This is a genomic window from Nesterenkonia muleiensis, from assembly GCF_003600155.1.
GTDB classification, from domain to species: Bacteria; Actinomycetota; Actinomycetes; order Actinomycetales; family Micrococcaceae; genus Nesterenkonia; species Nesterenkonia muleiensis.
Map to the genome: position 1 here is coordinate 1 of NZ_QWLD01000021.1, position 46286 is coordinate 46286.

Sequence of the window (46286 nt, forward strand, 5' to 3'; positions counted from 1 at the left end):
CGGCGAGCTCACGCCCGCCATCACGCCTGAAGTGGGTCCCGCTGGCGGGCCAAGCCCGCTCAGTCCCTGACCTGGCCCGCACAACCGCTCCAGCGTCTGCGCGTGTCCCGGAGGTCAGGGGCCGCCTCGGCGAGCTGGCGCTCGCCTTCATGCCTGAAGGTGGTGTCGCGCCTACGGCGCTGAAACCGTCAGGTTCCTCAGGAGTCTTTCAGTCCGGGGACCTGAATAGACTTTCCCGCTGCGGCCACCCGGCCATCCTTGATACCTGGCAGGGCGGGGGCTTCACCCTGCGGGGTAATCGCCTTGATCTCCGCCTGAAAGAGCTTGCGCACCGAATCCTCACGGATCTCCTCAGCCATAGCCTGGAAAAGCAGATAGCCTTCTCGCTGGTACTCCACCAGCGGGTCACGCTGAGCCATTGAGCGCAGACCGATCCCGGACTTGAGATAATCCATCTCGTAGAGGTGGTCCTGCCACTTCTGGTCGATCACCGACAGCAGTACACGGCGCTCAAGCTGACGCAACGGTTCAGCGCCAACCTCTGCTTCCTTGGCCTCGTAGGCGATCTTGGCGTCGGAGATGATCTCTCTCTTGAGCAGCTTCGCGGAGAGCTGGTCGATCCCGCCGGCCTCCTCAATGAGATCCTCAATCTCAAGAGTGATGGGATAGAGGTCAGCCAATTCCTCCCAGAGGCCCTCCAGGTCCCAATCCTCAGAGGATGAGGCGATCGTCTTCTCATCGATCATCAGTGAGATCGCGTCCTCAATAAAGTACTGGACCTTCTCATGGACGTCGTCGCCCTCAAGGATCCGGCGGCGGTCGGAGTAGATGGCCTCCCGCTGGCGGTTCATCACGTCGTCGTACTTCAGCACGTTCTTGCGCTGCTCGGTGTTCTGAGACTCCCGCTGCTGCTGGGCCGAGGCGATGGCGCCGGAGACCATTTTGTGCTCCACCGGCACATCGTCGTCGAGCACCGAAGACTGCATCAGCCGCTGGGCAGCCTGCTGGTTGAACAGGCGCATGAGGTTATCGGTCAAGGAAATGTAGAACCTGGACTCTCCGGGGTCGCCCTGGCGCCCGGAACGGCCGCGCAGCTGGTTGTCTATACGGCGGGACTGATGGCGCTCGGTCCCCAGCACATAGAGACCCCCGGATGCCCGGACCTCCTCAGCCTCGTCCTCGGTCTCAGCCTTCGCACGGGCGAAGACCTCATCCCATTTCGCCTCATACTCCTCGGCCTGCTCCTCAGGATCGAGGCCGAGCTTCTCCATCTCGTGGACGGCCTTGAACTCAGCGTTGCCGCCGAGCATGATGTCGGTACCCCGGCCGGCCATATTGGTGGCCACGGTGACCGCGCCCTTGCGTCCTGCCTGCGCCACGATCGCAGCCTCACGCTCGTGGTTCTTCGCATTGAGCACCTCGTGGCGGATGCCCTGCTTGGCCAGCAGCTTGGAGAGGTACTCGGACTTCTCCACCGACTCTGTGCCAACCAACATCGGCTGGCCCTTGCGGTGCCGTTCGAGAATGTCCTTGACCACCGCATCGAACTTGACGACCTCATTGCGGTAGACCACATCGTTGTGGTCCAGCCGCTGCCGGGACCGGTTCGGCGGGATCGGGACGACGCCCAGCTTGTAGGTGGACATGAACTCAGCCGCCTCTGTTTCGGCGGTACCTGTCATGCCGGAGATCTTTGCATACTGCCGGAAGTAGTTCTGCAGGGTCACGGTAGCCCTGGTCTGGTTCTCCGGCTTGATGCGCACCTCTTCCTTGGCCTCGATCGCCTGGTGCAGGCCCTCATTGTAGCGGCGGCCTTTGAGGATACGTCCGGTGTGCTCATCAACGATGTGAACTTCGTTGTCAACCACCACGTAGTCGGTGTCGCGCTTGTACAGCTCCTTAGCGCGGATGGAATTGTTCAAGTACTGAATCAGCGTGGTGTTCTGGGTCTCGTAGAGATTCTCGATGCCCAAATAGTCCTCGACCTTGTCGATCCCGGTCTCCAACACCCCGACGGTGCGCTTCTTCTCATCGACCTCGTAGTCCTCCCCCTTCTTCAGGGTCTGGACCAGTTTCGCGAAATCGGTGTACCAGCGGGAGATATCACCGCTGGCCGCACCAGAGATGATCAGCGGGGTACGGGCCTCATCGATGAGGATGGAGTCAATCTCATCGATAATCGCGTAGTGATGCCCTCTCTGCACCAGATCGTCCAGCGAGGCGGCCATATTGTCCCGCAGAAAGTCAAAGCCGAACTCATTGTTGGTCCCGTAGGTGATGTCCGCGGCGTAGGCCTCACGCCGCTGAACGGGTTTGAGGTTGTTCACGATGACCCCGGTGGTCAGCCCCAGGAACCGATAGACGCGGCCCATCAGGTCGGCCTGGTACTTGGCCAGATAGTCGTTGACCGTGACCACATGCACGCCTTTGCCGGAGAGCGCGTTGAGGTACGCCGGAGCCGTGGCCACCAGCGTCTTGCCCTCACCGGTGCCCATCTCAGCGATGTTGCCCAGATGCAGGGCCGCGCCACCCATGATCTGCACATCGTAGTGGCGCTGCCCCAGAGTTCGGTCGGCAGCCTCCCGGACTGCGGCGAAAGTCTCTGGCAGCAGTGAGTCCAGAGATTCGCCCTCGGCCAGTCTCTCCTTGAAGCGCTCGGTCTCCTGACGCAGTTCGGCGTCAGAGAGTTCCTTGAACTCATCCTCTAGCAGGTTGACCGCATCGGCATAACCGCGCAGCCGCTTGAGGATCTTCTTCTCCCCGGTCTTGAGGACTTTTTCGAGCAGAGTGGGCATAAAGGCGGCGTCTCCGTGAGAGTGTCTACATCGTCAACATGCCAGTGTATGCCCGTAAGCCCGTCTGGGCTAACCTGTGACCCACCAGCGGGGCACTTCGACAGAGTGTGCCCCGCTGGTGAGACAGGACTCTAACCGACCTTCACGTGGGACAGCGTGGTCCCGTTGGAAGCTCGGTAGGGACGCTCCTCGGTCTCAGAGCTCTCCGCCTGCCGCTCCGGATCCAGCGAGATCACCCCGTAGGTCCACCCGCGGCGGCGGTACACAGCAGAGGGCTGGCGGGTTTCTGCGTCCATGTAGAGGTAGAAGTCGTGCCCGAGCAGCTCCATGGCGTCCACGGCGGCGTCGACGGTCATCGGTTCGGCAGGGAACACCTTTCGCCGGATGCGGATGGGCTCCTCCCAGTCATCGGTCTCCGGAGGGAGATCGTCGGCTGCCTCGGCATCGAGGACCTGCTCGTAGAGGGGGCGGTCGGGGTCCACCGGCGTCAGCCCGGCCAGGGCCTGGCCCACCGACTGGGCGGGCTGACCGAGGGTGCCGTTGCCGCGGGCTTTAGACTTCTTCTTGTCCCGGGTGCGGCGAAGCCGCTCACAGAGCTTGTCCCAGGCGATTTCGAAGGCAGCGAACTTGTCCTCGGACTGAGCCTCTGAACGGATGATCTTTCCACGGCCGATGACGGTGAGCTCCACGGTGATCGTGGTGTCGGAGCGGCGGTGAGCCTTGCTGCTGGAGACCTTGACCTCCATCCGCTGTCCCTTGTCCGAGAGCTGCTCGACCTTGTCGAGTTTGGACTCAATATGTTCTTTGAACGCTGAGGGGATGGTGATGTTGCGGCCGGTGTAGGTGGTCTGCAGAGTCATGATGGTCCTCCTTGGCGTCCGTCCTGCGGTTGTCACAACAACGGCTCGAGGACTCTGCGCTGAGCCCACCGTCGCTGCGATGGGTCTCTATTCTATGCACCCATACTTCACCGTATTCCGTCACCGCCGATTTCGGAAGTCCCGGTCCTCAATTCGTCGCTGAGCTGACGTGACTCCCCAAATAGGTTCAGCCTGAGGAGCCGCGGCCAGCACCGCAGCGCCATGGACCGCAGCCCCGGCGGCGGCCAGCAGACCATAGAGCCCGTGAAGTGTGGCTCCTGTGGTGAGCACATCATCAACCAGAAGCACATCAGCTCCCTGCAGCCGCGGCTGGCTCCCCGGGGCCAGGCCGAACTGTGACATGGCCTTCCGCCTCAGGACTTTGGAACGGCCCTTCTGCCCCGAGCGTCCTGGCAGGGCCTCCAGAACGCTCCCGGTATGCCGCAGCAGATGACCCGCCGGCGTGATTCCGGCCGGAAGCACCTGACCGGTCTCCGCCTCGCCGAGAAGCTCCTGCAGAGGGCTCCGCCCCCGCCGCAGCCGTGCCCGCGGCGAGGCCGGGGGCCAGATCAGCAGCGCCTCCGGCCTCGGGAGCACCGCACCTGCTGCCGCGCAGACAGCCCCTGCCAGCGCCGGCGCCAGAACACGGGACAGACGGACCCGCTCGTGATCCTTGAAAGCGACGACGACGTCGGCCACCAGTGTCCGGTAACGTGCAGCGCTGATCACCGGCAGCACATCCACACCAGTGCGGTCCGCCTCCAGGACGGGCAGCGCCTGAGCCCCGCCCTCGGCGCGGAAAGGCCGGCGCATCAGCAGCCGAAGATCATGGTGACAGTCTCCGCACAGGTCAGTGCCGGAGGCCCGGCAGCCCACGCACCATGTGGGAGCCACCAGGTCCGCTGTCTGATGGGCAGCGCTGCGCAGAGCAGCGCCTGCTCCGGAGAACCAGAGCCGGTCCAGCCCGCTCAGCAGTCGATTCCCACGTTCGGCCATCCCCTCAGCATGACGGAGGCGGGTCAGCAGCCGCCAGCCCCGGCCCAAGCCTGTGGAAAACGTGCTAGCCCGAGTAGCTCAGGTCCCGGACGTCGTCGTCTATCTCCTGCTGATGAGGTGAGTCCCCGACGAACTGCAGGATGCCGTAGTCCTGCTGCTCCAGGTACACCGAATCCCGCCCCTCTCCCACGGAGACATTCAGCACCCCCGTGACCGCTTCATATGGCGGTTCTGCACTGCCGGAGACATTGATCCGTTGCATGTACCTGGGCTCCACCTCGTCGTCCGAGTCCTGCGGCCTCCAGACGAACACCTCATCGTTATTCGACCAGCGGACCTCACCGATCTCTACCGCGTCGTCGGGGTGAAGACGGTGGTGCTGGCCCAAGCTCCAGGGAGCGCCGGCGGAACCCTCCCGCTGCACTGGAGCAATATAGAGGTTGCGCACCCCGGCATCGTCCACCACCAGTGCTGCGCGCGTACCGTCCTGGGAGATCCGCAGGGAGGTGACCTCCCTGCCCGCGATGAAGTCTGCGGTCACTGCCACGGAGCCTTCCTCAGGATCCTCATAGTTGAAAGCCCGGATGGTCGGCTCTCCGTCTTCATCGTGGGTCACCGTCCAGGTCCAGCCGAAGTTGTCCATAGACGGTCTGGTCATCGTCTCAGACTCCACCAGCAGCTCGGGCTCAGAGGCGTCGGTGCGCACGTGGTAGAGCGCGTCGAGATCGCCGGACATCACAGCGACCACCTCACCCTCAGCCTCGGTGGACACCGCAGGGAACCTGGGTTGGATCCCGCTGAGGTCGGGCATTCCCGGCACAGTGGAGGTGTCTGTGCTCAGCTGCCAGATCAGCTGGTCACCCTGCACTCCAATCTGCCGCTCCAAGGCGCTGGGGTCACTCTGGATCTGTGCAATCTGCTCGCTCTCCGGAACGTCGAGTGGATCCCCGCCCACGGTCAGCTCCACCCGGTGCACTGCGCTCAGCTGGTGCAGCGCCATGCTCAGCTGGTGGTGCATCAGCGCCAGCTCGTCGTCGCTGACTCCAGCGGTCAACGACGAGTCCAGTTCGACTGTGGCGACATTCTCGTTCACCGTCACCGAGGATGCGCCCACCCCGCCGTTCTCCTCCTCAGGCTCGCCGAAGGCGGAGATGACTCCAGGCGCCAGCCACGGCACGGGGCCTGTGAGCACTCGGTTGACCAGCTCCGTGGACTGGCTGGGCAGGTTGGGCAACCAGCGCACATCCGGGACTGCGTAGCGCCGCTGCGGATCGTAGAAATACAGCGTGAACTCGCTGTACACCATATCGAAGGCCACCTCGTCGAGGATCTTGGCATCGGGGGCGTTGCTGATCCGCCATTCACCGTCAACCTCTTCGACCTCAAAGGTCTCACTGGTGGGGTCGTTCGACCGGATGATGCTGCCGCTGCCGTCTACTCTCGCGTCCACATTCAGCTGCACGTTGTACACATACTCACCGGCAGCGTCGATGCTGATGTTCCCCTCGGAGTAGACCAGTGTCTGGTTCCGCGGGTCCCATTGGCCGGCGAACTCCTCGGTGAGGTACTCCCTGGCCACCGCGTGATCATCGGCGGCCCCTGCTCCTGCGTCGATGAACCCTTCGATGATGTCCTCAGGAGACGCACCGGGCTGCGGGGGCTGCGGATCCGGGCCGTAGTCAGGGGCCTCACGTTCTGACACCTCGGCAGAGCCCACCTCACCGTCAATGGGCAGGGTGGGCGCGCAGGCAGTGAGCACCAGGACAGATGTCACCAGTACACCGAGGAAGCGCCACACGCGGTCCCGCATCAGTGGCCACCGTTTCGGTAGAGAGCCTGCTCGGTGACCCTGTCGTGGGCGATCTCCCCGGTGATGAACTCTGCCTCTGCGCTGATCTGGTTGCGCTGATGGACCCCGTAGCTGGGCGGAAGCGGCAACGGGGAGGTTCCATAGGGAACCTCCTGGCGGCGCGGCAGCACCAGCCGGAAGCACGACCCCTGACCCTGCTGGCCCCAGGCGTCGAGACTTCCCTGGTGCAGCCGGGTGTCCTCTGTGGCGATGGCCAGGCCAAGCCCGGAACCACCGGTGCTGCGGGCACGGGCAGGATCCGCGCGCCAGAAACGGTCAAAGACATGGGCCACCTGATCGGGAGACATCCCCACACCATAGTCCCGCACAGCGACCGCCACCGCAGTGTCACTGGATTTCAGGATCAGGTCCACCGGCTGCCCCTCAGAGTGCTCGATGGCGTTGTTGACCAGGTTGCGCAGAATCCGGTCAACGCGGCGGCGGTCAACGTCGGCGATGAAGTCGCTGCTGTCCTCCGGCACCACCATGTGGAGTGCGACCCCGGCCCGCTCGGCAAGCGGTACCGCGGCGGTCAGCACATCCTCGGCCAGGGCCCAGAGGTCGACCTCGGAGAGCGCCAGCTCCGCTGCCCCAGCGTCGAAGCGGGACATCTCCAGCAGGTCGGCCAGAAGCGCCTCGAAGCGCTCCACCTGGTGGTGCAGCAGTTCGGTGGACCGCTGGCTGATGGGGTCGAACCCCTCTCGAGACTCATACAGCGTGCTGGCGGCCATGCTGACCGTGGTCAGCGGGGTGCGCAGCTCATGGGAGACATCTGAGACGAAGCGCTGCTGCATCTGGGAGAGGTGGGCCAGCTGGGTGATCTGCTCCTGCAGGGTGGAGGCCATCCGGTTGAAGGAGAGGCCCAGCCTGGCAATCTCGTCCTCGCCGACCACCGCCAGCCGCTGATCCAGCTGACCGTCAGCGATCCGCTCGGAGACTTCCGCCGCCTGGGAGACCGGTCTGACCACCGACCGCGCCACCCATGCGGCGATGAGCATGTTCATGATCAGGATGGCCGCCGCGGCGATGGCGAAGACCCGGAACGCGAGGTTGACGTTGTCCTGCACCGATGAGAAGTCGTAGACCAGGAAAATCCCATAGAGCGGGCCGGCGGGCATCTGGATGCTGACGCCGAAGGCCACCCCGGGCAGCACTGCGTTTTCTTCAGTCTGGATGCCCACAGGCTGCCAGTTCAGCCGCTCCGCCCCACTGGCCAGCACCGCATTGCGCAGCTCCGGGCTGATCACGTCCTGGGAAATCCGCTGAGTGGTCACCGGCATCACCGGAAGATGCTCAACGCCCTCCTCCAGGGGCATAAAGACGATATCGCGGCGCAGGGCCGAGGACCCGCCCACGTTGTCGAAGATCTCCCGCACCTCCTCCTCCACGCTGGCCGATTCGGAGGTTTCGATCACCTCGAATGACCTGCGGGCCTCGTCGAGCTCGGCCGTGGCCTCTGCCTGCACCTGGTCCATGCGCTCCTGGTAGAGGCCGGTGGTGACCTGCTGAACCAGAAAGTAGGCGATCAGCCCGGAACCGACCAGCGTGATCACACCGGTGAAGAAGACCGCCCGCATCATCAGCGAGCGCGCCCAGAACTTCGACAGCCTGCCTACTCGCCGCCCGAAGGTGATCTGCGGAACGGCAGCGGTAGCAGTGTCGTGGGCATCGTCTGCCGGCTGGCCCGCAGCGGACTCTGTGCTCTGGTCAGTAATGGTGCGGTACTCCTCAACCACCGGCCTTGTAGCCAATACCCCGCACCGTCTGGATGATCTCCGGGTTCTCCGGATCCTTCTCCACCTTCGAACGCAGGCGCTGGACGTGGACATTCACCAGCCGGGTGTCCGCCTGGTGCCGGTACCCCCAGACCTCCTCCAGCAGCATCTCCCGGTTCCACACCTGCCAGGGCTTCTTGGCCAATGTGGAGAGCAGGTCGAACTCCAACGGAGTCAGCGAGATCTTGGTGTCACCGCGGCGCACCTCATGGCCAGCCACGTCAATGGAGAGGTCTCCTATGGTCAACGTCTCCCCGTCGGGGCGGGCGACAGGTTCGGGGGTGCGCAGCCGCGCCCGCACCCTGGCCACCAGCTCAGCAGGCTTGAACGGTTTGGGCACATAGTCATCGGCGCCGGCCTCGAGGCCGCGGACCACATCGGCGGTATCGGACTTGGCGGTGAGCATCACGATGGGGGTGTCGGCCTCGTCCCGGAGCTCCCGGCAGACCTCGATGCCGTCTTTGCCCGGAAGCATCAGGTCCAGCAGCACAAGGTCGGGGTCAGCGGCCCGGAAGGCCTCCAGCGCGCCGTCGCCGGTGGCGCAGAAGGTGGGTTCGAAACCGTCATTGCGCAGCACAATGCCGATCATCTCGGACAATGCCTCATCGTCGTCGACCACTAGTATCTTGGCCTTCATAGGCTGGTCCTCCTTGCTCCTGCTGACCCGGGAGAGTGCGCCGCCGAAGACCCGCGCGCACCCATTGATCTCCCAGGATATATGAGGCAGTAGAGTTGTACCCGGACATGGGTGAGATCGTGGAGAAGCGGGGTGGCATGAGCACGACGACGACGCCGTCCGCGGTCGCTTCTGCCCGTCCAGGTGCGGTCTATCCGCTGCGGCCGCTGGCCCAGGATGAGGTCTTCATGGGTGCTTTCTCCGTGATCCGCCGCAATCCCAGGGCTGCTCTGGGGCTGCCTTTCCTGGCGTCGGCGCTGAGCTTTTTAGTCTCCCTGCTGCTTCTGATGGTGATGCCATCCGACGCCTATCTGAGGATGCTCACCGATCCGGCAGCGTTCGAGAACCAGGAGCTGGCGCTGGCGATGTTCACCGAAGGCGGGGTGGTGGTGATGATGATGGCCAGCTCCTTCGTCGGCATCCTGGTCATGGCAATCTCGCTGGGGCTGTTGGCCGTACCTGCCCTGCGTGCGGCCTACGGCCTGCCGACGACGCTGCGGCAGACGGTGGGCATGCGCGCCGGCCGGCTGGGCTGGCTTGTGCTGCACCTGGTGTTGCTGATGGTGGGCGCAGGCGTGGCGGGGGCGCTGGCGATGGCAGCCTCGGTGCTGCTGATCGTGATCACCATGGGCATTGGGCTGATCGTGGTGCTGCCGATGCTGTTCCTGCTGATGTGCTGGCTGACGGCCGGATTCATGTTCGGGCCCTTGCTGGTGGTCGTGGAGCGGCGCAACGCCTTCAGCGCCGTCGCCCGCTCCTTCGCCCTCAACCGAGGGCTGTGGTGGCGGCATATCGGTGCCGTCGCACTGGTGTACCTGATGCTGGGCGTGGTGATGCTCGTGACAGCCCTGCCCGTAGGGGTGGTCACAGGTGTGGGCGGTGAGATCGCCTGGCAGTCCCCCCAGGGTCAGGACGGGGTGCTGATGCTGGCGCTGCTGGGCCTGACCCAGCTCTACGACATGGTGCTCAACACGCTGCTCATAGCCCTTGTGGGCACCTTGATCAGCCTGATGTACCTCAACGCCCGATTCCGCCGAGAGGCGCTGGACGTGATGCTGCTGGACGCTGCCGGAACACCTACCGAGCTGCCGGCCTCCCCCGAGCACTTCAGCGCTCATCTGCGGCACGGCCGGACCGAGGAGCCCCGATGAGCCCCGGTTCCCTCACCGCTGAACTCTACGACCGTGACGGCGCCCGACGGCTGCTGGAAGAGGAGCTGCGAGACGGTGCCTATCAGCGCCCCTTCACCGGTCCGCTGCGCGAGGCGATCGACGAGGCGTTCGCCTGGCTGGGCGACCGTGTCTTCTCCATCGGCGGCTTCGAGGTGCCCTACGGGCCGCTGCTGGTGCTGGCTGCGGTGGTCGCCGCAATAGTGATCACCATCCTGGTGGTCCGCCCGCGCCTCCAGCGTGCCTCTGGTGTGGAGGAGGTGGTGGACATCGATCCGCAGGTGGAGGCAGAGCTGCTGCGCAGCCGTGCTTGGGAGCACGCCCAGGCCGGGAACTTCAACGCTGCAGCCAAAGATGCTTTCCGGGCTCTGGTGCGCGATGCCGAGGAGCGGGGCGTGGTGCCTGTGCAGAAGGGGCGCACCGCCACAGAGATCGCCAAGGCCCTCAGCACCTCCTACACCCTGCACGCCGAGGAGCTTCAGCAGGCTGCCGAGAAGTTCAACCGTTCGGCCTACGGCTCTGCGCGTCTGACCGAGTCCGACTACCACTATGTGAGTCGGCTGGATGTGCATCTGCAGACAGCCGCTCCTGGTTCAGCAGGTACAGCGAACGATCCTGCCCCGGCGGTGCCGCGGTGAGCGCCCCCACCGCGGCCTCAGCGCCTGCAGCCGTGCGCAGAGCAGCCTCCAGGTGGCAGTTCTGGATCCTGCTACTGGGCCTCGGGCTGGTGGTGGCCCTGGTGACTCAGCTGATCGAGACCGGCGACAGCGAGACCTACGGCACCGAGAACACCGACCTGGACGGCTATGCGGCCCTGAGCACTGTGCTGGAGGACCACGGCCTGGAGATCCAGCGCACCTACTCAGCACAGGCAGCCAGGGAGCTGATGGTCCGTGAGCCTGATGCAGGCGTCGTCGTTCTGCTCCGCGGGTTCCTGCCGGAGGACCGGTTCACCGAGGAACTGGCCGCTGAGTGGGAAGACGGCCGCGAGGTGCTGTGGATCAGCGAGCAGACCTGGCTGCTCACCGAAGTGCTGGACGGCGAGGTCAGCGCCGGGCCGCGCCTCCCGGCGGGGCCGGCCGGAACAGAAGAGACCGTGGAGGCCGGGACCGGCTGCGAGCACCCGGCGGCGCAGACCGCTGAGAGCCTCCGCGCCTCGGGGGGCTCGCTGCACACCGGCTCCGGCTGCTTCCCGGTGGGCGAGGATGCGTTCGTGCTCTCGGAGACCTCGCACGGGCTGATGTTCACCGCCCCGGAGGCTTTCACCAACCAGAACATCACCGAGCAGGGCAATGCGGCCCTGGCACTGGGCCTGCTGGGGGCGGGGACTGGCTCAGCGGATGCTGACAGCGTGATCTGGTACACCCCGTCGGGTGCCGACACGGTGGGTGCGGACCAGTGGGGCTCCCCGCTGGACTACCTGCCCGGATGGTTCTGGCCGCTGCTCTGGTGGCTGCTCCTCTGCGCTGCGGTGGCGCTTCTGGCCGCCGGCAGACGGTACGGACCGGTGGTCAGCGAACCGGTGCCCGTGGTGGTGCCCGCCGCTGAGGCCACCGTCGGAAGGGGCCGGCTGTATCAGCGGGCCAATGCGGTGGCCGAGACCGCCGAAGTGCTGCGCAGCGCTCACCTGCTGCGGCTGAGCAGGCTGCTTCGCCTGGGCCGCGGCGCGGAAGCTGGCCAGATCGCTGAGGCTGCCGCGCGGACCACCGGCGAGGACGCGAGTGTGGTGGCGGAGCCTGCGCGAGTCTCCACCCATGATGATCTGGTGACCTTTGCCCAGACCCTGGCAGGTCTGGAGGATAAGGTCACCCGAGCAGTACGAATGCAAAGGAGTTCTGAATGACCGGACACCCGCCTGAACACTCTGAACCCGCGGCTGATCCTCCGCAGGGTGCGGCCTCCGCTGATGAGCTGCGCGGCCGGCTGGCCAGGGTGCGCGATGAGGTCGCCAAGGCAGTGGTGGGGCAGGATGCTGCCGTCTCCAGTGTGATCATCGCACTGCTGGTCCGCGGTCATGTGCTGCTCGAAGGTGTGCCGGGGGTGGCCAAGACACTGTTGGTGCGCTCCATTTCCGCCTCCCTGGGGCTGGACACCGCCCGCGTGCAGTTCACCCCGGACCTGATGCCCGGGGATGTCACCGGTTCCTTGGTCTATGACTCCACCACCGGGGACTTCACCTTCCGTGAGGGGCCGGTGTTCACGAATCTGCTGTTGGCCGATGAGATCAACCGCACTCCGCCCAAGACCCAGGCCTCGCTGCTGGAGGCCATGGAGGAGCGGCAGGTCTCGGTGGACGGCGCGGCACGGGCCCTGCCTGACCCGTTTCTGGTGGCAGCCACCCAGAACCCCGTGGAGTACGAAGGCACCTACCCCCTGCCGGAGGCTCAGCTGGACCGGTTCCTGCTCAAGGTCGAGCTGGCCCTGCCTGAACGCGACCAGGAGATCGAGGTGATCCGTCGGCACGCAGAAGGGTTCAATCCCTCCGATCTGGCTGCCGCAGGAGTCAGCCCGGTGGCTGACCTGGCCGATGTGCTGGCCGCCCGGAAGTCGGTGAGCACTGTGCAGATCGCCCCAGAGGTCATCGGCTACATCGTGGACATCGCCCGGGCCACCCGATCGGCGCCCAGCTTCCAGCTGGGGGTCTCTCCCCGCGGCGCCACCGCCCTGATGAATTCGGCCAAGGCCTGGGCGTGGCTCTCGGGCAAGGACTATGTGACCCCCGACGATGTCAAAGCGCTGGCTCTGCCGGCCCTGCGGCACCGGGTGGCCCTGACCCCGGAGGCCTCCATGGACGGTGCCGGGGCCGATGACGTGCTGCAGGGCATCCTGACCTCCACCACCGTGCCCAGGTAAGCGCCGTGCTGACCTACCGGACCTTGTGGGCGGCCCTGGCGATGGCCGTGCTCGTGGTGCTCGTCCCCGGGTGGTTCTGGGTATGGTTGGGCCTGCTGGCGGCTGCCGTCTTAGTCGACTTTTTCGCCTGCGCCTCCCCCCGGAAAGTGCAGGTGGTGCGTGAGGAGACCCGGCCGACCCGGATCGGTGAGCAGGCCACGGCAGTGACCCGGCTGGAGAATCTGGGGGCCCGGGCGCTGCGCGGCTGGGCGAAGGATGGCTGGCAGCCCACCGCAGGGGCCCGCAACGGGCTGCAGCGGCTGCGGATCGGCCCTGAAGGTTCCGAGCTGATGCAGGTGCAGCTGGTGCCGCAGCGCCGTGGTCAGCTTCGCAGCGAACACCTGAGCATACGCTCAGTGGGGCCGCTGGGCCTGGCCGGCCGGCAGGTGGTGCACCGGGTACCGCATACCCTGCAGGTGCTGCCGGAGTTCGCCTCCCGCAAGCATCTGCCTTCCAAGCTCAGGCGGCTGAGGGAGCTCGATGGCGCCACCGCGGTACAGCTGCCCGGTGCTGGGACCGAGTTCGATTCGCTGCGCGACTATGTGCGTGGCGACGATGTGCGCTCCATCGATTGGCGCGCCACCGCCCGCCGCCAGGACGCGGCAGGTCAGCATCTGGTGGTGCGCACCTGGCGGCCGGAGCGTGACCGGCGGGTGATCCTCTGCCTGGACGCCTCACGGACCTCTGCTGCCCGGATCGCCGACGAGCCGAGACTGGACGCGGGGATCGAAGCCTCCCTGCTGCTGGGTGCGCTGGCCTCCCACGCCGGTGACCGGGTGGAGTTCCTGTCCTTCGCCCGGGAGGTGACCGCCCGGGCTTCGTCCTCCGAACGTGGCATCTTCCTCAATGTGCTCAGCACTGCGGTCTCCAGGGTGGAGCCGGCGCTGGTGGAGGCAGACTTCTCCCAGCTTCCCGGTGAAGTCTCGGCCATCACTGCTCATAAGTCCCTGGTGGTCATTCTCACCGCTGTGGACTCGCCCTCGCTGCATGAGGGCCTGCTGCCTGTGCTGCCGGCGCTGACTGCCAAGCACCGGGTCGTGGTGGCTTCGGTCCGCAGCCCCGAGCTGGTCGAGCAAGCGGCAGACCGGAGGACCGTCAGCGGGGTCTACGCCGCAGCGGCTGCCGAACGGTCCATCATCGAAGCTGAGGCGGCGGCGGCCGAGCTGGGCGCCATGGGAGTCGACGTGGTCCAGGCGGTGCCGGATCAGCTGCCGGCCGCCCTGGCCGACTGCTACATCAGGCTCAAAGCCACCGGCAAGCTCTGAGGCGGCAGGCGCTCCTCCTCACCAGGCTGTGCGTGCTGCCCGCGGCGGCGCGTCGTCGTGCTCTCCCAGCTCACGCCACACCACCAGCATCCACTGGCCGCGTATGACGCTAATTCACTCGGTGAGAGCCCGAATTAGCGTCATACGCGGCCAGTCAACGGGAGGAGGACGGGGATGGGGCAGGAATGCCAGCGCGGGCGACGTCGTTATACCCGGCTGGTGCCCTCCCCTAGCACCTTCCCTTGTTGTCCTGTGCTCCCTGACTTCCGTACCGTAGGTGTCCATGAAGGTTCTTGCAGCGATGTCCGGCGGCGTCGACTCCGCCGTGGCCGCAGCGCGCGCTGTGGAGGCCGGTCATGAGGTGGTGGGCGTTCACCTGGCGCTCTCGCGTATGCCCGGGACCCTGCGCACCGGCTCCCGAGGCTGCTGCACCATCGAGGATTCCTCTGACGCGTGGCGGGCCTGCGAGGTGCTGGGCATCCCGTTCTATGTCTGGGACTTCTCCGAGCGGTTCAAGGCCGATGTGGTGGACGACTTCATCGCCGAGTATGCGGCCGGCCGGACGCCGAATCCGTGCATGCGCTGCAATGAGAAGATCAAGTTCGAGGCCCTGCTGGACAAGGCGATCGCGCTGGGGTTCGACGCCGTGGCCACCGGCCACTACGCCAAGATCATCGAGGGCGACGACGGCAGCCGCCAGCTGCACCGCGCAGCCACCTGGACCAAGGACCAGTCCTATGTGCTCGGTGTGCTCAATGAGCACCAGCTGGCGCATTGCATGTTCCCGCTGGGCGACACCCCGTCCAAGGAGCTGGTGCGCGCCGAGGCCGCTGAGCGCGGGCTGTCGGTGGCCAGCAAGCCGGATTCTCATGACATCTGCTTCATCCCCGACGGCGACACCCGGGGCTGGCTGGCCGAGCAGATCGAGATGGAGCCCGGGCCCATCCTGGACGCGACGGGAACCCAGATCGGTGAGCACAGCGGCGCCCAGGCCTACACGGTGGGCCAGCGGCGGGGCTTGAAGCTGGGCCGGCCGGCCCCCGATGGCAAGCCGCGGTTCGTGCTGGAGATTCGTCCTAAGGAGAACACGGTGGTGGCAGGCTCGCAGGAGCTGCTGGAGATCGACCGGATCACCGGTGTCCGGCTCTCCTGGGCAGGGAGGCCGGTGGCTGAGGCAGCCACCGGGGAGTGGTTCGGCATCGAGCTGCAGATCCGCGCCCACGCCGACCCGGTGCCTGCCCGAGCCCGGGTAGAAGAGTCCGACGACGCCGGCCAGGCGGTTGTTCCGACTCCGTCGTCACCATCTTCAACCGGCTCCGAAGTTTCGAGCATGCCCGGTCCCCACCCGCCTCAATTGATCGTCGAGCTTGCTGAACCGCTCAAAGGGGTGGCCCCCGGGCAGACCGCGGTGATGTACCAGGACACTCGGGTGCTGGGGCAGGCCACTATTGCCACGGCCCGGTCCAGGAACTACCAGCCCCTCTGAGCCTCCGACTGCAGCAGCGTTCACCGACGGCCCGCTGTCTGTTCATCCACACGCAGCGCCCGGGAATCGACTGGCCGATTATGCGCATAATTCACCCGGAATTGTTGAGAATTAGCGACATACTCGGCCAGTGAGCAGAGCGGGTGCCCCACACCAGCTGCCCACTGACCCACGCACACGGCTGTTGTGTTCAGTAAGCTGGTCTCATGAGTACTGATCCGCGGGCAGGGGATGCCGCCAAGTACGTAGATCCCGATCTGATGGCAGAACTGCTGGCAATGCGTTCCTCCATCGACAATATCGACGCCGCGCTGGTGCACCTTCTGGCGGAGCGTTTCAAAGCGACTCAGCGGGTCGGGGTGCTCAAGGCCAAGCACAAGCTCCCGCCGGCAGATCCTGGCCGCGAGAAGGCACAGATTGTGCGGCTCAAGCGTCTTGCCGCCGATGCGCATCTGGATCCGGAATTCGCCGAAAAGTTCCTGAACTTCATCATTGAGGAGGTCATCCGCCACCACCAGGCCATCTCGGAGACCGCCGCTCCCACCCCCACGGATCCAGATGCTCCCTTCGACTGGGCTTCGCAGAAATGACCGGGCCGATGGCCGGTGGCCGGTCTCCGCTGCACCGCTCTTCGGGCCCTCTCTCCACCGGCTCATCACCGGGTTTGCCGAGCAGGGCGCTGTGACTGTTCGTTTCGCAGCCCCCGGGGTGTTTCCCGGGCGGGATTTTCGGCGCGCAGCGGAGTTGATGGAGTCCGAGCTCACCGCACCGCATCATTCGGCGCTGCTGGAGCTGCCCGGGCGCGGACATCGCGGCTCGCTGCTGGGCCGGTCGGTCGCACGGTTGAGTGAGCTCTATGCCGAGCTGACCTCCTACGGCTGGCGGCTGGTGCAGCGTCCCGGAGCGGATCATCTGCGTGCCGCCACACTGCTGGGCGCCGATGTGGACACCCTGGCCGATGTGCGCGGGGAGCAGGCCGGACTGGACCACGACGACGCGCCCGCGCCTCTCACCCTGGAGGTTCTGGGGCCGGTGAGCCTGGCCGCGCAGCTGCATCTGCCCACCGGTGAGAAAGTCCTCATCGACCACGGTGCGCGCCGGGATCTGGCCGAATCTCTGGCAGCCGGCCTGGCCGAGCATCTGCGGCATGTGCGCCGGTCGGTGCAGCCCTCTTCACTGACCGTTGCGCTGCTCGAGCCGGACTATCTGCGCGTTCGCACCGGCGAGGTCCCCACCGTCAGCGGCTATCAGACCATCCGGTCGCTGCCACGGGATGAGTCCCGTCAGCTGCTCGGTACGGTGATTACCGCGGCACGGCAGGCCGGTGTCGATGAGGTTCTCCTCGACCTGGGCTCTCCGATGGAGCCGGAACATGTGGAGGACTTCCGCGGGCACAGCGGCAGCACGGTGGACGGGTTCGCCCTGACGGTGCACCGGGCCGGAACTCCGGACTGGGAGCGCGCCGCGGAGCTTGTCGAGTCCGGGGCGCAGTTGCTGGCGGGACTGCTGCGACCAGGTGCGGGTCCGGCTGGAGGTGCTGTGCTGCCGGAGGTCTCTCAGCTGACCGCACGCATTACCGGCCCCTGGCAACGGCTGGGGATGCCGGCGTCGTCGTTGTCTGCTTTTACGGTCACCCCCTATGGGACAGCTCACCGGCACCTGCCTGCGGAGATGAGCGAGGCCGCCGCCATGCGCGCACTCACCCGCATGCGCGACACCGCCGAGGCGCTCACCGATCACGCGACTGCTTGAGAACGTGATGAGTGGCTATTGCCAGGCTGTGTGATCACGCAGGGCATCCGCTGGAATTGCCCACCAGCCGTTGCCCATCGGCATCGTCTGGGCATTGCTGGTGATGACATACCCGCCGACGACGCGGTCGCCGTACTGATCTCTTAGCGCCCTGAGGCCTTTGGCCGCGTCTGCGCGCACCGATGATCCGGATTTCACCTCAATACCGAGGAGATTGCCGCCGGTGTCTTCGAGAACGAGGTCGACTTCGATTGCACGACCGCTTTTGACCTGCCGCCAATGCCAGAGCGTGGATCGGGTCTCTGCCCACATACAGTGCGAGGTCAGCTGTTGAGCCACAAACGCCTCGAACAGTCCGCCGCGCACCCGGTCAGGCTGCTGCCCCACATCTGAGACATTGTGGGCGCGTGCGGAGAACGCGATATCTCCTGGATAGGCCTTTGCGGTGGTCCGGGGTGTCTTCTTCGCAGGCGGGCGCAGGTTCTGCAGCTCTGTGATGAGGAATCGACGTTCCAGCACATCGAGGTACCGGTCCACAGTCCGCGGGTCGAGTCCGACCTCCCTGCCGATGACTTGGACTTTCAGCTCACCAGCAGGATGCCGGAGCACATAGTCAAGAACCCGCCGCGCGTTGCCGACGTCGAAACGCTCATCGGGCAACACGTGGTCGGTCAGTATGGCATCCATCGCCGCAGCCAGTTGGTCCCGCAGCAGTGCGCGGCTGAGCTTCATGGTACGGGTGCGCGGCAGCCCCCCGTACAGGACTGCGTCATGCCACCAAAACGCCTCCTCGGCACGATGACCCAGACGAGGCTGTGAACGAAACATCTGATCGACTACCGACCAGCCCTTCGGGTTCGAGCTCAGCAGCTCAGCCTCCGTCAACGGCGGGAGGGTAAAGGTCATGGTCCGGCCCGCCAGCGGATCAGAGCCGCCAAGCCCGCTTCGGCCTATCTGCGCTGAACCGGTCAACAGCGCCTGCACGCCGTCGCCGGTCTCGTCGAGATAGTTCTTCAACGCTAGCGGAAGCTCAGGAAGGAGCTGGGCCTCATCAACGGCAAACGGTTGGGGAAGCGCCCGCAGCCAGCCGAGGACGTCTTGCCGCGCCAGGTGTAAGACGTCCGTGTCCGCGAGACTCACAGCTGCCGCGAGAACTCCTTGTTCCTTGAGTCGCTGGATAAGACTGGTCTTGCCCACTGAACGTGCACCGTGCAGCACAACCACCGGCATAGCACCCATCGACTCAACGATTCTGTGTTGCAGAGACCGCTCAATATACATGCTTCAAGTGCACCACAACATGTTGATAACTTTCAACACCTAATGTTGATAACTTTCAGCATTAAGTGTTGATAACTTTCAACACTCATTAGACTTGACGTGCAGGAAGAACGTAGGGTCCAGCAGGGTCAGGTAGGGGTCGCCGGAGAGCCCCAGTGCTTTGGCGAACGCGGGTTCGGTCTTCAGGCCTGAGGCTTTGAGAACCTTGATCTGCTGGCGGAGGTCTCCGCCGTGGCACTGCAGGAGCAGGTACTCGGCCACCAGGTGCCGGAATGCGCGCTGTTGGCGCAGTGGTACTGCTTGGATGAAGAACTCCACCGGATACTGCTGGGTATCGAAGGCCACACACCACGCGCCGGGCTCTGTGCTGTGCTCCCATACCTTGAATCGGGGCATCTCTGAGAACCTGGCGTAGAGCTCGTCGCGTACTGCTTCCGGGTTGACCGTGTGGACCAGAACGTCCAGGTCAGATCCCGGGAGGTCAACGTTCAGCGGCACTGTGCCCGCCAGCGCCCATTCCTCGACGCCTAGGAGACTGTCAACGCCAAGCTGGTCAAGTGTCTCGGCGGCCGACCGTTGGCGCCGGTACCCGTTCCGCAGGTAGTCGGCGCTCAACAGCTGATGCTCGACCTCTTCCACAGACTGGGACACAGCTCTACCCTACTCACGCTGTGCTGGACCTGAGCTGATGCGGTGCTAAGTTCCTCTGCTGCGACCGGGTATGGTTAGGCGCTCATAGCGCCTCGTACTGGAGCCATTTCTCCTGCATGGCCCGGCCCAGGTCGACGCCCTCGTTGCGGGCGAGGAGCAGGAGCATGCCCAGCACATCGGCGCATTCGGTGGCCAGCGCAGCTTCTTTCTGCTGAGCGCTCAGGCCGCGCTCCCGGCCCATCCCCTTGAGGTCGATGAACGCCTGCACCAGCTCGCCCATCTCCTCCTGGAGTTTGAGGATGAACCACTCATCAGTCCGGTCGATCCCGAACTGCTCGGCATATCCGTGGGAGATCTTCTCTACGCGCTCTGTCAGCTCTGCGATGTTCATCTGGCAAGCCTTTCATGCCGAACCCTCAGCCAACTGCTGCCGGGCGAAGGCGCGGACACTGTCGGGGGTGTGGAGGCCGTGGAGGATTTCCTCCTTGGTGAACCAGCGGGCTGCCTGGACTTCGGCCTCGAGTGCGGTGAGCCCGGCGCCGTCGTCCCCCACCAGCAGGTACATCAGGTCCATGTGAATGTGCTCGACGTCCTTCTGCGATTCAGGGATGAGCTGCGCCGCCATGGCGAAGGGTGTAGGCAGCTGCGCCTCGGTCTGGGTGTCAAGCCCTAGGTCCAGCGTATGCGCCCCGGCATGCTGGGCATCCAGCCCGGTCTCCTCCCGGACCTCGCGCACTGCGGTGTCACCGGGGAACTCATCGGGATCGACGTGGCCGCCCGGCGGCAGCCAGAGGCCCAGCGTGTTGTGGAAGATCATCAGCATCCGGCTCCGGTCCCGGTTGACCACATAGCCGGTGGCCGTGAACTGCTTCTTCATTCCCGCCGCATACTCCATCAGCCCATTCATCGCTCTGAAGAGTACCCGCAGCTGTGCGGCAGAACGACGACGGCGCACCGGCCCCTGATAGGTTCAACCGATGATCGACCTTCGAGGGCTCTACAGCAGGTATCTCCGCAGCTCCGCCGCGCTTCTGGAGCAGCTCGGGGTGCACAAAGACGTGCTGCACAACGACACCGTCTGCCTGCAGGTGCCGAGCAATGACCGCTATACCCAGGTCAAGGAGGAGCTGGCCGCATGGGGTGAGCTGATCTGTGAGAGCGAGGTCAACGGCCGGCTGATCGCCGTCTTCGAGCTCCGCAGATCCCTGGAGACCGACGGCTGGGCTCCGAGCTTCGTCGAACTGCCTCAACCGAAGACCGGCACCGAGGGTGAGGGCATCAGGCACCTGCAGTTCGTGGTGCGCACCGGCATTCAGAGTTTCCGACGCCGCCACCGGCACCTGGACTTCGATAACCGCGGCAATGCCCGGAACCGGCTGCTGGAATTCACCGGAGCCAGCGTCGTCGTACGCTTCCATGACAAGAACATGGGTGCGGTCATCGAGCTGGAGCAGAGGGACGCCGAATCCCACGCTCCGCGGTCACAGCACCCGCGACATCCTCGTCCACACCGATGACAGGCAGGCAGCGCCCCGTGCTCTGATCTCTCAGAGGAGGGTGTGATGTCCAGAACCGCGATTGCCGGGTTATCCACAGGATGCGGGGCCCTCTTCCAGACCAGGGAGACGTGCCGTAGATTCTGTGGCATAGGCATTGAGAGTTAGGGCAGAATGGAGGCATGTACATGTCGGCTGAAGTGATAGCGATCGTGATCGCTGCCGCCAGTTTGCTGGTGACACTCGGCGGCGGTTTCTTTGCTGGCTTCGCCTGGGTGATCCGGCGAATGGACGACCGGTTCGACGCGTTCAATGACAGCGTCAACGCGCGATTCCACGGCGTCGACGCGCGGTTCGAGAGTGTCAACGCGGGGTTCGACAAGGTTGACGGACGGTTTGACAAGGTTGATGAACGGTTCGACAAGGTCAACGAGCGTATCGATGGGCTGCGGGGCGAGGTGACCGAAGTGAAGATCGCGGTAGCGCGCCTGGAGGGCCCCCGGCCGAATCTGAGTGTGCCCCGCTGATCATCGCTCCGACCATCTCGCCCGCAAACTCATGGAGGCATCATGCCAGTCCTCAGCTACGAGTCTCACCTGCCCTTTGCCCGAGAGGACGTCTTCAGCTGGTATGAGCGGCCCGGTGCGCTGGTCCGGCTCCATCCTCCATTCGCCGGAAGGGTGGTCGATGAGCCCACAGATGGCCTGAAGCCCGGCTCAGAGTCCACCCTGGGCATCAATCTTCCCGGTCTGCTGGGCACCAGTCTCAGTGCCATCGCTGATCTGCTGGGCAATGCCACCTCACTTCCGCTGCGCAGCTGGGTCAGGTGGCGAGCCCGGCACACCGACTACCAGCCCGGCCGCTCAATGACTGACGAGATGCTCTCCGGTCCTGCGAAGTCTTGGCGCCACGAACGGCACTTCGAGGACGACGGCGCCGGCACGGTGCTCCGGGAGACGCTCACCTACCAGCTGCCGGTCACCGGACGGCTGCCCGGGGCGGGACAGGACGTCATCCACCGGCAGTTCGAGACGGAGCTGAGGCGCATCTTCGACTTCCGCACCCGGCAGACCACCGCTGACCTGGCGTTCCACCAGAGTCATCACGGACTGGACTCACAGCAGAAGGGCAGCGGCACTGCGGCTGCTGGCCTGGGCGTCGTCGCCGTCTCCGGGGCATCGGGGATGATCGGCAGGCAGGTGTGTGCACTGCTCGGCGGGGCAGGGATCGAGGTCCGCACACTGGTGCGCAGCACATCCGGGGCCGCAGATTCCGCGCGCGGGAAGATCAGCTGGGACCCGGATGCCGGCAGGCTTGATCCGGCAGATCTGCGCGAGGTGGATGCGGTGATTCACCTGGCGGGCCATCCTCTGATGGGGCGCTTCACCGACAAGCACAAGAAAGCGGTGCTGGACTCCCGGGTGGAGGGGACCACACTGATCGCTGAAGCCTTGGCCGCGCTGGAGCGGGAGGATTCCCGCGGCCGTGCGCTGGTCAGCGGCTCCGCGATCGGATTCTACGGCGCATCCGCTGAGCACCGTGAGCACGGCCACCAGATTCTGACCGAGGAGCACGGTCCTGGCACTGATTTCCTGGCCGATGTCTGCAGGCAGTGGGAGGAGGCGACCTCCCCGGCCCAGGAGGCCGGAGTGCGCACAGCCCTGATCCGCACCGGCATCGTCCAGTCGCCCTTGGGCGGAGTGCTGGCCCAGATGCTTCCCCTCTTCGCCGTCGGTGCCGGAGGGCCGCTGGGAGATGACCAGTACCAGAGCTGGATCAGCATTGACGACATCGCCTCGCTGATCGTCCACCTGGCGCTGAGCCCCGGTGCCGAGGGCCCTGTCAACGGTGTGGCCCCCGAACCTGTCACCGCCAAAGAGTACGCCCGGACCCTCGCGGCGGTGCTGCGCCGGCCATCGGCCATCCCGGTTCCGGCCTTCGGCCCCCAGCTGCTGTTGGGCAAGCAGGGGGCCAAGGAACTGGCCCAGGCAGATCAGCGTGTCAGTGCCGAGAAGGCATTGGGCGCCGGCTACGCGTTTCGGCACCCCGCTCTGCCCGAAGCACTCCACCACCTCCTGGGCCGATGAGCGCTGATAGCGTGGTCCCGCCACGCCGCTGGGCACTGCCTCATCAGCTAAGACCACAGTCTGCACCATAGACTTCCCACCTCTTACAGTCTGTGAAAGGGAGCTCGAGGATGCTCTTGACCTGGATTTTAGTCTCAGTGATAACGTTCAGCCTGGCCGTCGCGGTGATCGGCATCGTTGGCATCATCCGTGACGGAAGACGGATCAGCACCGTGGTCTACGCCATTCTGGGATTCGCCGCTGCAGTGTTCTCCTTGGGGTTTCTGCTGTTCGAACGGGGTCACCCAGCACTGCTCTTGGGGGTCGGCATCACAGCCCTGATAGTCCTGGTTCTGGGCAACATCCTGGGCTACCCTCTCTTGGTGGTTTTCCTCCTCTGGAGTGGCCTCACCGTTCTGCGCAGAGAAAGCCGCACTCTGGGTAATGCATTGGCTCTCCTTGCGGGGATCAGCCTGATCGCCCTGACGGCCACCCTGCGGCTGCTCGAGCCCCAGGGCACGGTGCAGGATGACCCTGCCTACATGATCAGGTACGGGGTGCATTTCGCTGTGGCGCTGGTGGTGGCGTACGTCGGTTTCGCCTTCGCGGCGTTCATCATCGCCTCACTGCTCTACAGGTGGCGGCCCAGCAGGGCTACGCCTGAGGCAATCGTCGTGCTTGGGGCCGGGCTCATCGGCGGTCAGGTGCCTCCGCTGCTGGCGGGCCGGCTGAAAAGGGGCTTACAGGTTCAGCAGATGTTCGGAGGAACCCCGCTGATCATCACCAGTGGGGGTCAGGGTCCCGATGAGCCGGTGGCGGAGGGCACGGCGATGCGTAATTACCTGATTGAGCAGGGGGCACCGCCTGAGCGGGTGGCAGCCGAGACCCAGTCCCGCAATACCGTCGAAAACCTGCGGTTCTCCGCGGAGCTGCTCTCAGGGCCCAGCAGCCCTATGGTAGTGGTCACCAGCAGTTATCATGCTTTCCGCGCCGCACTGCTGACCCGCTCGCTGGGCATGAGAGCGCATGTGGTCGGGGCCCGCACCGCCTGGTACTTCCTGCCCAGCGCTCTGCTGCGGGAGTTCATCGCGGTGGTTCGAGACCGGCCGAGACTCCACATTGTCTGCGTCCTGCTGCTGGTCGCCTTTGCCGCACTGTTCACCATCATCCTGGTGCCGGCCATGGTCCCGCCTGAGTATGCGCCTGGATAGATGCACAGCTCACAGCCTCCTGCGCCCCAGCTGTCCGTCCGTACGCGCCAGGTGGCCCCATCCGTTCCCTGAAATCTGTATCAGCAGTTCGGCGCAGCTCCGGCACGGTGTCCACTGGGTGACTACTGCACGGACAAGGTCCTCTACACCGTCCTCTCACCCGCCAGAAGGCCCTGGGCGGCGGGCAGTTTATGCCGGCTGCGGCAGTTCGCAGCGAGGACACGGCTGAGGACCGTTAGATTGTTCGGCATGGAACGCACACCGCTGGTGCATCTAGATGGCTCCCCCATCCGGGTCCTCATCGTCGACGATGAACCGCTGCTCAGAGAGCTTCTGACCATGGCGGTCAGGGCCGAAGGCTGGGAACCGCATACGGCATCCGACGGCCAAGGCGCTCTCGCCCTTGTCCGCGACGTCGCACCGGATCTCATCGTGCTCGACGTCATGATGCCTGGGATCGACGGCATCGAAGTGGTCTCCCGGCTGCGCGCGCGTGACAACGATGTGCCGGTGCTGTTCCTCACGGCCAAAGACGATGTCTCCGACAGAATCACAGGGCTCAGCGCCGGCGGGGACGACTATGTGACCAAGCCCTTCAGCCTCGAAGAGGTCATCGTCCGCCTGCGCGGCATGATTCGCCGGAACGTACTGGTCGCCTCAGTGGCCGACCCTGTGCTGATCGTCGGTGATCTGATGCTCAACGAGCAGACCTATGAGGTCACCCGCGCAGGGACGCCTCTGGACCTGACTGCCACCGAGTTCTCCCTCCTGAGGTACCTGATGGAGAATCCCAGGGCAGTTCTGAGCAAGTCCCAGATCCTGGACCGCGTCTGGGAGTACGACTTCGGCGGCAGGGCCAGCGTGGTCGAGCTCTACATCTCCTACCTGCGCAAGAAGCTCGAGGCTCTGGGACCGCGGATGATCCATACCTTCCGCGGCGTCGGCTATTCGATCAGGCCCGCCGATGAGTGATCTCAGCCCATCGGGCTCTCAGCCGGCCCGCGGTACCGGCGGCGCACCGGCCATCAGGCGGTGGCCTCTGAAACGGCAACTGGCCGCTGCCATGGTTGCTCTCATGATCGTCGCCGTAGTCGTCATCGGCAGCATCAGTGTGGGCACCCAGCACCAGAGTCTGCTCAACCGTCTGGACGACCAGTTGAGGATCGCCTTGGACCTCAACACGATCACCGTGGTCGATGCCCAGTCTCAAGGACTGCTTGGCGGTGCGGCTCCTCCTCCGAATGGCGCTGAGACTCCGCCCTCTGAAGCAGACCAGCCGGATCCGGGCGGATTCCCGCCCGGCGAGGTCGGCCCAAGGCCGCAGCTCGGATCGCTCTCCGTAGTGATCCTCAACGGCGAGCCGCTGGTTGCCCGAACCGTGGACGAAAGCACAGGGGCCGTCGTCGAGCTGACGGAGGACCAGATCGCCCAACTCGAGGCAGAGGCCGGCACTGCCGCTGACCCTTCCCAGGTCGAGCTGGTAGGCACCGGCGGCTACAGGGTGGCCGCCGAGCACATCACCGGCCCCGAGCACAGCGCTACGGTGATCGCCGGACAGTCGTTGGCAGAGGTCACCCGGACTGTGCGGGATCAGATACTGGTCTTCATCCTTGTGGCAGTCGCCACCATCACCGTGACCCTGCTGATCGCACTGTGGCTCATCCGGCTCGGCCTGAGGCCGCTGAACCGGCTGGTGGGCGTGGCCTCGAAAGTCAGCCGCACGCCCCTGTCCTCCGGTGCTGTGACGCTCAGTGAGAGAGTGCCCCGTGCGGATGCGAGCCCCGGCACCGAAATCGGCGAGGTCGGGCAGGCTTTCAACACCATGCTGGACCACCTGGAGAGCTCACTGCAGGCCAGGCATGACGGAGAGGAGCAGCTGCGCCGGTTCATCGCCGACGCCAGCCACGAGCTGCGCACTCCGCTGGCCTCGATCAGGGGCTATGCAGACCTCGCCTCGCGCAGCAGCGATCAGCTGCCGGATTCGGTGGGCCGCGCATTGGGGCGCATCGGCTCGGAGTCGGTACGGATGACCGGGATGGTCGAAGACCTGTTGCTGCTGGCCCGGCTGGACTCCGGGGCCGCCCTTCATGAGGAGCCGGTGGCTCTGGCAGGCGTCGTAGTGGACGCGTGCAGCGATGCCCAGGTCACTGGGCCCAAACACCAGTGGGTGATCGAACTGGACGACGACGCCGCCGGGATAACTGTTGACGGCGATGCTGACCGGCTGCACCAGGTGATGACGAACCTATTGAACAATGCCAGGGACCATACTCCGGCAGGCACTGCAATCACTGTGCGTCTGAGCACCAGGGGGACCTCTGAGGCGGTGATCGAGGTCGAGGACAACGGGCCCGGGATCCCCGAAGAGCTCCAAGGGCGCATCTTCGACCGGTTCGTCCGCGGTGATGACTCCCGTTCCCGCTCAGCCGGAAGCACGGGCCTGGGGATGGCGATCGTCGATGCGATCGTCAGGGCCCACCGGGGGCAGGTCGAGCTGGACAGTTCGCCTGGGATGACCCGGATCACTGTGATTCTGCCGCTGCAGCCAGAGCCTGTGAGTCCTCCGCGGGCACCATAGGCTCCTCTGCGGGTTGCGCAGCTGAGGTCTGCGCAGCCGGTGATGCCTGCGGGTTCACCAGTACCCGGCGGGGGTGACCTGACGATCCGGTGACGATGTATCGAGGCTTCTCCGCCACCACCGGCGGATGATGCTCGCAGGCGGCTCCAGCGGAGCTCTCAGCCTCCAGGTCGGGGATGAGGGGCTCCGCCGCAGGATCCTCCGACTCAGGTTCGGCGGCAGTGTCTCTATCCGCGGCAGCGGTGGGGGCGCTGTCCAGTGCCTCGCGGACGATCCGCCGCGGATCGTACTGCCTCAGGTCCCAGGACTCCCACTCGTTCAGTGGCACGCCCGTATGGGTCTCAGCCCGCTTGCGAGCAGACTCCATAAAAGATCGGAAGGCCCGCAGTGTCTCAGTGAGTCTTTTCGTGTAGTACGGCAGCCGCTGCGGACCGACCAGGACCGCGGCGAGCACCCCGATGATCAGCAGTTTGTCGAATGTCAGGCCGAGCATGCGAGCTCCTTGGGTCGATCGGAGAGGGCTTTGAGCTGGCGTCTGGCTGCAGTGCGGTCATGCAGCCATGCGATACCCCACGCGGTGACGAACAGGCCGGTCATGGGCAGTGCGACCAGGACCATGGACAGCACATCAGCGGCCGGGGTGGCCAGAGCGCTGAAGGTCACGATCACCACCACACTGATCCTCCAGCTTTTGGCGATGGATCGGGCCGGGAGGACTCCCAGCAGGTTCAGCACCACGATCACCGCCGGCAGGACGAAGGCCAGACCCGTGGCGATCACGATCTTCATCACGAAGTCGAAGTAGTAGGAGGCCTGGAGCAGGGTGCTGTCCTGATCAGAGCCGAAGCTGGCCAGCACCTCCACCATATGGGGGAACAGGGTCAGCCCGGTGAAGGCTCCGGCGAAGAACAGCGGCAGCGCCGCTGCCACGAATCCCAGTGTGTAGCGCCGTTCTCTCCTGGTCAGGCCAGGGTTGAGAAAACCGAACAGCTCGCCCAGCCACACCGGGCTGGAGAGGACGACGCCGGCGAACAGGGCGATCCTGATCCGCAGGTTGAACGCGCTGGTGATGCTGTCGTAGTTCAGGCTGGCCTCACGCGACTGGGCGAGTTCGGCGATGGGCGCCCTGAGCACATCGAGGACATTGTCAGAGAGGATGTACCCGATGATCGCTGCAACCACCAGAGCCACCGCCGCACGGACTGCTCGGCGTCTGGCCTCCAGCAGATGCTCTGCCAGGGGCATTGCCCCGGCGGCGGTGGCTGAGGTCATGACACGTAGCCGTTCTGATGGCTGGTCTGCGACTCAGCCGGAGCAGCCTCCGGAACGGAGCTGACGGCCGGGGTCGTCATCGTGGGGGCAGGGTCAGCGGTCTCTTCGACCTCGGACTTCAGGATCCGCACCGACTGGCCGACGCTTTTGGCCAGTGCGGGCAGTTTGGTCGCTCCGAAGAGCAAAAAGACGATGGCCAGGACGATCAGGGCGTGCCAGCCTGTGAGGTTCTGCAGCATGATGGTTCTTCTCCTTCTCAGTGGTGAGGTGATGGGTGTGCGTGGCAACGCGGTGGCTGCTCAGGGTCGGAGCGTCCGCTCAGCGGTTGGGACCTCCGGAGCCACCTCCTGGGCCGGCGTCGCCGGGTCCGGGCCCGCCAGGAGCCTGTTCGCCTCCCGGGGGTGTTTCCCCACCTGGGGCTCCTCCGCCGGCGGAGGGCGCCGTCGTGGTGTCCACACGGACCACCAGTGAAGCGGTGTATCCGGTGGAGAGGTCTCCGCTGACGGTCGCCATCTGCAGCTCACCGCCGTCCTCGCCGAAGACGTTGTCGGTCTCCACAGTGATCTGGGAGAGGTTCTGGGCCGATCCGGAGTATTCGGAGAGTTCATAGACGTCTTGGCAGACTTCTTCGGGGAAAGCCAGCTGAGAGGTGGCGATGGCATTGGTGTAGTCATCGATGGATTCGACGTCCGGGTAGACCTCGAAGTGGATATGCGGCCAGCGGCCGGTATAGCACCCGGGGAAGATCGAGGTGAAGGTGACGATGCCATCGGCGTCGGCGACCTGGACACCGCGCAGGTAGGACTCATCCTCCAGACCTTCGGAGTACATGGAGTAGCCGCCCTGTGCGTCGCAGTGCCAGGCATAGACGGCCACGCCCTCGAAGGGGGTATCGCCGTTGGCCATGTCCAGGACGGTGAAGCTGAAGGTCAGCGCAACTCCTTCGGCGGTGCCTCCGCCGTCGATGCTGGAGCGGATGTCCTCACGGACTATGCCGGACTGTTCCAGCACGTCGGGCCCATTGGACCCGTCCCCGGGGTAGGGGCCTGCGGTCTCTTCGGGGATCTCGCCGTCGGGCAGGTCCTCGGTACTCACCGACGCGCCCGAATCGGCACTGGCAGAACTGCTGGAGGCAGAGCTGCTGCTGGACTGGCCCGCCGAGGCAGCGGCGGAGCTTCCGGAGCTGTCAGCGGGGGCACATGCGGCCAGGGTAGCTGTGCCGACGCCGACCCCGACCAGTCCTATGACACCGCGCCGGGTGATCAGGGTCTGGATGTCGAAGGGTGCGCCCTGATCGACGACCTCCTCGTCGGTGCGGTGGAGCAGCCGGCCCTCATATGCGGGTCCCTGCGGGGTGTGGGTGACATCGGGAAAGCGTGCCATGGGGTGGTTCCTCTCTTGTTCCAGCTTCTTGGGATGCTGAAAGCATGAGGGGCTTGGCCATGGTGGAGCTTTGGCGAGCCTATGAATCTGCTATGAGCGGTCTTCGGCCCAACGCACTGCCGGAGCGATCCCCGTCGAAAGACCCAGCTCGCAGCGGTAATGTGGAGCACAGCATGACTGACTCAGACTTTCACTTCTACGAGCCCCGAGCAGGCCATGGACTGCCGCACTCGCCGTTCAATGCGATCATCGCCCCGCGTCCGATCGGATGGATTTCCACCCGCAGCCCGGGCGGGGTGCTGAATCTGGCGCCTTATAGCTTCTTCAACGCGTTCAACTACGTCCCGCCGATCATCGGGTTCGCCAGCAACGGTGCCAAGGACAGCCTGGCCAATGCCGAGGCCACCGGGGAGTTCTGTTGGAACCTGGTCACCGGTGATCTGGCTGAGGCGATGAACACCACCTCTGCAGAGGTGCCCGCCGGGGTCGATGAGTTCGCCCTGGCTGGGCTGACCCCGGCACAGTCCCGCACTGTCAGCACTCCGCATGTGGCCGGGGCCCGTGCGGTCTTCGAGTGCCGCACCAGCGACATCGTGCCGCTGCGCAGTGCTGCGGGTGCGCCCACAGTGACCACAGTGGTCTTCGGCGAAGTGGTCGGGGTCCACATCGACCGGGCTCTGCTGAAGGACGGCATCTACCAGACTGCCGCAGCTGGTCCGCTCCTGCGCGGCGGTGGACCCGCCGCCTACTTCACCATCGGCGAGGAGAACCGGTTGGAGATGCGCCGGCCTCCATCAGGCCAGTAGCGCAGTCATCGGGCCCTGTTGCGCAGCTTGTCTGTGCTGGCCTCTGGGCGCAGGTCGAGCCGACGCAGCAGCTGGGCGTTGAGGGCGACGACGACCGTTGAGACAGACATCAGGATCGCGCCGATGCTCATCGGCAGTACGAACCCGGCAGGTGCCAGCACACCTGCGGCCAGGGGTACGGCGGCGAGGTTGTAGCCGGCGGCCCACCACAGGTTCTGCTTCATCTTCCGGTACGACGCTTGGGAAAGCTCGATGACCGAGAGCACTGAGCGAGGGTCGGAACTGGCCAGGATCACCCCGGCCGAACCGATGGCCACATCAGTACCGGCGCCGATGGCGATGCCCACATCAGCCTGAGCCAGGGCGGGTGCGTCGTTGACACCGTCGCCGACCATAGCGACCTTTCGGCCTTCGTTGTGGAGCTCGGCGACTTTCGCGGCTTTGTCCTCCGGACGCACGCCGGCGAAGACCCGGTCGATGCCGAGATCTTTGGCAACGGTATCGGCTACTGCTTGGGCGTCGCCGGTGATCATTACCACCTGTGAACCGGACGCATGCAGTGCCTCAACGGCGTCATGGGATTCGGGCCGGATCTCATCGGCAAGCTTGAGCGCTCCGATGACCCCGCCGTCGGCGAGGACGTGGAGGATGATCGCTCCTTCTTCGCGCCACTGGTCGGCGATGGCCAGTTCGTCCTGACTCTGTTGTTCGAGCAGGTAGGGGCCTCCGACCTCGATGACCGCGCCCTCGACGGTGGCTTTGACTCCGACCGCCGGGGAGGACGAGAAGTCTGTGGCTCTGGGCACCTGGAGTTCACGGGTGTTGGCGGCGCCCACGATCGCCCGGGCCAGCGGGTGCTCACTGTCGGACTCGGCGGCAGCCGCCAGCGCCAGCACCTCGTGCTCAGTGCGGTCGCCCACCGGGTCAACTCCGGTCACCGTCGGCTCGCCTTTGGTCAGCGTGCCCGTCTTGTCGAAGAGCACCGAGTCCACCGTGCGCATTGATTCCAGGGCGAGCCGGTCTTTGACCAGCACGCCGCCGCGGGCGGCGCGTTCGGTGGCGATGGAGACCACCAGCGGAATCGCCAGTCCCAGGGCGTGGGGGCAGGCGATGACCAACACGGTGATGGTGCGCACCACCGCGGCATCGGGCATGCCCAGCAGCGCCCAGGTCAGGGCGGTGACCAGGGCCGCGCCGAGGGCGAACCAGAACAGCCAGCCGGCTGCGGTGTCAGCGATCCGCTGGGCACGGGAAGAGGAGGCCTGGGCATCGGAGACCAGTTTCTGAATCCCTGCCAGCGCAGTGTCGTCTCCGATGGCGGAGACCTCCACGCGCAGCCCTGAATCAGTCGCCACGGTGCCGGCCACCACCTGTTCGCCGGTTTCGCGGCGCACAGGCTTGGACTCACCAGTGACCATGGACTCGTCCATGCTGGCGCTGCCGTCGACAATGGTCCCATCGGCCGGTACCGAAGAGCCCGGGCGGACGATGACCACATCACCGAGGCCCAGATCAGCGGGGGCGACCTTGACGACGGTGTCGCCGTCGACCTTCTCCGCCTCATCGGGCAGCAGAGCGGCCAGCGAGTCCAGGGCGGAGGTGGTCTGGGCCAGCGAGCGCATCTCGATCCAGTGGCCGGCCAGCATGATCACCACCAGCAGGGCCAGTTCCCACCAGAAGTTCAGCTCATGGTCCAGGAGGTGCAGGCTGGCACCCCAGGAGGCGATGAACGCCACGGTGATCGCCAGACCGATCAGCAACATCATCCCCGGCTTGCGGGAGCGGATCTCACTGACCGCACCGGTCAGAAACGGCCAGCCGCCCCAGAAATAGATGACTGTGCCCAACACCGGGGAGACCCACCACACCCATTCGGCCTCGGGCAGGTGGTAGCCGACCAGATGGGCGAACATCTCGTTGAACCCCACCACCGGCACCGCCAAGACCAGCATGATCCAGAACAGTCTGCGGAACTGGCCGACGTGATCACTGTGGTCCCCGTGGCCCGAGTGCCCGGCATGACCGCCATGCTCATGATGGCCGTTCTCACCCGTGTGGTCCTGCCCGTGCCCATGACCGGCAACCCCACTGTGCTGCTCGTGCCCTGGGTGATGATCGACAGCGGTGCCGCCGCTATGCCTGTCATGTCCGGAACTGTCATGCACGTGATGCGGATGGTCGTGGTCTGCCATTGCCGGGACTCCTCTCTCGGTGTTTTCCGACACCATACCACATACCCCTATGGGGTATATTTTGAGAGCAGTAGTTGGGTGCTGGAGCCGAAGCAAGGACAACTGGGCACCTTGGCGTTCCGAGGTGGTCGTATTGAGGGCTCACCAGCTCTGGACAGCAGAATTCTGGCGCGTGATCAGACCCCGGCGCCCTTTGAACATGCCTACGACCGTCGAGACACCCGAGACACTCGCTCTCCGCGAGCTTCTCGACGCGCGCCACGATGAGTTTCAAGCGCTCTTAGCAAAGTACGCGGCAACGCACACGAAGGTAGCGACATTGATATCCCCGTTGACATGGCCACGGCGTTGAGCAAAGAGTCAGCAGGTAACCCTCATACTTCAATGCTTCAGCAGCGACATCGGTTTTCGAGGTGTGAGCAGTACCCCTCTTGCCGGAGCTTTACCCTGTGTGCTTGGCAAGCGGACGGTAATGTTATGGGTCCGCGGGAAAGGCGAGTCTGAACAGCTCTGTGTGATGGAGAAATATGCCTGGCACAGGCCCTATCCACATAGCCCAGAGGGCAGCTGATCAAGAGCCTCTCCGGGCCGCCTCCGCTCCTTCGCCATCTAGGCCCCGGTTAGCACGTCTTTGATCATTCGGTGGCCCTGGGCTTCGAAGTCTTCATCGCCGACCTGGAATGCCCACACAGCTGTGCCGATGGCAGCTCGGACACGCTGGCGGAACCAGGCAGCAGGCTCACGGGGATCAGCCCCGTACCCGCAGAGGAAGGCCCCCTCCGATCCCGGATGCCACCGAAACTCCTGGGCCGCCAACCGCTCAAAGTCCTTGGCCGCAGGCCGCAGTGCGGCACGTCCGAAGTCGATGCCTCGAATGGTGCCGTCCGCGTCAACCAACCAGTTGCGAGCCTTCCAGGCAGATACGTGGTGACCAGGAGATCGGCAGGCTCATCGGCGTGCAGCAGACGCGAGGTGCGGCACTTCCGAGCCAAGGGCGCAGTCCACTCCCGGTGAGCACCGATCTCCCGGCCGATGTGGTGGTTATCAGGACCGCCTGCCTTAACAACCATGTGTCCACCGGGCGTGCGCGCTTTCAGGACTGTGGTGTCCACCAGCCCCCAACTCATGTCCTCCTCGACGTCGAGCTCGGAAAGCCAGGAATCAAGAAGTTCCCGCTGCCTGCCGAAGAGGGCAGACAGTGCTGGATGGGCAGAGGCATCACTCGGGTCTGACGTCGGCACAGATCTACCCTATCCACGCTATGTGATGACTACACTGCTTCTGTGCCGAGTTCCCCTGCCATCACGGCCTATGCCGCCCGCGCCACTGAATATGCCGAGAAGCTCGGGAGCATCGAGAGTGTGCCGGCTGAGTACCGTCCGCTGATCAGCGACTGGGCGGGGTCGTGCACAAGCACAATTCTCGACGTCGGCTGCGGCCCTGGGCACATCACCGATTACCTGCGCCGACAGGGTCGCGATATCGAGGGCCTTGACCCGGTGCCGGAGTTCGTCTCGATCGCGCAGTCAAGGTTCCCGCGCACAAGATTCCGTGTCGCTGCCGCTGAAGACCTCGGCTGTGACACGGGCGGCATCGGCGGGATTCTGGCCTGGTACTCACTGATCCATACCGATCCCGAGGAGATCGACCATCCGCTGAAGGAATGCGCTCGAGCTCTGCGCCCGGGCGGCGGGCTGTTGGTCGGCTTCTTCGAATGGCCCCAACTCAGCTCCTTCGACCACAAGGTCGTCACCGCTTACCGCTGGCCGGTGAATGAGCTTGCGGCTCGGATTGAACACGCCGGCTTCACCATCGAGAGCACGGCGGCCACCAGAGATCCGGGCACCAGACCGCATGCGGTGATACGGGCCCAACGCGAATGAACCTTCCACCTGCGGCAGCAGCGAGAAGCCATAGGCCCGCCGTCCCGGATCAGTCCTTCGATCCCTCACCCTAGGATTGTGGGCATGACGCGTCGAGTGCTGGTGATAGGTGGGGGTGGCACCCTGGGCGTGCGTATCCGCTCAGCGTTGGAGATCACCGGAGAGTTCGACGTCGTCACCGGAACACGCAGACCAGACGGGAACAGCAGCGAAGTCCAGCTCGATGCCCAAGACCGCAGCAGCATCTCTGCCACGTTGGACGCTGACGACTACTCGGCGGTGATCGTCGCCGTTCCGCAGACGGATCCGCTGGTTCAGCAGGCCTGCGCCTCCCGGGACCTGCCCTGCATCGACGTCGCCCCCACAGATGAGCTGCGCCGGACAGAACAGGACACGCTCCGCAACGCCACCTCGCCCCTGGTGACAATGTGCGGGTTCCACCCCGGCCTCAGCGGTCTGATGGCCACAGACACAACCTCAGGCCTGGATGAGCTGCACGAGCTGCATGTGGGGCTGCTCCAGAGCACCAACGCCTCAGTGGGGGCCACTGGGGTCAAAGATATGCTGAGCATGCTCACCCTGCCCGTCCGGACCCCACAAGGGCTGCGGCCCGGCTTTGCTCAGAAGCGACCTATGAGCTTTGGACCACGCCGGGTGAACCTACGCCGCATGCACCACGACGAGGCCAGCGCCCTAAAGGAGAAGTTCGCCACCGCCGAGGTCGCCTATTACACGGCCTGGTCAAGCACGCCGTTCACTCTGATGATCGCCGCGCTCAACCGGTCCGGGATTCTGCGCCGAGTGGTGCAGAGCCGACTCCGGCTGACACCGCGGCACAATCCGGCCAAACCCGAAATCGCGCATCTGAGGGTCGAGGCAACCGGCACCGTCGATGGAACGCAGACGACTCGGCACCGAAGTGTTGAAGTCCTCAGTGATTACAAGGCCACTGCCTGCGTGGTCGCGGTCCTGACACGCCTGGTTCTGGACCGGCCGGCCAGGTTCAGCGGCATCGTCACGCCCATGGACATCGTCTCTCTCGACGAGGTGAAATACCTGCTGGACAGCGCAGTGATCAGATTCAGCTGAGTCACCCTTTCATGCCGGAATCGCGCACTGCCTGATACCTCCTCAGCAGATGCCGTGGGCCTACATGGCTGCGCTCTACAGGGTCGACTGATCGCAGCCACGCTACCTCCACTCCCCTGTCCACTCATAGAGCTCGGCTGTGGTCCGGTATTCGCGCAGGGTATGGATGCGGCCGTCGTAGCTGGTGGTGATGGTCGACCCGTCGAAGGAGCGCCGTCGTCCCCGCCAGGTGAAGTCGAAGACCCACTGGGCCGCCTCATGCTCACCAGCCCGGAAGCTGTCTGTGATCTTCCAGCGGTGGACCACTCCCCCGGCACCGAACCACGCGGCCGCCCATTGATGCACCCGGTCGCGTCCGCGATAAACCGGTCCGTAGCACTCAATGATCTCGCAGTCCTCAGTCACCGCACTTGCGATCCGATCGGGATCACCGGCAACCCAGGCGTCGATGTAGTTCTCCAGAGGGCTCATGGATGAGCCGTTTCTCACGTCAGAAATCTCCACCAGCTCACCTTTTCATTGGACCTTTTACACGCTTTTGAGAGGACATAATGCACATGAGACGGAGGCGCTGAGCTCCGACAACAACAACCATCAACCGGCCAGTACATGTTCATGAGGTGGTCAGCACCAACCGGCGACTTTGCCATGTGCGGCGTAGCCAGCGGTCGTGAGAGGCGACGACGACGGTGCCGGGGTAGTCCGGGATCGCCGCCTCCAGCTGGGTGGCCAGCAGAAGGGAGAAATGGTTGGTCGGCTCATCCAGCAGCAACAGATCAGGCGGCTCGGCGAGCACGGCGGCCAGTGCGAGCCTGCGCTGCTGGCCGACGCTGAGCTCAGCGACAGGGCGGTTCTCATCCCGGCCCGCAATGAGGCCGAAGGTGCCCAGCGGAACTCTCTGCGCTGCGGTGATCCCCACCAGATCCTCATAGGTCTGCTTCGCGGTACGCCCAGGCCCGCGGCGCTGCGGATCAGGCAGCTCATGGTCCTGGGTCAGCACCCCGATCCTCAGACTCCGCGGCCGGTGGACTGCTCCGCTGCTGGGCGCCAGAGCACCGGCGAGCAGTTCCAGCAGTGTGGACTTCCCTGACCCGTTGGGGCCGGTGACCAACCATTTCTCCCCTGCGGCAATGCTGAGTGAGGTTTCCTGCAGCCGCCCTTCGACTGTGACTGCGGAGGTGCTGAGAATCGGCCCGGACCGCGCCCGTCCAGCACCGTTCCCTCCTGCGGTCAGTCCGCCAAAGGACAGTTCACGCGGAGGTTTGCGGATCTGCTGCTGTTCTAGTTCCTCGAGCCGGCGCTGGGCATCGTTGACTCGCCGTGAGACGACCTTGGCGTTGCGATCGGCATAGAACTTCTGCGCAGCCCGGCCCTCGCTGCGGGGCGTCCAGTCGTGGTGTCCCACCGTATGGCTGTCCCGCACCGCAGCCCGCAGCCGTTTCAGCTCGGCCTGTTCGTCCCGGTGCTGCTGCCACCACCGGTCACGGGCGTCGAACCGTGCCTGCAGGTACTCCGTGTAGCTACCGGTGAAGCGGGTGACTCCGATTCCGCTGCCGATCCCGTCGGCCACCAGCGGCCCAGCCACAGCCTGCGGCAGCGGCGAAGGGTCTAGGTCGATCAGGGTGGTGGCGGACTCGTCCAGGAATGCCCGGTCGTGACTGGCGAAGAGCACCGGTCCGCGCCAGTCCCGCAGCGTGGCACGGAGGTAGGCGACGGCGTCATCGTCCAGATGGTTGGTCGGCTCATCCAGCAGCAGGAACTCGGGGTTGTTCAGCAGCAGCCAGGCCAGGGAGAGCCTGGCCTGCTGGCCTCCGGAGAGAGAGCCGGTCTCACGGCTGCGCGGGATGCGGCCCAGGCCGAGTCCGTCTACCGCGGCGTCGATGCGGGCATCGATCTCCCAGATGCCGAGCCGCTCTGCTGTCTCCAGCGCACGGGAGTAGTTGCTGCTGGAGCGTGCGCTCTCAGGCTGTTCAGCAACCTCGTCGGCTGCCTGGGCGAGCGCTCTTTCGGCCGCACGAACCGGAGCCACCGCTGCTTCCAGCGCCTGAGCGACGGTATGCCCGGAGGCGAAGGGAGGCACCTGGTGAAGCAGGCCGATCCGCGGCGTCATGGTTCCTAAAGCGGTGGCCTGGACCGTGCCGGCATCGGGTTCCAGGAGCCCGGCCAGCACCCGGAGGAGCGTGGACTTCCCGGAGCCGTTCTCTCCGATCAGTGCCGCCCGCTCCCTGGATGAGACGGTGAACGAGATGTCGGTGAGTACCCGGCGGCCGGCGAAGGCCACGGAGATGCCGTCGGCGCGCAGGTGTGCAGAAGCAGAATGGGGGTTGGGGTAAGTCACAGATATCCTCGCAGAAATCAGTTCGGACCCCTGCCGGGCGGTACGCCGCAGGCGCAGGCGGGACGGTGACTTAGCGCTTCATGCCTCACATTCTAGAACATCCGGGGGCCTTGAACACCCTCAGTGTTGATGCTGAGTGCCGGGCTATAGGGCGCTTCGGAGTACTTTGCGGAGATTGGCCACCGAGGTGTAGTGGTGGACGGTCATGCCGAGTTCGACCGCACCGGGGAGTTTCTTCTGCGAATCGTCAGTGAAGAGGACCTCGGCTGCGGTGAGCGAGAGCTCGTCCAGCACGTGCTGGAATGCTCGCGGGTCCGGCTTGATGAAGCCGATCTCTGCAGAATTAAAGAAGGCGTCGAAGTGCTGCAGGACGCCGAGTTCCGCAGCCTCTGCGCGGACTTCATCGGTCCCGTTGGTCAACACCGCAGTGGTCAGTCCCTCAGCCCGCAGCTCATCCACAACGGCCAACAGGTCCTGATCGGCGTAGGTCGGTTGATTTCCCCACGCCTCTGCTGCCTCGGGCGAGCCGATCTGCTCCCCGACCCTGCGGATCCATTCACGGCGCGGAATCGTGCCGGTGGTCAGCTCGGTGATCAGCGGCTGGGCGAAAGCTGCCGCGTTGATAGTGCCCGCGGCCAGCCCGTAGCGATGCTCCACACCGGAGATGAACTCAGGATCGAAGCGCCGGATGACTCCGTCGAAGTCGAACAGCGCGGCGCGAATCTCAGGCATCTCAGAATTCTCCTCCCTTTGACGTTTCTCAGAGTACGCCAGCCACGCGCGGGGCATCCCTGTGCCTACGTGCTAGCGGTCGCATGTGCTCATTGCCCGGAAAAGTGTGCTGAAGTCAAAGTCAACGGTGTGCTGAATTGCGCCTCAGCGCTCAAGGAGTGCCTCGGTGGTGGTGACAGTGGCGAACTCCCCGTGAAGGTTGGCGGCGGTGACCTGGGCGATCAGGTCCGCGGGAATCGTCTCACCGTCCGGCCCTGTCCGGTCGAAGCTGTGGGTGGCATCCAGGGCGAAGAACACCTGGTACCCGAGGTTGCCGCCGACCCGGGCGGTGGTCTCGCAGCAGTGGTTGGTGGTGACTCCGCAGATGACCAGTTCCTCAATACCGTTCTGCTGCAGCCAGGCATGCAGATCCGGGGTCCCGTGGAAGCTGGAGTTCACGCTCTTGGTCACCAGCAGATCCGGGGTTCCGGTGAGGAAGTCCCTGAGCTCATTGCCTGGGCGGCTAGGGTGCAGCGGCGAATCCGGATTGGTGGAGTCGTGGCGGATGAAGACCACGGGGCGGGCTTGAGCCTGCCAGTGCTCGAGCAGCGCGGCGATATTGCTCTCACACTCGGGATTATTCCGCTTGCCCCAATAGGCGGCGTCGTCGAAGGCCTTCTGCACATCAACAAGCACCAGGGCTGCCCGGTCAGTGGAGGGTCGCTGAAGCATGATCCCAGACTACGCGCTCTTCGGGGCCGCCTGTGGGTTATGTGTCCCCGAAGAGCGGGGAGAGGAACCGACGCTCATAGCGGCGGATGCACTGAGTCTCCTGGGAGAACCGGTAGGCCTCACGGCATACTTCATCTTCGGCAGCGGCGATCCGGTACTGCTCATAGGCAGCCAGAGAGTCGAAGGTGAACAGCGCGAACGCCTCGTCGCTGTCGCCCTCACTGGGGAGGAAGTAGCCGTGATGGGTGCCGCCGAACCTGTTGACCAGCCGAATCCAGCGCCGCCCATACTCGGCGAAGTCCTCAGTCTTGTCCGGATCGATCTGGTAGCGCAGATGGATGGTGATCATCCGTTGAGTGTATAAGGGGCCTCACCACGGACTGCGAATCCTCCAACGGCACACAGCAGCCCGCTGAGTTCACAGGAAAGAGGGGACTCAGCGGGCTGCTTGCCGTGGGGGCGTGACGTGCCGGCGGCACGTTTGCGGGCGCAGTGTCTCCTGACGGTCAGGCGGCGGATCGCTCGGCAGCCGGGCGCCGGCGCAGGTGAGGGGTCTGGATGGCTGGGGGCTGGTACTCCTGGTCGAGGGCGCTGACATCGGTGCCGGGCGGCACGATCTGGTCGATGGTGTCGAGGATCTCGTCAGAGAGTACGGTCTCCGCCCCGGCCAGCAGGTCGTCCAGGTGGGCCATGGTGCGCGGCCCCAGCAGTGCGCTGGTGACCCCGGGGTGGGCGATGGTGAACGCCATGGCCAGGTGGGTCATGGGCATTCCGGCTTCTTCGGCGATGGGGATGAGCTGCTCGACCACGTCCAGGCGCCGTTCGTCGGTCAGGTGGCGGGAGAACTGGGCGCGTTTGAGGTCATTGGTGCCGCCCTTGCGGACACGACCGGTGAGCAGGCCCTGGCCGAACGGGCCCCACACCAGGGTTCCCATCCCGTACTGCTGGGCGATGGGAAGCACCTCCCGTTCCACCCCGCGGTTGAGGATGGAGTACGGCGGCTGCTCGGTCCGGAACCGCTGCAGCCCGCGCCGCTCGGCGACCCACTGGGCCTCGACCATCATCGAGGCCGGCGTGGTGGAGGACCCGATGGCGCGGATCTTCCCGGCCTGGACCAGGTCGGTCAGCACCGAGAGGGTCTCCTCCAGGTCAGTGTTCGGATCGGGCCGGTGGAGCTGGTAGATATCGATGTAGTCGGTGCCCAACCGCCGCAGGGAGTCTTCGACGGCGGTGGTGATCCAGCGCCGTGACCCGCCCTGATGGTTAGGGTCCTCCCCCATGGGCATGCCGACTTTGGTGGCCAGAACCACCTCGTCGCGACGGCCCTTGATGGCCTTGCCGAGGACGTCCTCGGCGTCGCCGTACCGGTCGGCGCAGTCGAGGAGGTTGATCCCGGCATCGAGTGCCTTGTTGATGATCCGTCCGGATTCCTCGGGCTCGTTGCCCATGGCGGTGGCGAACATCAAAGTGCCCAGGGCGTAGGGGCTGACCCGGATGCCTGTGTGGCCGAGAGTGCGGTATTTCATGGAACTCCTTGTTGAGATGGCAGAGACGACGCGTAAGCGGAACGCCTTTCCGGAACAATACGGAATAACTTTCCGTTTCGCAAGGGTTCAAGGCATACTGGTGTGGTGACATCGATCGACAAGACGGCCGGGCAGCCGCCAACGGAGGGCCGAGGCAGGCGCAAACGCGCCGACGCCGAGCGGAACCTGAGTGCGCTGCTGGATTCAGCCAAGACCGTGTTCGCCACCTCAGGCGTCCATGCCCCGGCCAAGGAGATCACTGACGCCGCTGGACTCGGCGTCGGGACGCTGTACCGCCACTTCCCGCGCCGGGCGGATCTGGTGGTCGCCGTCTTGCGGCATGAGATCGATGCTTGTGCTGAGGCCGCCTCAGCGATGCGCGCTCAGCATGCCCCCTACGAGGCGCTGCGTCAGTGGGTGAACCGCTACGTGGAGCTGGTGGGCACCAAGCGCGGACTGGCTGAGGCGCTGCACTCCGGGGATCAGGCCTTCGAGGGTCTGCGCGACGACGTCGCCCAGCGCCTGGAGCCGGTGGTCGCCGAGCTGATCGCCGACGCGCGTGCCGTTGAGGAGATGGCCGCCGAGCTCGACGCGCGCGAGCTGCTCTACGCCATCGGCCTGCTCTGCCAGCCTGTTCCGGCAGCCGATATCAGTGAGGACTACAATCACCGGATGGTCGCGGTGTTCGTCGAAGGCTTGCGTCACTCACCGAGCTAACAGCGGGTGACTCCCTTCAACACCCGCCCCCGCCCGCGGCCTCCCCTTGGTCAGTCGGAACACCACAGCTCTTGAGCTGTAGCTTTGCCGTCTGCTCTCGGTCTATCGACCATAGTCTGGAGCAGCCTGTCCACGCGTGGGAGCCCGTATGCGGAATCCGCAGACAGAGACGATGGCGCTGCTCATCACGATGAGCCTCATACCGGTCCACTCATTCACCGCAAGCGCCTGGTGGATGATCGCCCAGCCCGCGACGACGCCAAACTGGTCAGCATCATGGTAATCCGGCTGCCCTTTGCCGCGGCCCCCGTTATGTTGAACACGGTACCCCTTGACGACCAGGAGGCTTCCGTCATCGCGGCGAATCGGCACTTGTACCGAGATCTCTCGATAGCTTGATTCAAGAATCTCGGTGATCTCATGATCGGGAGATAGCTGCTCGGCAGCGGCTTCGACGTAGAGCTTGATCGCTTCATCAGCGGTGGGTTCTGCCGTCTGCACAGACGCATTGTGGAGCACTATCAGACCCGGTTGACTTCCCGGCGGTTCCAGCCGATCAGGCCAAGAACGAGGCCAATGATCCCGATGACAGACAGCCAGAGGACCGGTGCCCACTCGATGTCTTCTACGGGGTATTCGGCCAAGTGGGAGAAGACACTGAGCTGTATCAGCCCATCTGGCAGGTCAAGCATGCCGCTGAATGTGGTGACGAAGCCGCTGAAGCCGATTAGGAGCCAACCGACTGCGTTGGCGAGTCTGGGTATCCACCCGAACAGAGTAGTGACAATGCCGATGATGGCTAAGACTGGTGCGATCTGGAGGACGGTGGCTAACAGCAGTTGCCCGATGTACTCCCCTCCGTCCTCATCCAGGGACACTGCAGCTCCGAGACCCATGCCGAGTCCAGCCAATGCCAAAATGACAGCGACACCGATCATCAGCACAGTCAGATGGGAGCCCAGCCAGGTGGTGCGGCCGATAGGAGCTGACATGGCATATTCGGCACGTCCTTGGTGCTCCTCCCCACGCAGCTGTTGCAGTCCGCTTACTCCAGCAGCGCCAGCGAAGATGGCGATGAACACCCCCATGAAGGCCAGGTAGCCGAGCATGATGTCGTCTCCCGAGAACATCTGCGCCATCTCCGCTGGAAGGTCGTCGGCGGCATCCATCATGGCCTGGGCGAAGCTGCCGAACATCAGTCCGGTGAGGATCAGCGCAACGCCCCAGCCGCGCAGGCCGCCCCACAGAGTCCTGCCTGCCATGCCTACTGGTGTCCCCAGGGAAGGCTTCGCCTCGGCTCGCCCGAGCCGGGTGGAGAACATGCTGGCCTCGACATCGCGTTTGGTGGAGAGGAAGAAGCCCAACCAGATCAGGACTGCGGCAAAGCCTGCTGAGATCAGCAAGGGCCACCAGCGGTCTTCGACAAACGGAGCAGTCTGTTGAGACCAGGCCAGCGGAGAGAACCAGGACAGTGCAGAACCGCCTTCTTCTGCCATGTCTCCGCCCATGCGCACCAGATAGGCCAGACCGAGAACGGCACCAGCCATGGCCGAGGCCGCGCGGGCTGATTGACTCAGCTGCACCGTCACGGCCGCGACCCCGGTGAAGAACATGCCAAGGACGAAACCGCCTGCGGCAATCAACGCGGACCCTTCCGAGCCAAATTCTGCGGCGAGCACACCCACGTACAACAGGGCGGCGATGATCAGATTGGCGGCGGTGGTCAAAAGGACGGTGGCTGTCAGGGTGGCGTGACGGCCAACCACGTTCGCCCGGATCAGTTCAGCCCGTCGGCTCTGTTCCTCAGCGCGGGTGTGCCGGACCACGGTGAAGATACTGAACAGCGCGATCGGGATGTAGATGAAGAGCACATAGGCGGCAGAGAACACGCGCTCGTGGGTCGGTGCATCCATTCCGAAGATCGGGCCCACCAGCATGCGCATGACGGGATCGCCCAACATGGTGGCGATGCCTTCGATGTCCTCTTGTGTCTCATAGACGCTGGTCATAGCTGTGGCAAACATGAAACCCGAGAGTCCCACGGCCAGAACCCAGGCGCTGGTGCGGATCCGATCCCGGCGAAGCATAAACCGCAGCAGGGTCCACATCCCGGCCAACGATGACTGCCTGGCCGACGCCGGACTCGGTGCATGCCGTGGAGCGTTCACTGTTGCCGTCATTCAGGACACCTTCTTCGTAGTTGAAGCGCTCACGCCACGGCTGCTGAGGTCATCACCGTAGTGGCGCATCAGCAGCTGCTCGAGCGTGGGAGGGTGGGCGACAATCGAGCGGATACCAAGTCCGGACAGCGAGTCCATGACTTCACCGACGTGATCGCCGTCCACCTCGAAGACGGTGCGCTCCCCTTCGGCGTGCATATCGTGGATAAAGCTCAGACCATGCAGTGGCGTAGTTGGCTGAGCAGTCTCGACCTCGATGGTGGTCCGGGTCATATGCCGCAGCTCCGAGAGCGTGCCGGATTCGACAATATGGCCAGCGCGGATGATGGATAGCCGGTCGGAGAGTGCCTCCACCTGGGCCAGGATATGGCTGGAAAGCAGCACAGACTTGCCCTCTGTTTTCGCCTCAGTGATGACTTCTTGGAAGACCACTTCCATCAGCGGGTCAAGACCGGCGGTGGGTTCGTCAAGCAGCAACAGGTCGACATCGGCGGCCAGCGCAGAGATCAGTGCCACTTTCTGCCGGTTGCCCTTGGAGTAGGTGCGGGTCTTTTTCCGCGGGTCCAGGTCGAAGCGTTCGATCAGCTCGTCGCGTTTCTTTGGGCTGAAGTTTGCCTCACCGGCGTTGGAGCGTAGCCGCAGGAACATGTCGATGACCTCACCGCCGGTGAGATTGGGCCAGAGTTCCACATCCCCGGGGACATAGGCCAGGCGCCGGTGGAGTTCGACCGCGTCCTTCCACGGATCCTGGCCGAAGAGTCGGATGGTCCCGGAGTCCGGGCGTAGCAGCCCCAGCAACACTCGCATGGTGACCGATTTCCCGGCCCCGTTGGGGCCCAGATATCCGTGCACCTCTCCGGGAGCGATGTTCAGGTTCAGGTTGTCCAGCGCCCGGACCGGCCCGAATTCCTTGACCAGATCCTGGGCGTAGATGACGGGAGTCGTTCCGTTCATCGTGAGTTCCTTTCGTTGTGAGGCCTGTTGAATGAGCAGGCGTTATGCTGCGGCGTCGTGCGGTTCAGGGTCGATTGAGGAGTCAAGATGCACACGCAGGTCGCCGAAAGCATCGGGCTCAAAGACACCCTGGGTGTAGATCTCCATGACGGCACTTAAATAGGTACCGAAATGTGAGGGCGAATCGTCCAAAGGGTTCACGCCTAGTAGACGCTTCATCTGCCGGTGGAGCATGATGGCGCCAAGCCCCTGCAGTAGCAGCACCACCGCTCGGCGACGCTCATCTGTTGCCGGCTTGACTAAGCCGCTTTCCACCGCTTCTGCCACGTAGGTGACGGCGTGATCGACGAAGACGTCCATGATCGTGTCGATTTCCGGTCCGCCGATGACCAGCGACTGGATAATATAGCGCAGGATCGGCTGAACCTCCTCGACTCGGCCGAGCATCATTTCCAGTGTGAAGTCATGTCCTGAAGCCACGGCCTCTGTTTTGAAGTGGTTGACTATCTCTGCGGCATAACGGTCACAAGCCCGGCGCAGACCGTCCTTGGAACCGAAATGATGGATGATCAACGGTGCCGAAACCTCCGCCTGAGTCGCAATAGTCCTGAGGCTCACTGCTGTGAAGCCTCTATCCCCATACAGATCAATCGCCGCATCGATAATGCGTTGATCCGCGGGAACGGTCTCATCAGATGGCTCCCGACGAGGGCCACGATAGATATACGCAGCCATGTCCGCCTCCCATCTTCAGCACCTGGCGCTGTCTGAACGTTTAGTCAGCGCCATGACACCAAAAGTAGCCGCCAGTTTTTCCAACGAACAACGCACTGAACAGAACAAGGACCATCGTTCAGCCGTTCAGCGTGATCCAGACCCACGACCGGCAAGCTGACCAATGTGGTGATTGCGTTCAATACGTTGAAGCGGGTCTCAGGTTGCAGTGAAGCTGTTTCTGTGTCTGCTCTCGACTTCTCCGACTTCTACACAGAGTGGGGTTTCTGGTTTTTCTTGGTGCAGGGGATTGCTGTGGCTCTGACCGCTCTGGTGCCGCCATTGCCTGCGGAGTTCATGGTCATCGCTTCTGGTGCCATGGCCGCCGAAGGGGTCTTGCCCCTCTCTGGGGCATTCATGGCAACGTTCGTTGGATGTTTGATCGGAGACATCGGTTTATATGCACTTTTCAGATACAAATTAATGCGCCTATTTCTGCGATGGAAATGGGGCCGCAAACTGCACCGCAAGATCCTTCATATCTCATTGCACACCGGCGGGATCTCCACCTGGTTCGGTCTACTGCTGGTCTACGCGATGCCGTTTGGCCGCTCAGCAGCTATGGCCACTGCCGGAATGATGCGCATGAGCTGGGCCCGGCTGATCGGCCTGGCAGTCATCGGCGGGTTTCTCTGGTCCTGGTGGCTGATCGGACTCGGCTATGTACCAGCTGCTGCCACGGATCTTCCCCCATGGGCCAGCACAGTTGCTGGGATTGCCCTAGGCACCGCAGCTGGTGCAGTTATCGCTTTGATCGGCACCCGCGGACGCCGCATAAAACTCTGACAACCAAACAGTTAATCCATATAGAAAGATGATCATTATGACAGACAATCCTATCCGTGTTGCCCTGGTCGGTATTGGTAACTGTGCTGCTTCCCTGGTTCAGGGGGTCGAGTACTACAAGGATGCCCCGGAGGACCAGGAGGTC

The 46286-nt window shown here is 64.5% G+C and carries 45 protein-coding genes; 19 read left to right on the top strand and 26 right to left on the bottom strand.

Going from position 1 to position 46286, the window contains the following annotated elements:
• Nucleotides 1-197 precede the first annotated feature (197 nt).
• From secA to mtrA, 6 genes are all read right to left on the bottom strand, one after another.
• Nucleotides 198-2795, bottom strand: a complete 2598-nt coding sequence (gene secA, locus DVO78_RS06870; RefSeq protein ID WP_120004082.1) for a preprotein translocase subunit SecA — start codon at nt 2793-2795, stop codon at nt 198-200.
• A gap of 131 nt (nt 2796-2926) precedes the next feature.
• A complete protein-coding gene (gene hpf, locus DVO78_RS06875; protein WP_120004083.1) occupies nt 2927-3655 on the bottom strand; it encodes a ribosome hibernation-promoting factor, HPF/YfiA family in 729 nt (242 codons plus the stop codon).
• Between the two features lie 120 nt (nt 3656-3775).
• Nucleotides 3776-4651, bottom strand: coding sequence for a ComF family protein (locus DVO78_RS06880; RefSeq protein WP_120004084.1), 876 nt, complete (start codon nt 4649-4651; stop codon nt 3776-3778).
• A gap of 64 nt (nt 4652-4715) precedes the next feature.
• On the bottom strand, nt 4716-6461 hold the full coding sequence (locus tag DVO78_RS06885) for an LpqB family beta-propeller domain-containing protein (protein ID WP_120004085.1): 1746 nt from the start codon (nt 6459-6461) through the stop codon (nt 4716-4718).
• A complete protein-coding gene (mtrB, locus tag DVO78_RS06890) occupies nt 6461-8251 on the bottom strand; it encodes an MtrAB system histidine kinase MtrB (RefSeq protein ID WP_238385183.1) in 1791 nt (596 codons plus the stop codon). Before mtrB ends, DVO78_RS06885 begins: the two co-directional genes overlap by 1 nt.
• A complete protein-coding gene (mtrA, locus tag DVO78_RS06895; protein WP_120004087.1) occupies nt 8229-8912 on the bottom strand; it encodes an MtrAB system response regulator MtrA in 684 nt (227 codons plus the stop codon). The genes mtrB and mtrA overlap by 23 nt, the downstream gene beginning before the upstream one ends.
• 137 nt (nt 8913-9049) lie before the next feature.
• Here mtrA and DVO78_RS06900 point away from each other — a divergent pair, with 137 nt between their 5' ends.
• From DVO78_RS06900 to DVO78_RS06935, 8 genes are all read left to right on the top strand, one after another.
• Nucleotides 9050-10102, top strand: a complete 1053-nt coding sequence (locus DVO78_RS06900; RefSeq protein WP_157983901.1) for a hypothetical protein — start codon at nt 9050-9052, stop codon at nt 10100-10102.
• Nucleotides 10099-10758 carry a DUF4129 domain-containing protein gene (locus DVO78_RS06905; RefSeq protein ID WP_120004089.1) on the top strand — a complete coding sequence of 220 codons (660 nt, stop codon included), beginning with the start codon at nt 10099-10101 and terminating at the stop codon, nt 10756-10758. Before DVO78_RS06900 ends, DVO78_RS06905 begins: the two co-directional genes overlap by 4 nt.
• The gene (locus tag DVO78_RS06910) at nt 10755-11963 is read left to right on the top strand and encodes a DUF4350 domain-containing protein (RefSeq protein WP_120004090.1); all 1209 of its coding nucleotides are present in this window, start codon (nt 10755-10757) and stop codon (nt 11961-11963) included. Before DVO78_RS06905 ends, DVO78_RS06910 begins: the two co-directional genes overlap by 4 nt.
• Nucleotides 11960-12973, top strand: coding sequence for an AAA family ATPase (locus tag DVO78_RS06915; protein WP_120004091.1), 1014 nt, complete (start codon nt 11960-11962; stop codon nt 12971-12973). Before DVO78_RS06910 ends, DVO78_RS06915 begins: the two co-directional genes overlap by 4 nt.
• Before the next feature lie 41 nt (nt 12974-13014).
• Nucleotides 13015-14277 carry a DUF58 domain-containing protein gene (locus DVO78_RS06920; RefSeq protein WP_120004121.1) on the top strand — a complete coding sequence of 421 codons (1263 nt, stop codon included), beginning with the start codon at nt 13015-13017 and terminating at the stop codon, nt 14275-14277.
• A gap of 283 nt (nt 14278-14560) precedes the next feature.
• Nucleotides 14561-15763: a tRNA 2-thiouridine(34) synthase MnmA gene (gene mnmA, locus DVO78_RS06925; RefSeq protein ID WP_120004092.1), complete on the top strand. Its 1203-nt coding sequence runs from the start codon at nt 14561-14563 to the stop codon at nt 15761-15763.
• Nucleotides 15764-15969: 206 nt separating this feature from the next.
• The gene (locus DVO78_RS06930; protein ID WP_120004093.1) at nt 15970-16353 is read left to right on the top strand and encodes a chorismate mutase; all 384 of its coding nucleotides are present in this window, start codon (nt 15970-15972) and stop codon (nt 16351-16353) included.
• On the top strand, nt 16322-17515 hold the full coding sequence (locus tag DVO78_RS06935) for a uroporphyrinogen decarboxylase/cobalamine-independent methonine synthase family protein (RefSeq protein WP_120004094.1): 1194 nt from the start codon (nt 16322-16324) through the stop codon (nt 17513-17515). Before DVO78_RS06930 ends, DVO78_RS06935 begins: the two co-directional genes overlap by 32 nt.
• A gap of 15 nt (nt 17516-17530) precedes the next feature.
• Here DVO78_RS06935 and DVO78_RS06940 read toward each other — a convergent pair whose 3' ends face one another.
• The 4 genes from DVO78_RS06940 to DVO78_RS06955 form a co-directional block, all read right to left on the bottom strand.
• On the bottom strand, nt 17531-18796 hold the full coding sequence (locus tag DVO78_RS06940; protein WP_120004095.1) for a DUF4143 domain-containing protein: 1266 nt from the start codon (nt 18794-18796) through the stop codon (nt 17531-17533).
• A 78-nt stretch (nt 18797-18874) separates the two neighbouring features.
• The gene (locus DVO78_RS06945) at nt 18875-19447 is read right to left on the bottom strand and encodes a DUF4269 domain-containing protein (RefSeq protein WP_120004096.1); all 573 of its coding nucleotides are present in this window, start codon (nt 19445-19447) and stop codon (nt 18875-18877) included.
• 82 nt (nt 19448-19529) lie between these two features.
• On the bottom strand, nt 19530-19838 hold the full coding sequence (locus DVO78_RS06950) for a pyrophosphohydrolase domain-containing protein (protein WP_120004097.1): 309 nt from the start codon (nt 19836-19838) through the stop codon (nt 19530-19532).
• Nucleotides 19839-19850: 12 nt separating this feature from the next.
• On the bottom strand, nt 19851-20354 hold the full coding sequence (locus DVO78_RS06955) for an NUDIX hydrolase (RefSeq protein WP_120004098.1): 504 nt from the start codon (nt 20352-20354) through the stop codon (nt 19851-19853).
• Between the two features lie 70 nt (nt 20355-20424).
• Between DVO78_RS06955 and DVO78_RS06960 the strand changes: the two genes are divergently transcribed.
• The 6 genes from DVO78_RS06960 to DVO78_RS06985 all read left to right on the top strand — a co-directional run bounded on the left by DVO78_RS06960 (nt 20425) and on the right by DVO78_RS06985 (nt 26798).
• On the top strand, nt 20425-20964 hold the full coding sequence (locus tag DVO78_RS06960) for a VOC family protein (RefSeq protein ID WP_120004099.1): 540 nt from the start codon (nt 20425-20427) through the stop codon (nt 20962-20964).
• Nucleotides 20965-21131: 167 nt separating this feature from the next.
• On the top strand, nt 21132-21470 hold the full coding sequence (locus tag DVO78_RS06965; protein ID WP_120004122.1) for a response regulator: 339 nt from the start codon (nt 21132-21134) through the stop codon (nt 21468-21470).
• Nucleotides 21471-21512: 42 nt separating this feature from the next.
• Complete coding sequence (locus tag DVO78_RS06970) at nt 21513-23030, top strand: TIGR01777 family oxidoreductase (protein ID WP_120004100.1); 1518 nt, start codon at nt 21513-21515, stop codon at nt 23028-23030.
• Between the two features lie 116 nt (nt 23031-23146).
• A complete protein-coding gene (locus DVO78_RS06975) occupies nt 23147-24220 on the top strand; it encodes a YdcF family protein (protein WP_202912118.1) in 1074 nt (357 codons plus the stop codon).
• Nucleotides 24221-24469: 249 nt separating this feature from the next.
• Entirely contained in the window at nt 24470-25192 is a 723-nt protein-coding gene (locus tag DVO78_RS06980) for a response regulator transcription factor (protein WP_120004102.1), read from the top strand.
• Nucleotides 25185-26798: a sensor histidine kinase gene (locus DVO78_RS06985; RefSeq protein ID WP_120004103.1), complete on the top strand. Its 1614-nt coding sequence runs from the start codon at nt 25185-25187 to the stop codon at nt 26796-26798. The genes DVO78_RS06980 and DVO78_RS06985 overlap by 8 nt, the downstream gene beginning before the upstream one ends.
• Here the strand turns inward: DVO78_RS06985 and DVO78_RS06990 are convergent.
• From DVO78_RS06990 to DVO78_RS07005, 4 genes are all read right to left on the bottom strand, one after another.
• On the bottom strand, nt 26743-27291 hold the full coding sequence (locus tag DVO78_RS06990) for a twin-arginine translocase TatA/TatE family subunit (protein WP_120004104.1): 549 nt from the start codon (nt 27289-27291) through the stop codon (nt 26743-26745). The two genes, DVO78_RS06985 and DVO78_RS06990, sit on opposite strands and share 56 nt — an antisense overlap.
• Nucleotides 27279-28070 carry a twin-arginine translocase subunit TatC gene (tatC, locus tag DVO78_RS06995; RefSeq protein ID WP_120004105.1) on the bottom strand — a complete coding sequence of 264 codons (792 nt, stop codon included), beginning with the start codon at nt 28068-28070 and terminating at the stop codon, nt 27279-27281. Before tatC ends, DVO78_RS06990 begins: the two co-directional genes overlap by 13 nt.
• Nucleotides 28067-28309, bottom strand: coding sequence for a twin-arginine translocase TatA/TatE family subunit (gene tatA / locus DVO78_RS18150; protein ID WP_120004106.1), 243 nt, complete (start codon nt 28307-28309; stop codon nt 28067-28069). Before tatA ends, tatC begins: the two co-directional genes overlap by 4 nt.
• A 79-nt stretch (nt 28310-28388) precedes the next feature.
• Entirely contained in the window at nt 28389-29453 is a 1065-nt protein-coding gene (locus DVO78_RS07005; protein WP_120004107.1) for an intradiol ring-cleavage dioxygenase, read from the bottom strand.
• Nucleotides 29454-29626: 173 nt separating this feature from the next.
• Here DVO78_RS07005 and DVO78_RS07010 point away from each other — a divergent pair, with 173 nt between their 5' ends.
• The gene (locus tag DVO78_RS07010; RefSeq protein ID WP_120004108.1) at nt 29627-30259 is read left to right on the top strand and encodes a flavin reductase family protein; all 633 of its coding nucleotides are present in this window, start codon (nt 29627-29629) and stop codon (nt 30257-30259) included.
• Between the two features lie 5 nt (nt 30260-30264).
• Here DVO78_RS07010 and DVO78_RS07015 read toward each other — a convergent pair whose 3' ends face one another.
• Nucleotides 30265-32451 carry a heavy metal translocating P-type ATPase gene (locus DVO78_RS07015; RefSeq protein WP_202912119.1) on the bottom strand — a complete coding sequence of 729 codons (2187 nt, stop codon included), beginning with the start codon at nt 32449-32451 and terminating at the stop codon, nt 30265-30267.
• Between the two features lie 609 nt (nt 32452-33060).
• Nucleotides 33061-33348, bottom strand: a complete 288-nt coding sequence (locus DVO78_RS17730) for a hypothetical protein (RefSeq protein WP_202912120.1) — start codon at nt 33346-33348, stop codon at nt 33061-33063.
• 386 nt (nt 33349-33734) lie between these two features.
• Between DVO78_RS17730 and DVO78_RS07030 the strand changes: the two genes are divergently transcribed.
• Both DVO78_RS07030 and DVO78_RS07035 read left to right on the top strand, forming a co-directional pair.
• Nucleotides 33735-34334, top strand: coding sequence for a class I SAM-dependent methyltransferase (locus DVO78_RS07030; RefSeq protein WP_120004109.1), 600 nt, complete (start codon nt 33735-33737; stop codon nt 34332-34334).
• Nucleotides 34335-34418: 84 nt separating this feature from the next.
• A complete protein-coding gene (locus tag DVO78_RS07035) occupies nt 34419-35423 on the top strand; it encodes a saccharopine dehydrogenase family protein (protein WP_157983903.1) in 1005 nt (334 codons plus the stop codon).
• Nucleotides 35424-35525: 102 nt separating this feature from the next.
• Here the strand turns inward: DVO78_RS07035 and DVO78_RS07040 are convergent, their stop codons facing one another.
• The 6 genes from DVO78_RS07040 to DVO78_RS07065 form a co-directional block, all read right to left on the bottom strand.
• A complete protein-coding gene (locus DVO78_RS07040) occupies nt 35526-35927 on the bottom strand; it encodes a nuclear transport factor 2 family protein (protein WP_120004111.1) in 402 nt (133 codons plus the stop codon).
• Between the two features lie 109 nt (nt 35928-36036).
• Nucleotides 36037-37761, bottom strand: a complete 1725-nt coding sequence (locus DVO78_RS07045) for an ABC-F family ATP-binding cassette domain-containing protein (protein ID WP_120004112.1) — start codon at nt 37759-37761, stop codon at nt 36037-36039.
• Between the two features lie 144 nt (nt 37762-37905).
• Entirely contained in the window at nt 37906-38493 is a 588-nt protein-coding gene (locus DVO78_RS07050) for an HAD family hydrolase (RefSeq protein WP_120004124.1), read from the bottom strand.
• A gap of 144 nt (nt 38494-38637) precedes the next feature.
• Entirely contained in the window at nt 38638-39204 is a 567-nt protein-coding gene (locus DVO78_RS07055) for a cysteine hydrolase family protein (protein WP_120004113.1), read from the bottom strand.
• A 37-nt stretch (nt 39205-39241) separates the two neighbouring features.
• A complete protein-coding gene (locus tag DVO78_RS07060) occupies nt 39242-39553 on the bottom strand; it encodes an NIPSNAP family protein (protein WP_120004114.1) in 312 nt (103 codons plus the stop codon).
• 157 nt (nt 39554-39710) lie between these two features.
• Nucleotides 39711-40730: an aldo/keto reductase gene (locus DVO78_RS07065; RefSeq protein ID WP_120004115.1), complete on the bottom strand. Its 1020-nt coding sequence runs from the start codon at nt 40728-40730 to the stop codon at nt 39711-39713.
• Nucleotides 40731-40835: 105 nt separating this feature from the next.
• Here DVO78_RS07065 and DVO78_RS07070 point away from each other — a divergent pair, with 105 nt between their 5' ends.
• Entirely contained in the window at nt 40836-41447 is a 612-nt protein-coding gene (locus DVO78_RS07070) for a TetR/AcrR family transcriptional regulator (RefSeq protein ID WP_120004125.1), read from the top strand.
• A gap of 102 nt (nt 41448-41549) precedes the next feature.
• Here the strand turns inward: DVO78_RS07070 and DVO78_RS07075 are convergent, their stop codons facing one another.
• Genes DVO78_RS07075 through DVO78_RS07090 form a run of 4 tightly spaced genes read right to left on the bottom strand, consistent with a single transcriptional unit; the run spans nt 41550 to nt 45316 of the window.
• The gene (locus tag DVO78_RS07075) at nt 41550-41948 is read right to left on the bottom strand and encodes a hypothetical protein (protein WP_157983904.1); all 399 of its coding nucleotides are present in this window, start codon (nt 41946-41948) and stop codon (nt 41550-41552) included.
• A gap of 20 nt (nt 41949-41968) precedes the next feature.
• Nucleotides 41969-43627 (bottom strand): ABC transporter permease, encoded by a 1659-nt coding sequence (locus tag DVO78_RS07080; protein WP_120004117.1) that lies wholly within the window; start codon nt 43625-43627, stop codon nt 41969-41971.
• Complete coding sequence (locus DVO78_RS07085) at nt 43628-44581, bottom strand: ABC transporter ATP-binding protein (protein ID WP_120004118.1); 954 nt, start codon at nt 44579-44581, stop codon at nt 43628-43630.
• 42 nt (nt 44582-44623) lie between these two features.
• A complete protein-coding gene (locus DVO78_RS07090; protein ID WP_120004119.1) occupies nt 44624-45316 on the bottom strand; it encodes a TetR/AcrR family transcriptional regulator in 693 nt (230 codons plus the stop codon).
• Nucleotides 45317-45538: 222 nt separating this feature from the next.
• On the opposite strand from DVO78_RS07090, the gene DVO78_RS07095 reads away from it, so the two are divergent.
• On the top strand, nt 45539-46141 hold the full coding sequence (locus DVO78_RS07095; protein WP_120004120.1) for a DedA family protein: 603 nt from the start codon (nt 45539-45541) through the stop codon (nt 46139-46141).
• Nucleotides 46142-46286 lie beyond the last annotated feature (145 nt).

What these genes read in the sequence shown, in the direction of transcription:
- secA (WP_120004082.1), bottom strand. Translation starts at nt 2,795, where the DNA reads ATGCCCACTCTGCTCGAAAAAGTCCTCAAGACCGGGGAGAAGAAGATC.
- hpf (WP_120004083.1), bottom strand. Translation starts at nt 3,655, where the DNA reads ATGACTCTGCAGACCACCTACACCGGCCGCAACATCACCATCCCCTCA.
- DVO78_RS06880 (WP_120004084.1), bottom strand. Translation starts at nt 4,651, where the DNA reads ATGGCCGAACGTGGGAATCGACTGCTGAGCGGGCTGGACCGGCTCTGG.
- DVO78_RS06885 (WP_120004085.1), bottom strand. Translation starts at nt 6,461, where the DNA reads ATGCGGGACCGCGTGTGGCGCTTCCTCGGTGTACTGGTGACATCTGTC.
- mtrA (WP_120004087.1), bottom strand. Translation starts at nt 8,912, where the DNA reads ATGAAGGCCAAGATACTAGTGGTCGACGACGATGAGGCATTGTCCGAG.
- DVO78_RS06900 (WP_157983901.1), top strand. Translation starts at nt 9,050, where the DNA reads ATGAGCACGACGACGACGCCGTCCGCGGTCGCTTCTGCCCGTCCAGGT.
- DVO78_RS06905 (WP_120004089.1), top strand. Translation starts at nt 10,099, where the DNA reads ATGAGCCCCGGTTCCCTCACCGCTGAACTCTACGACCGTGACGGCGCC.
- DVO78_RS06915 (WP_120004091.1), top strand. Translation starts at nt 11,960, where the DNA reads ATGACCGGACACCCGCCTGAACACTCTGAACCCGCGGCTGATCCTCCG.
- DVO78_RS06920 (WP_120004121.1), top strand. Translation starts at nt 13,015, where the DNA reads ATGGCCGTGCTCGTGGTGCTCGTCCCCGGGTGGTTCTGGGTATGGTTG.
- mnmA (WP_120004092.1), top strand. Translation starts at nt 14,561, where the DNA reads ATGAAGGTTCTTGCAGCGATGTCCGGCGGCGTCGACTCCGCCGTGGCC.
- DVO78_RS06930 (WP_120004093.1), top strand. Translation starts at nt 15,970, where the DNA reads ATGAGTACTGATCCGCGGGCAGGGGATGCCGCCAAGTACGTAGATCCC.
- DVO78_RS06935 (WP_120004094.1), top strand. Translation starts at nt 16,322, where the DNA reads ATGCTCCCTTCGACTGGGCTTCGCAGAAATGACCGGGCCGATGGCCGG.
- DVO78_RS06940 (WP_120004095.1), bottom strand. Translation starts at nt 18,796, where the DNA reads ATGTATATTGAGCGGTCTCTGCAACACAGAATCGTTGAGTCGATGGGT.
- DVO78_RS06950 (WP_120004097.1), bottom strand. Translation starts at nt 19,838, where the DNA reads ATGAACATCGCAGAGCTGACAGAGCGCGTAGAGAAGATCTCCCACGGA.
- DVO78_RS06955 (WP_120004098.1), bottom strand. Translation starts at nt 20,354, where the DNA reads ATGAATGGGCTGATGGAGTATGCGGCGGGAATGAAGAAGCAGTTCACG.
- DVO78_RS06960 (WP_120004099.1), top strand. Translation starts at nt 20,425, where the DNA reads ATGATCGACCTTCGAGGGCTCTACAGCAGGTATCTCCGCAGCTCCGCC.
- DVO78_RS06965 (WP_120004122.1), top strand. Translation starts at nt 21,132, where the DNA reads ATGTCGGCTGAAGTGATAGCGATCGTGATCGCTGCCGCCAGTTTGCTG.
- DVO78_RS06970 (WP_120004100.1), top strand. Translation starts at nt 21,513, where the DNA reads ATGCCAGTCCTCAGCTACGAGTCTCACCTGCCCTTTGCCCGAGAGGAC.
- DVO78_RS06980 (WP_120004102.1), top strand. Translation starts at nt 24,470, where the DNA reads ATGGAACGCACACCGCTGGTGCATCTAGATGGCTCCCCCATCCGGGTC.
- DVO78_RS06985 (WP_120004103.1), top strand. Translation starts at nt 25,185, where the DNA reads ATGAGTGATCTCAGCCCATCGGGCTCTCAGCCGGCCCGCGGTACCGGC.
- DVO78_RS06990 (WP_120004104.1), bottom strand. Translation starts at nt 27,291, where the DNA reads ATGCTCGGCCTGACATTCGACAAACTGCTGATCATCGGGGTGCTCGCC.
- tatC (WP_120004105.1), bottom strand. Translation starts at nt 28,070, where the DNA reads ATGACCTCAGCCACCGCCGCCGGGGCAATGCCCCTGGCAGAGCATCTG.
- tatA (WP_120004106.1), bottom strand. Translation starts at nt 28,309, where the DNA reads ATGCTGCAGAACCTCACAGGCTGGCACGCCCTGATCGTCCTGGCCATC.
- DVO78_RS07005 (WP_120004107.1), bottom strand. Translation starts at nt 29,453, where the DNA reads ATGGCACGCTTTCCCGATGTCACCCACACCCCGCAGGGACCCGCATAT.
- DVO78_RS07010 (WP_120004108.1), top strand. Translation starts at nt 29,627, where the DNA reads ATGACTGACTCAGACTTTCACTTCTACGAGCCCCGAGCAGGCCATGGA.
- DVO78_RS07015 (WP_202912119.1), bottom strand. Translation starts at nt 32,451, where the DNA reads ATGGCAGACCACGACCATCCGCATCACGTGCATGACAGTTCCGGACAT.
- DVO78_RS07035 (WP_157983903.1), top strand. Translation starts at nt 34,419, where the DNA reads ATGACGCGTCGAGTGCTGGTGATAGGTGGGGGTGGCACCCTGGGCGTG.
- DVO78_RS07050 (WP_120004124.1), bottom strand. Translation starts at nt 38,493, where the DNA reads ATGCCTGAGATTCGCGCCGCGCTGTTCGACTTCGACGGAGTCATCCGG.
- DVO78_RS07055 (WP_120004113.1), bottom strand. Translation starts at nt 39,204, where the DNA reads ATGCTTCAGCGACCCTCCACTGACCGGGCAGCCCTGGTGCTTGTTGAT.
- DVO78_RS07060 (WP_120004114.1), bottom strand. Translation starts at nt 39,553, where the DNA reads ATGATCACCATCCATCTGCGCTACCAGATCGATCCGGACAAGACTGAG.
- DVO78_RS07065 (WP_120004115.1), bottom strand. Translation starts at nt 40,730, where the DNA reads ATGAAATACCGCACTCTCGGCCACACAGGCATCCGGGTCAGCCCCTAC.
- DVO78_RS07080 (WP_120004117.1), bottom strand. Translation starts at nt 43,627, where the DNA reads ATGACGGCAACAGTGAACGCTCCACGGCATGCACCGAGTCCGGCGTCG.
- DVO78_RS07085 (WP_120004118.1), bottom strand. Translation starts at nt 44,581, where the DNA reads ATGAACGGAACGACTCCCGTCATCTACGCCCAGGATCTGGTCAAGGAA.
- DVO78_RS07090 (WP_120004119.1), bottom strand. Translation starts at nt 45,316, where the DNA reads ATGGCTGCGTATATCTATCGTGGCCCTCGTCGGGAGCCATCTGATGAG.